Origin of the sequence: Mycolicibacter sinensis (assembly GCF_001667375.1) — a bacterium.
Lineage (GTDB): Bacteria > Actinomycetota > Actinomycetes > Mycobacteriales > Mycobacteriaceae > Mycobacterium > Mycobacterium sinense_A.
In genome coordinates, this window is the sequence record NZ_LZIN01000037.1 from 1 (window position 1) to 56,673 (window position 56,673).

Here is a 56,673-nt window from a genome sequence, read left to right on the forward strand (position 1 = left end):
CGCCGCTGTCCGCCAGAGCCACGGTGAGCATCCGCGACACCGCCTCGGCGGCATTACCCGGCTTGCTGCAGCGACTGGCCGACGCCACGTTCTGGCCGAAGCTGTTCGGGAATTGTCATACCCACCGCGACACCGAGCAGATGATCACCGACGCCGGCTTCACCGTCGGGACATCCCGGCGCGGCCATCAGTTTCCGGCGTGGGCGCCGGTACCGGTGTCGGAGTTCGCGCTGGGTCGTGCCAACCGCCCGGCCTGAGCCGCGTTAACCCAACAGCGAGGGCAGTCGCTGCAGCAAGCCGGGTAATGCCGCCGAGGCGGTGTCGCGGATGCTCACCGTGGCTCTGGCGGACAGCGGCGTCGCTTCGGGGTTGACCTCGATGACGGTCTTGCGCTGCTCCAGTGCCAGCTCGGGCAGGCTGGCCGCCGGATAGACCACCGCAGAGGTTCCCACCACGACCAGCACATCGGCGGCGTCGATGGCCCCGATGGCGGCGCTCCACGGGCCCTCCGGGAGGTTTTCGCCGAACCAGACGATGTCTGGGCGGATCAAACCGCCGCAGCCGCAAACCGGCGGGGCCACTTCCAGCTGCGGCTCCGACATCTCCGGCAGTTTCTCGGTGTAGGGGTGATCGCAGTCCGCGCAACGGAAGGTGAACATGCTGCCGTGCAGATGGTGCACCCGAGAACTACCGGCGCGTTCGTGTAGATGGTCGACGTTCTGGGTGATGACCTGGACGTCGGCGTGCTGTTCCCAGTCCGCGACCGCGTGATGCCCGGCGTTCGGTTCGACGCGGCTGGCCAACTGGTGGCGCCACAGGTACCAGCCCCAGATCAGTTCCGGGTGACGGTTCCAGCCATCGATGCTGGACACCTCATAGGGGTCGTACTGCGCCCACAGCCCCTTCTCGTCATCGCGGAAGGTAGGCACCCCGCTCTCCGCTGAGATCCCCGCGCCGCTGAACACCGCCACCTGCACGCCACCAACATAGCCGGGATACTGGGTCGATGGACTTCACGGAACTGCTGGGGATCGATGCGCAGCCGGGCGTTCCGTTGTTCGAGCAGGTCAGGACGCGAATGATCGAGGCGGTCCGCGAAGGCGCCCTGCCGGCGGGAACCAGGTTGCCGACGGTGCGCGAGCTGGCCGGTCAGCTGGGCCTGGCGGTCAACACGGTGGCCCGGGCCTACCGGGAGCTGGAGACCGCCGGGGTCGTCGAAACCCGCGGCCGTTTCGGCACTTTCGTGGCGAGCAGCGATCCGGCCGGTGCGGCCATGACGGCGGCCGCCGGTGCTTTCGTCGCGGCGGCCCGCGCGGTCGGCCTCGGCAAGGCCGACGCGCTGCGCTACCTCGACGTGGCCTTCGACAACGTCGGCGGTGTTTAGCCGAATTCCAGCAGGGTCAGCGATGGGCGGGCGTCGGCGAGGGAACGCAGCCCGTAGACGGTCGGCAGCACAGTGTTGAACAGCCACCCGCGGCCCCGCGGCAGCTGCAGATCGTGGACCGCCCGGACGCCGGGCACGGTGTCCACCAGCTTGGCGCTGTCCGCGGCGGACAGGGTGAACGGCATCGAGGGTGCCCGGTAGCGCAGCGATGTCGGTACGCCGTGACGGAGCAGCCAGCCGATCCAGGCGGGCGGGAGGTCGAAGATCATCCGGCCGCCCGGAAAACGGCGGGCGCACTCGGCGATCAGACCCAGCGACTGCTCGGGCTGCAGATACATCAGCAGGCCCTCCGCGCTGATGAACACGCCGTCAGAATGATCGACCCGGTCCATCCAGCTGTAGTCCAGTGCGGATTGGGCGCACACCGAGACCCGCGACTCTGCCGGGAGCAGGCGCTCGCGGATCTCGATGATCGGCGGCAGATCGACGGTGAGCCAACGGAATTGCGGATCATCAACCGCTTCACTGAGCCGCCAGAAGCTGGTCTGCAAGCCCTCGGCCAGTGCCACCACGGTGCCCGTCGGGTGCTGGCGAAGGAAGCGCAGCGCCTCGGTATCGATGCCGAGTGCGCGCACGGCGATGTCCTGGCGGGTCGAGCCGAACTTGGCGAAATCGAAGTCGATCGAGTCCGCCAGCCTTACCGCCATCGGATCGTTGAGGATCCGGTCGGGACGGCGGGCCTCGGTCGCTCGCGCGTTCAGGGTCAGCAACGCGGTCTCGGAGACACCGGTCAGGGTGACTTTCTGTGCCTGGCTCACCGCTACGACCTTACCGGTGGCGGCTCAGCGCAGCGTCTTGGTCAAGGTGCGTAGGTTGCGGGTCGTGGTCGAGGCCGCGTAGCGCTTCTTGCCCATCGTCTTGCCCACGGTGCTGTCCAGGGTGTTGCCCTTGGGGATCTGCCAATAGATCACCCCGTCGCCCGGCGCGATCATTTCGCCGGGGCCGGTCTGGGTCTCGTCGGCGAGCGCGGACAGCTCGGCCAGCGCCGCCTCGTCGGCGACGAAGGTGACATAGGAGTGCGAGCCGACGACCTCCGGTTCGAACGGGTAGGCCGCGACGATGTCACGCACGGTGTCGATGTCGTAGACCAGCACCCGGGCCGGGTAGTCGAAGCGCTCGCTCAGGGCGGCTTCCACGGTGCTGCGTACCGCCGCGGCACCCTTCGGTGATTCCAGCACGACGTTGCCGCTGGCGAGAACGGTGCGGACCTCGGCCAAGCCTGCCTCGGTCAGTGCGGCAGCGACGTCGGCCATCTTGAGGTTGACGCCGCCGACGTTGACGCCGCGTAAGAACGCCGCGTACCGGGTCATCTGCGCGATAGTAACGACGGCGCACACCGGCTTCAATCGGTACGCTTCCGGCATGGGACGCCAGGTATTCGACGACAAGTTGCTGGCAGTGATCAGCGGGAACTCGCTCGGCGTGCTGGCTACCGTCAAACGCGACGGGCGTCCACAACTGTCGAACGTGCAGTATCACTTCGACCCGCGCGCGGTCGCGGTGCAGGTGTCGGTCACCGAACCGCGGGCCAAGACCCGCAATCTGCGTCGCGATCCGCGGGCCTCGCTGTTGGTCAGTTCCGACGACGGATGGTCCTATGCCGTCGCCGAAGGGGATGCTCAGCTGACGCCGCCGGCCGCTGCTCCCGGCGATGACACCGTCGAGGCGCTGGTGGCGTTGTACCGCAACATCGCCGGCGAGCACCCGGATTGGGACGAGTACCGCGAGGCGATGGTGACCGATCGCCGCGTGCTGCTGACGTTGCCGATCACGCACCTGTACGGCATGCCGCCGGGCATCCGCTGAGCTACGCCGATGGCGGTGACCCGCTTCGACCGGCTGCGCCGCTCTTGCGATCCCCGCTAAGCTCCGGTCATGCCCGAAACAGATTCCGCCGCAGACGAGAACAAGCGCAAGTTCCGGGAGGCCCTGGAGCGCAAGAAGGCGAAGTCGGCGGGCGGCTCCGACCACCGGGACGCCGGCGCCAAGCAGCCCAGATCGCACGGCCCGCTGGAGAGCCGCCGGGAGTTCCGGCGCAAGAGCGGGTAGTTACTGCACCGGGCAGGCGTATTTGCGGGCCACGTCCATCAAACGCTGGTCGGCGCCCGGGCCAACGACGCCCTGCGCGACCAGTTCCCAGCCGATCAACCCGGGCAGGCCGCCTTCGCAGGCCTGATGGGCAACCCGCCACGCGGTGTCAGGATTCAGGTTGAACCCGTTGCGTTCCAGCCCCTGCATGTAGGTGTCGAACTCCGGGGTGCCCTGCTCCGGTATCGCGCCGGCCGTGGCGGCCAAGGCGAGGGCGCAAGCCATCGCTGCGATGAAAATTGCCGCTACACGTCTCATGCCTGTCTCCTGGAACTGCTTGCGCCGGTTGTCGAATACACGGTTGCATACTCCACCGACACGGACGCTCGTACCCCCGAAGCGGGCGAACTGGGCGCAGGCGCCAGGTCACGGGTAGTCCAGACCGTGACGGTCCTGGTCAATGGTGCGCTGCCGGTCCTGCCAGGTGCTGTCCGTATCTCGTGAGCTGCCGTCGGTGGCGCACGCCGGGGGCTCCCCCTGCAAGACGTGGTAGCGGGAGTCGGCTTCGACATTGCCGTTCGCGTGCTGAACGACGTGAGTCCAGCCCCGGTACCGGCAAGGGACGGCTTCGGCGTCGGGGGCTGGCACGATGGCCAGCGCCCCGGCGGCAAGCAACAGAGCCGTCAGAGACTTCATGCGCAATCTCCCTCACCCGCTGACCGTGCATCCACTCCGCGTCATCGTAGGTCTCGGTGTAGACAGGGCTGCCTGTGCCGGCGGCGGGTAGTCGAGCCGAAACACGCACACCCGGTCGGGGTCGTCGGTCAGAACGGTGCAGCTGCTGCAATCATGGTTACGCTCTCCTTTGGTGGTGTAACGCGGACGTTGGACCTTCCGCTCTGTCGAGAGGCGGCTTGTGACTGCGAAACTCTGCCTCGCTCAAGATCCCGAGGCCGACGAACTCCTTTCGGTAGATCCGTTTGCTCTGCTCACGGGCATGTTGCTCGATCAGCAGATACCCATGGAGGTCGCTTTCGCCGGGCCGAAGAAGATCGCCGACCGGATGGGTGGCCTCGACCCGCACGAGATCGCCGGACGCGATCCCGAGGAGTTCGCCGCTCTGTGTGCGGAAAGGCCTGCGGTGCATCGCTTTCCAGGTTCGATGGCGGGCCGGGTGCAGGCGTTGGCGCGGGCCATCGTCGACCAGTACGGCGGCGACACGGCTGCGCTGTGGACGGCCGGCGAGCCCGATGGCGCCCAGGTGTACAAGCGGCTCAAGGCGTTGCCCGGCTTCGGTGAGCAGAAGGCGCGGATCTTTGTGGCCTTGCTCGGCAAGCAGTACGGCGTGACCCCGCCGGGGTGGCGGGAGGCCGCCGGCGCGTACGGCGGTGCCGACACCCGGCTGTCGATCGCCGACGTCGTCGATGCGGCGTCGCTGCAAGAGGTACGGTCCACCAAGAAGGCGCAGAAACAGGCGGCAAAACAAGCACGCGAGAGCGGAAAGGCGGCGACGTGAAGACCCATCTGAACTGTCCGTGTGGTGAGGCCATCGTCGGTAAGGACGAAGACGACCTGGTCGACCTGACCCAGAAGCATCTCGCGGATGCGCACCCCGGTATGAGCTACGACCGGGACGCCATCTTGTTCATGGCCTACTGACGCGGTCCGTGCAATAGCGCGAGACCGACGTTTGGCAGGGAAAGTGCGAGAGCACTCCTGCAAACGTCGGTCTCGGCGTCGGAGACATGGCCTACTGAGGCCTTACGGCACCACTGTCGAGCCGATGGTCGGCAGGAAGTTGCACTGGTGGTCCTTGGTGCTGACCTGACCGAAGATCGTCGACATGATGCTGCCCGAGCCGGTGTCGACGATCGCGGTCAGCGTCGTCGGCCCGTCCGCGTTGATGTCGGAGCGCGGCTGCAGGGTAGCGCTGCCGGACTTGCCCGTGGTCAGGTTGACCCAGGTGACGTTCAGCGGCAGCTTCTGGGTCTCGGCCGGGCCGGGGGTGCCGACGGCGGTGAAGACGTAGGCGGTCTGGCCGGCCTTGGGACCAGGGGTGGGAATGGTGGCTGGGCCGGCCACCGAGAGCGCCGTGGCGATGACGTTGCCGCCGTCGGCCAGGCAGTTCTGGCCGATCGAGGGGTACATGAAGTCCTGGGTCGGCGGGGCATCCGGGCCGAATCCGGGGTTGGCGGCGGCCGGTGTCGCCTCGGGCGCCGGGGCCTCGGCCGGGACGGCTTCGGCGGGCGGTGCGACGACGCCGGCGGCTTCCGGCGGCGCCGGGACGGCTTCCGGTGCGCTCGGCGCGGCCTGCGGAACCGGTCCCACCGACTTGGCGGGGTCCACACCGCTGGGCAGGTGCGCCACCAAGCCCGGCGCCGATCCGGCCGTCGGCACGTGCTCGCTGGGCAACAGGGCTTCCGGCGGTGACTGCACGAACTGCGCCACCGAGTCGGCCACCTGCCGGGAATTGGCCGGCGCTGCAGAGTTTCCGGCGAACGCGGCGGCAGCGGCGGCCAGCAGCGAGGTGGCTCCGGTCGGGTCGGCGGCTGCCTGCTGGATCACCGGGCTCAATTGTTCGAGGGCCGGCAGACCGGGAAAGCCGGCGGTGGGCAGCGGCAGGGCCGGGACGGCCGGGTCGGCTGCAGCCACCGCGCTGAGACCGCCGAAAAGCAGGGCGGCCGAGGATCCGACCGCGACGGTCGCCGTGGTGGCGTTGAACAGCGTCCGGAGGCGCGACATGATTTCCCCAATCGTCGGCGGTGGCTTCTACGAAATCCGAAGCTAGCTTGTTGCTGGTGAGGCTCAAGTGACACGAGTGTCATTTATGGGACCGTTATGGACCCGAGCCGCGACGGTGATCCAATCGCCGTTCGCTAAAGTCGTGCGCGTAGACACCACCCTCGACCCCCCGGCCGCGCGTTCCTGGACGAACCGATTGACCGCCTCGGCCCCGCTACTGCTGGCGGCCAGCATCGCGGCGCGGCTCGCCTGGACCTACCTGACCCCGCGCGGCGCCAACTTCGTCGACCTGCACGTCTACATCAGCGGGGCGGCCGCATTAGGCCATCCCGGCGCGCTGTATGACTACGTCTACGCCGACCAGACGCCCGACTTCCCGCTGCCGTTCACCTATCCGCCGTTCGCCGCGGTGGTGTTCTATCCGCTGCATCTGCTGCCCTTCGGGCTGGTCGCCTTTCTCTGGCAGATCGGCACCATGGCCGCGCTCTACGGCGTGGTCCGGCTCAGTCAGCGACTGCTCGGGGTCGCCGCCACCTCCGGGCGCCGGGTCGCGATGCTGTGGACCGCGGTCGGGATCTGGACCGAACCGTTGCGCAGCACCTTCGACTACGGCCAGGTCAACGTGCTGCTGGCGCTGGCGGTGCTCTACGCGGTCTGCAGCAGCCGGTGGTGGGTGTCGGGTCTGCTGGTGGGGCTGGCCGCCGGGGTGAAGCTGACGCCGGCGATCGCCGGGGTGTACCTGGCCGGGGTGCGGCGCTGGGCCGCCGCGCTGTTCTCGGCGGTCGTCTTCGCCGGCACCATCGCGGTGTCGGTGTGGGCCACCGGGGACCAGGCGCGCCGGTACTTCACCGAACTGCTCGGCGACGCCCACCGGGTGGGGCCGATCGGCACCTCCTTCAACCAGTCCTGGCGCGGCGGCATCTCCCGGATCGTCGGCCATGACGCCGGCTACGGTCCGCCGGTGCTGATCGCGGTCGGCGTCACGCTCGTGCTGGCCGTGCTGGCCTGGCGCGCGTTGAGCAGCAACCCCGCCCGGCGCGATCGGTTGGGCTTGCTGCTGGTGGTCGAACTGTTCGGCCTGCTGGCGTCGCCGATCTCCTGGACGCACCACTGGGTGTGGCTGGTGCCGTTGATGATCTGGCTGCTGCACGGCCCGTACGCGAATCGCCTGGGCGCCCGGATACTCGGCTGGGGCTGGCTGGCGCTGACCCTGATCGGCGTGCCCTGGCTGCTCAGTTTCGCCCAACCGACCATCTGGCAGGACGGCCGGCCGTGGTATCTGGCCTGGGCCGGCCTGGTCTACATCGCCGCCGCGGTGGCCACCCTGGCCTGGATGGCCCGCACGCAGGTCAGCTCGCCAGAGTCCGGTTGATCTCGCCCGCCATCGCCACGTCCTTGTCGGTGATGCCGCCCTCGGAGTGCGTCACCAGCGTGAAGGTCACCGTGCGCCAGCGAATATCGATGTCGGGGTGGTGATCCGCCGCCTCGGCGCGCTCGGCGACCCGCCGTACCGCGTCGATGCCGGCCAGAAACGAGTCGAACTTGATCGAGCGACGCAGCGCACCGTCGGAGTGTTCCCAGTCCTCGAGGTCGGTCAACGCGGCGTCGATTTGGTCATCGGTCAACAAAGCCATACCCGACGGTAGGACGGTATAGCCTCACACGCCATGCCCACCCAGGTTGTCGTCGCCGGAGCTGTGATCGTCGGGCCGGCGCTGCTGATCGCGCAGCGACGCCGCCCCCCGGAGCTGGCCGGACGCTGGGAGCTTCCCGGCGGCAAGGTGATGCCCGGCGAGACCGAACCGGCGGCCCTCGCCCGAGAGCTCGCCGAGGAGCTGGGCCTGGACGCCGAGGCGATCACCGTGGGGGAGCGCCTCGGTGCTGACGTCGTGCTCGACTCCGGCATGACCTTGCGCGCCTACCGGGTCAGCCTGGCGCGCGGCGAGCCCCGGCCGGACGATCACCAGGCCCTTCGCTGGGTGACCGCTGTGGACTTGCCTGACATTGACTGGGTACCTGCCGATCGAGCTTGGCTGGCCGAGCTGGCTCGGGCACTGTAGTGAAACAGCTCTGTAAATTGTGCCGATGAATTGGGTCGCTCAGCGATATACCTCGCTACGCTGGGATTTTGGGCCTGAGCGGTGCGCTGCGGCGGCCCGGCCTGCTGCCTGAACCGCTGGAGTGCGGCGACCCCTCTAAGGAGAACTCCGATGACACGCGCTACGCCGCCCACCTCGCCGGCACCGCCTTCCACGGCCCGCATCGGCGGTCCGCTCGAGGAGTTGCTGGAACGCAGTGGCCGGTTCTTCACCCCGGGCGAGGTCTCGGCGGATCGGCGCACCGTCACCCGCCGGGGCGGCCGCGAGGCCGACATCTTCTACCGGGACCGCTGGAGCCACGACAAGGTGGTCCGCTCCACCCACGGGGTGAACTGCACCGGCTCGTGCTCGTGGAAGATCTTCGTCAAGGACGGGATCATCACCTGGGAGAACCAGGCGACCGACTATCCCTCGGTGGGCCCGGACCGGCCCGAGTACGAGCCGCGCGGCTGCCCCCGGGGCGCGTCCTTCTCCTGGTACTCCTACTCGCCGACCCGGATCCGCTACCCCTACGCGCGGGGACCGCTGGTCGAGATGTTCCGCGAGGCCAAGGCCCGCCTGGGTGACCCGGTGCTGGCCTGGGCCGATATCCAGGCCGACCCGCAGCGCCGGCGGCGCTACCAGCAGGCCCGCGGAATGGGCGGGCTGGTGCGGGTGACCTGGGCCGAAGCGACCGAGATGATCGCGGCCGCGCACGTGCACACCATCACGGCCTACGGCCCCGACCGGATTGCGGGCTTCTCGCCAATTCCGGCGATGTCGATGGTGTCGTTCGCCGCCGGGTCCCGGTTCATCCAGATGCTCGGCGGCGTGATGACGTCGTTCTACGACTGGTATGCCGACCTGCCGGTCGCCTCCCCGCAGGTGTTCGGTGACCAGACCGACGTCCCGGAGTCCGGGGACTGGTGGGATGCCGCGTACCTGATGATGTGGGGTTCCAACGTCCCGATCACCCGCACCCCCGATGCGCACTGGATGGCCGAGGTGCGCTACCGCGGGACCAAGGTGGTCAGTGTCAGCCCCGACTACGCCGACAACACCAAGTTCGCCGACGAGTGGATGCCCTGCGCGGCCGGCACCGACGGTGCGCTGGCCATGTCGATGGGCCACGTCATCCTCACCGAGTGCTACGTCAAGCAAGAGGTGCCGTTCTTCACCGACTATGTGCGCCGCTACACCGACCTGCCGTTCCTGATCAAGCTGGAAGAGCGCGACGGCCGGCTGGTGCCGGGCAAGAACCTGACCGCAGCCGATCTGGGTCAGACGGTAGAAAATGCCGCGTTCAAGCCGGCCCTGCTCGACGAGGCCACCGACACCGTCGTGGTACCGCACGGCTCGCTGGGCTTCCGGTGGGGCGACGAGGGCATGGGCAAGTGGAACCTCGACCTCGGCGATGTGCGGCCGGCGCTGACCGTGCTCGACTCGGCGTCCCAGAACGGGCACCGGCGCAGCGCCCTGGTGTCGCTGCCGGGCTTCGACACCGTGGACGGCCACGGCACCGTCGTCGAGCGCGGAGTCCCGGTCCGCCAGGTCGGCGAGCACCTGGTCTGCACCGTCTTCGACCTGATGCTGGCCAACTACTCGGTGGGCCGCCCCGGTCTGCCCGGCGAATGGCCCACCGGGTACGAGGACGGCACCGCCGTCAACACCCCGGCCTGGCAGGAGCCGATCACCGGGGTCTCGGCCGCCCAGGCGATCCGGGTGGCGCGCGAATTCGCCCGCAACGCAGAGGAATCCGGCGGCCGGTCGATGATCATCATGGGCAGCGGTATCTGCCAGTGGTTCCACGGCGACGCCACCTACCGGGCGGTGCTGGCACTGCTGATGCTGACCGGCTCGATGGGACGCAACGGCGGCGGCTGGGCGCACTACGTCGGCCAGGAGAAGGTGCGCCCGCTGACCGGGTGGCAGACGATGGCCGCCGGCAGCGACTGGTCGCGGCCGCCGCGCCAGGTGCCGGGCACCTCGTACTGGTACGCCCACACCGACCAGTGGCGCTATGACGCCTACGGGGCGGACAAGCTGACCACGCCGCTGGGGCGGGGCCGGTTCGACGGCAAACACACCATGGACATCCTCGCTTCGGCCACCGCGATGGGCTGGAGCCCGTTCTATCCGCAGTTCGACAAGTCCAGCCTGGATGTGGCCGATGCGGCCGGCGCGGCCGGGCGGGACGCGGGGGAGTACATCGCCGAGCAGCTCGCCGCCGGGGAGCTGAAGCTGTCGGTGACCGACCCGGACAACCCGGTGAACTGGCCGCGGGTGCTCACGGTATGGCGAGCCAACCTGATCGGCGCCTCGGGCAAGGGCGGGGAGTACTTCCTCAAGCACCTGCTGGGCACCGACGCCAGTGTGCTCGGCGAACCGCCGGCCGGCGGGGTCAAGCCGAAGAATGTGCGCTTCGACAGCGACATTCCCGAAGGCAAGCTTGACCTGCTGATGTCGATCGACTTCCGGATGACCTCGACCACCCTGATGTCCGACGTCGTGCTGCCCGCGGCGACCTGGTATGAGAAGGCCGATCTGTCCTCGACCGACATGCACCCGTATGTGCACTCGTTCTCCGCGGCGATCGACCCGCCATGGGAGACCCGCAGCGACTACGACGCGTTCGGCGCGATCGCTCGCACCTTCAGCGGGTTGGCCAAAAAGCACCTGGGAGTCCGCAGCGACGTCGTGCTCACCGCGATGCTGCACGACACCGCCGACGCGATGGCCTATCCCGAGGGAACCGAACGCGATTGGCTGAACACCGGCGAGACACCGGTTCCCGGCAAGACGATGCCCAAAGTCACTGTGGTGGAACGTGATTACACCGCAATTCACGATAAGTGGCAGACTCTGGGCCCGTTGGTGGAGACCCTCGGCATGTCGACCAAGGGTTATACCGTGTTCCCCCACGAAGAAGTCGAGGACCTGGCCGGCCGGTTCGGGGTGATGAAATCCGGGGCCGGAGAAGGGCGCCCGGCGCTGACCACCGCGACGCGGATGGCCGACACCATATTGGCGCTGTCGGGCACCACCAACGGCCGGATCGCCACCGAGGGCTTCCGCGAACTGGAGAAGCGCACCGGGCAGCGGCTGGCGCACCTGTCGGAGGGCAGCGAGGAAAAGCGGATCACCTACGCCGACACCCAAGCTCGTCCGGTGCCGGTGATCACCAGCCCGGAATGGTCCGGCAGCGAGACCGGCGGCCGGCGCTACGCGCCGTTCACCATCAACATCGAGTGCCTGAAGCCGTTTCACACCCTGACCGGCCGGATGCACTTTTACACCGCGCACGACTGGATCGAGGAACTCGGCGAGCACATGCCGGTCTACCGGCCCCCGCTGGACATGGTGCGGCTGTTCGATGCCCCCGAACTCGGCGAGGTCGGCGACGGCATCGGCATCACCGTGCGGTACCTGACCCCGCACTCGAAGTGGTCGTTCCACTCCACCTACCAGGACAACCTGTACATGCTGTCGCTGTCCCGCGGCGGGCCGACCATGTGGATGAGCCCGGGAGACGCCGCGAAAATCAATGTGAAAGACAATGATTGGATCGAGGCGGTCAACGTCAACGGGGTGTTCGTCGGCCGGGCGATCGTGAGTCAGCGGATGCCGGACGGGGTGGTGTTCGTCTACCACGTGCAGGAGCGCACCGTCGACACCCCGCGGGCCGAGACCAACAACAAGCGCGGCGGTACCCACAACTCGCTGACCCGGATCCGGGTCAAGCCCAGCCATCTCGCCGGCGGCTACGGCCAGCATGCGTTCGCGTTCAACTACCTGGGACCGACCGGTAACCAGCGCGATGAGGTGACCGTGGTGCGTCGCCGCCGCAACCAGGACGTGAGGTACTGAGCACATGAAAGTAATGGCGCAGATGGCCATGGTGATGAACCTGGACAAATGTATCGGGTGCCACACCTGCTCGGTGACCTGCAAACAGGCCTGGACCAACCGCGAGGGCACCGAGTACGTCTGGTTCAACAACGTCGAAACCCGCCCGGGCGGAGGGTACCCGCGCACCTACGAAGATCAGGACCGTTGGAAGGGCGGCTGGACGCTGGACAAGAAGGGCCGGCTGCGCCTGCTGGCCGGCGGACGCGTCCACAAACTGCTGAACATCTTCGCCAACCCCAACCTGCCCGGCTTGAAGGACTACTACGAGCCGTGGACCTACGACTATGAGAACCTCACCACGGCGCCGCTGGGCGACACCATCCCGGTCGCGGCGCCACGGAGCTCGATCACCGGCGATCCGATGAAGATCGAGTGGGGGCCCAACTGGGATGACAACCTCGCCGGATCACCGGAGAACCTGGTCAACGACCCGATCTTGGCCAAGATCAGCGACCAGGTGAAAAGCGAGCTTGAAGAAACCTTCATGTTCTACCTGCCGCGGATCTGCGAGCACTGCCTGAATCCGTCGTGCGTGGCGTCGTGTCCAACCGGCGCGATCTACAAGCGTGAAGAAGACGGCATCGTGCTCGTCGACCAGGACCGCTGCCGCGGTTGGCGACTGTGCGTGTCGGGATGCCCGTACAAGAAGGTCTACTTCAACCACAAGACCGGCAAGGCCGAGAAGTGTCACTTCTGCTACCCGCGCATCGAGGTCGGCCTGCCGACCATCTGCTCGGAGACCTGCGTCGGGCGGCTGCGCTACATCGGGCTGGTGCTCTACGACGCCGACAAGGTGCTCGAGGCGGCGTCGGTGGAGAAAGACACCGACCTGTACGAGGCGCAGCGCAGCGTGTTCCTGGATCCGACCGACCCGAAGGTGATCGCGGGCGCGCGCGCCGAGGGGATCTCCGACACCTGGATCGAAGCCGCCCAGCGTTCACCGATCTATGCGCTGATCAACACCTACAAGGTGGCATTGCCGCTGCACCCGGAGTACCGGACCATGCCGATGGTCTGGTACGTCCCGCCGCTGTCACCCGTCGTCGATGCGGTCGCCCGCGACGGGCATGACGGCGAAGACCTGGGCAACCTCTTCGGCGCCCTTGATGCGCTGCGCATCCCGATGGCCTACCTCGCCGAACTGTTCACCGCCGGCGACACCGCCGTCATCGAAGACGTGCTGCGACGGCTGGCGGCAATGCGTTCCTACATGCGCGACATCAGCTTGGGCCGCGAGGCCCAACCGCACATCCCTGACTCGGTCGGCATGACCGAAGAGGAGATGTACAACATGTACCGGCTGTTGGCGATCGCGAAATACGAAGAGCGCTATGTGATTCCGACCGCCTACAGTCAGAAGGCGCACGAGCTCGAACACATGGGGTGCTCGATCACCGGTGGCCCGAACGGACACGAGGACGACCCGTTCGTCGGCACCGACGGTCAAGACGGCTCGTCGTTCCACATGGTCGAGAACGGCGGACACGCCCAGCGGCCGCGGGGCCGGACCAACCTGCTCAACTGGGGCGGCGGCGATCAGGCGGCGCCCGAGATGTTCCCGGAGCACCGGTGAAGCGGTTCGTCCGCTCCCTGCGGCGCCAACCCGGCGGGCCGGGCGATCGGGCGGTGTGGCAGGCGGCGTCGCTGTTGCTGGCCTATCCCGACGAGCAGCTGCATCAGCGGCTCGACACCGTCGAAGCACTGCTCGCCCACGCCGACGCGAAGCCGGCGGAGCTGTTGCGGCGCACCGTGTCCGCGCTGCGCGAATTCGAGCCGATGGCCGCTGCTGTCGACTACGTCGAAACCTTCGACATGCGACGGCGTTCGACGATGTTTCTGACCTACTGGACCGGCGGGGACACCCGCAACCGGGGCATGCAGATGCTGGCGTTCGCCACGGCCTACCGCGAGGCCGGCGCCGAGCCGCCGGCCGGCGAGGCGCCCGATCACCTGCCGGTGGTGCTGGAGTTCGCCGCGACGGTCGACCCCGAGGCCGGGCGGCGGCTGCTGCTGGCGCACCGGGCGCCGATCGACGTGATGTACAAGTCGCTGAGCGACGCAGAATCGGCGTATGCCCACACGCTGGCCGCGGTGTGCGAGACACTACCGGCGGCAACCGATCAGGAGGTGCAGAACGTGACCGAGCTGATGGCGTCTGGGCCGCCGGCCGAATCCGTTGGGCTGCAGCCATACTCGGCGACTGTTTCGCTGGGGATGCCGAAGGTGCCGACGCGATGACCGAAGTCACCGTCACCAGCCCCGCCGAGCTGTGGTGGGACATCGTGCCCTACTTCGTTCTGGCCATCGCCGGCGTCGCCACCTGGTGGCGGTACAAATACGACAAGTTCGGCTGGACCACCCGTTCCTCGCAGCTCTACGAGTCCAAGCTGCTGCGGATCGGCAGCCCGATGTTCCACTTCGGCAGCTTCGTGGTGATCATCGGTCACATCGTGGGCCTGTTCGTCCCGGAGTCGTGGACGGAAGCGCTGGGGATGAGCGACCGCCTCTATCACCTGCAGGCGCTGATCCTGGGGCTGCCCGCCGGTATCGCCACGCTGGTCGGCGTCGGGCTGCTGATCTATCGCCGGCGCACCGAGCGGTCGGTGTTCAAGGCCACCAGCGTCAACGACAAGCTGATGTATCTGGTGCTGGTGTGCGCGCTGGTGGTCGGCATGAGCTGCACCCTGATGGGCACCACCGCCTACGGGGAGCAACACGACTACCGGCAGACCGTCTCGGTCTGGTTCCGGTCGATCTTCACGCTCGACCCGCGCGGTGATCTGATGCTGCAGGCCCCGATGTACTTCCAGGTGCATGTGCTGATCGCGCTGAGCCTGTTCGCGCTGTGGCCGTTCACCCGTTTGGTGCACGCGTTCAGCGCGCCGATCGGATATCTGTTCCGGCCCTACATCGTCTATCGCAGCCGGGACGTGGCCAAGAAGAATCAGCCGATGGGCTCCCGGCCGCCGCGGCGGGGCTGGTGAGGCTGTTCGCGGCGCTGCCCGCCGCGCTCATGTTGATCGGTCTGGCCGCGCCTGCCCAGGCCGATCCGGCCACCGACGACAGCGACTTCCTCGCGGCCCTGCAGGCGGCCGGCATCACCTACAACCGCCCGGATCAGGCCGTGGTCACCGCGCGGATGGTGTGCAAGTTGATCGCGGACGGCAAGCCGAGCACGGAGGTGCTCGAGGGCCTCAAGGAGCGCAATCCGGGGCTGTCGACCGAGCACGGAACGGTGTTCGTCGGGATCGCCGCACGGTCGTACTGCCCGGATCAGCTGGTGCAGAACCCTGCCGGGGGAGCGCAGTAGCGGTCTGCGCTACGGCCGCAGCTTGTGCAGCTCGTCGGTGACCAGTGCCTCGAGCCGGGCGGGCGGGAACCGGGCGGGTTCGCTGACCGCGTGCAGCGCCAGCCCGTCGACCAGTGCGCACAACACGTCGCATTGGGCGGCGGGATCGAAGTCGGTTCGCAAGGAGCCGTTCTGCTGGCCCTTGGCCAGCAGGGACCTGATGCCGCTGCGGATGGCGCTGTAACGGGCCCGGAACGCCTCCGCGAACGCGGGCTCGGTCTCGGCGCTGGCCAGGACCTGCGCGTAGAAGCGCGGCATCACCTGCTCGGCCTCGGTGGTCGGTAACGGGATCACGCACATCCGGCGCAGCTCCTCAAAGGTGTCGGTCATCGACACGGCCTGGCCGAGCAGCTCCTCGAACGGGGCGAGCACCGCGTCCGCCGCCGCCACCAGCAGCTCCTGCTTGCCGGTGAAGTGGTGCATCACCACGCCGGTGGTGTAGCCGATCTCGCGGGCGATCGAGCGCAGCGAAGCGCCGGACAGTCCCTCGCGGGCGATCACCCGCACGGCCGCATCCACAACTTCCGCCCGCCGGTCGCCGCCGGCCTGCGCCGAATGCCGCGAGGCGGTTCCGTCGGTGGGCATCAGATTCCTCCGGGGCTTGACAACGCGCCAAACGGGAACGAGCATAACACCCGTTACGAACATCACAACTGTTATGAGGTACGGGTCGTGCAGGTAACCGAGCAGCTCAAGCAGGATTTGGCGACTGACGGCGCCGTCGTCGTCCGGAATCTCTTCAATACCGAACAGCTCCGCCGGGTCAGGCAGAGCTACGACTACGGGATCGCCCACCCGAGCCCGCAGGCCAAGCGGGTCTACCCGGGCACCGCCGACGAGCACTTCAACGAATACGGCAACCCGGGCAACATCGAGCAGTACCTCGTGCTGATCAAGGATCTGGGACTGGCCGACTTTGCGGCGGCGCTGTGGGATTCCGAGCACGTGTGGTTCCTGGGCGAGGAGCTCTTCATGAAGAAGGGCGGCAAGGCCGGTCGCTCACCCTGGCATCAGGACACGTCCTACATGCCGGCTCACGGGCCGCATCTGCTCAACATCTGGATCAGTTTCGAGAAGCTCCCCAAACGCAACGCGCTCGAGTTCGTCCGCGGCTCGCACCTCGGTGCCCAGTACGACGGCACGTCCTACACCGATCCGACCGATCCCACCAAGCCGCTGTGGGGTGACGGCAGCTGGCCCCGGCTGCCCGACATCGAGGCTGAGCGCGCGCAGGATTCGGCGTCCTGGGACGTCATTTCCTGGGATCTCGAACCCGGTGACGCGCTGGTCTTCCACTCCGGCATCCTGCACGGCGGCGCCCCGGTGACGCCGGACTGCCCGGAGCGCCAGACGCTGGTGTTCCGGTTCTTCGGTGACAAACTCTTCTACCGGCCGCTGCCGTCTACCCAGCCCGATTTCGGGCATGACATCAGCGGACTCAACGACCCTTCGCTGACGCCCGGCGACCCCTACCACCCCGAATACTTCGCGCAGCTGCGCTGAATCCCGAGGAGATCCCATGGACCGCACCGTCATTCCGTCGTGGATGCAGCCGATGCACGACACCCATCACTTCGCCCCGGCGGTCATCGACGGCGATCACCTGCGCTGCTCGGGAATGATCGGCCTCCGTCCCGATCTGACCGTCTCGGAGAATCTCACGGAGCAATTCACTCAGGCGTTTGAAAACCTCCGCGATCTGCTGGGAGAGGTGGGCCTCGGCTTCGCCGACGTCACGGAGATGACCACGTATCACATCGGCCTCGCCGGGCATATCGAGGAGTTCTGCGCGGTCAAGGACGCCTTCATCTCGGCGCCGTATCCGGCCTGGACCGCCGTCGGCATCTCCGAACTGGCCTCGCCCGGGGCCTCGGTCGAGATTCGGATCACCGCCCGGCTGCGCTGATTGCCGCGCGACCGGCAGGGCGCGGCATAAAGTGACGGCGTGGCCCTGCCTGACGACGTCTATGCCCGGCTGCTTACGTTCCGGACGCGGCTGCGGCGCTTCGAGCGCTGGAGCGCTGACCAGGCGCAGGCCGCCGGGCTGACCCCGGCGCAACACCAGTTGCTGCTGGCGGTCCGTGGCCACAGTGACTCGCGGGGGCCCACGGTCGGTGATATCGCCGAATACCTGCTGTTGCGCCACCACAGTGCCGGCGAGTTGATCCAGCGTGCCGAGGCGGCCGGGCTGGTCACCCGGGTCCGCGACAGCGAAGACCAGCGGGTGATCCGTCTGCAGCTCACCGAGACGGCGGCGCATTGCCTGCAATCGCTGACTGAGCTGCACCTCGAGGAGCTGGAGCGGTTCAGCGCAGAGTCCCCGCTGGGGTTGTGACCTTCGTTGCTCTAGGCTTCTCGTTTTCGCGATTGGCGGGGTGCGCTGGCAGAATCGCCCGGTGAACTTTCGTAACGTCGCCATCGTCGCGCACGTAGACCACGGCAAGACGACTCTGGTCGACGCCATGCTCCGCCAGTCCGGCGCCCTGCAGGAACGGGGAGAGGCCGCCGACCGGGTGATGGACTCCGGTGACCTGGAGCGCGAAAAGGGCATCACGATCCTGGCCAAGAACACCGCCGTGCACCGCCACCACGCCGACGGAACCGTCACCGTCATCAACGTGATCGACACCCCGGGCCACGCCGACTTCGGCGGCGAGGTGGAGCGCGGGCTTTCCATGGTCGACGGGGTGGTGCTGCTGGTCGACGCGTCCGAAGGACCGCTGCCGCAGACCCGGTTCGTGCTGCGCAAGGCGCTGGCCGCGCATCTGCCGGTGATTCTGGTGGTCAACAAGACCGACCGGCCCGACGCCCGGATCGCCGAGGTGGTCGAGGCCAGCCACGATCTGCTGCTCGATGTGGCCAGCGACCTCGACGACGCGGCGCAGGCCGCCGCCGAGCACGCGCTGGGGCTGCCGACGCTGTATGCCTCCGGCCGCGCCGGGGTGGCCAGCACCACCGCACCCGCCGACGGCTGCGTTCCCGATGGGGAGAACCTCGACCCGCTGTTCGAGGTGCTGCTCGAGCACGTACCGCCGCCCTCGGGCGACCCGGACGCGCCGCTGCAGGCGCTGGTCACCAACCTCGACGCGTCGGCCTTTTTGGGCCGACTCGCGCTGATCCGGGTCTACAACGGCCGGATCCGCAAGGGCCAGCAGGTCGCCTGGATGCGCGAGGTCGACGGCGAGCCGGTCACCACGACGGCGAAGATCACCGAGCTGCTGGTCACCGAGGGGGTCGAACGCACCCCGACCGAGGAGGCGGTCGCCGGTGACATCGTCGCCGTCGCCGGCATCGGCGACATCATGATCGGCGATACCTTGGCAGACCCCATCGACCCGGTCCCGTTGCCGCGCATCACCGTCGACGAGCCGGCGATCTCGGTGACGATCGGCACCAACACCTCCCCGCTGGCCGGAAAGGTCTCGGGCCACAAGCTGACCGCGCGCATGGTGAAGAGCCGGCTGGACACCGAGCTGATCGGCAACGTCTCGGTGCGGGTGGTCGACGTCGGGCGCCCGGACGCCTGGGAGGTGCAGGGCCGTGGCGAGCTGGCGCTGGCCATCCTCGTCGAGCAGATGCGCCGGGAGGGCTTCGAGCTGACCGTCGGCAAACCGCAGGTGGTCACCCGCAAGATCGACGGCAAGGTGCACGAGCCGTTCGAGCACCTGACCGTCGACTGCCCGGAGGAGTATGTCGGTGCCATCACCCAGCTCGCCGCCGCGCGCAAAGGCCGGATGACCGAGATGGCCAACCACACCACCGGTTGGGTGCGAATGGAGTTCATCATCCCCAGCCGCGGCCTGATCGGCTGGCGCACCGACTTCCTCACCGAGACCCGGGGGACGGGTATCGCCAACGCGGTCTTCGACGGCTATCAGCCGTGGGCCGGCGAGATCCGCGCCCGGCACACCGGCTCGCTGGTGAGCGACCGGGCCGGGTCCATCACGCCCTTCGCGCTGATCCAGTTGGCCGACCGGGGACAGTTCTTCGTCGAACCGGGCCAGGAAACCTACCAGGGCATGGTGGTCGGGATCAACCCTCGCGCCGAGGACCTCGACATCAACGTCACCAAAGAGAAGAAGCTGACCAACATGCGATCCTCCACCGCGGATGTGATGGAGACCCTGGCCCGGCCGATCGAAATGGAGCTGGAGCAGGCGATGGAGTTCTGCGCCGCCGACGAATGCGTCGAGGTCACCCCCGAGGTAGTGCGGGTGCGCAAAGTCGAGCTGGATTCGACGCTGCGGGCGCGCAGCCGCGCCCGGGCCAAGAACCTCTAGATTTGGGCCGTCCCGATACCCTGGTGGCCGTGCCGAAACCCCTCCGCCGCCTTCCTGTGACGGCGGGCGCCCTGGTTTCGGCGATGCTGCTGGTGTTGAGCCAGGCGTGCACGGTCAATCCGCCACCGGCGCCGCAGAGCACCGAGACCCCGAAAAGCGCCCCGCCCCCGCCGCGGCGCGTCAGCCAGATCATCATGGGCATCGACTCGATCGGCGCCGGCTTCAACCCGCACCTGCGCTCCGACCTGTCGGCGGTCACCGCAGCCATCAGCGCCCTGGTGTTGCCCAGCGCCTTCCGGCCGATCCCGGATCCCGGCACGCCGACCGGTTCCCGCTGGGAGATGGATCCGACGCTGCTGGTGTCGGCCACGGTGACCGATGATGCGCCCTTCACCGTGACCTACCGGATCCGGCCCGAGGCGTCCTGGACCGACAACGCGCCCATCGCGGCCGACGACTTCTGGTACCTGTGGCAGCAGATGGTCAGCCAGCCCGGCGTCGTCGACCCGGCGGGGTATGACCTGATCACCGGGGTGCACTCCGTCGACGGCGGCAAGCGGGTGGTGGTCACCTTCGCCAAGCCGTATCCGGCCTGGCGCGAGCTGTTCAGCAACATCCTGCCCGCGCACATCGTCAAAGATGTGCCCGGCGGTTTCCCGGCCGGGCTGGCCCGGGCGCTGCCGGTCACCGGCGGCCAGTTCCGGGTCGAGAACATCGATCCGCAGCGCGACGCGATCCTGCTCGCCCGCAACGACCGCTACTGGGGCCCCCCGGCCAAACCGGACCTGATGCTGTTCCGCCGCGCCGGGTCGCCGGCCGCCCTGGCCGACTCGATCCGCAACGGTGACACCCAAGTGGCCCAGGTCCACGGCGGCTCAGCCGCCTTCGCCCAGCTGTCGGTGATCCCGGGGGTGCAGACCGCCCGGGTGGTCGCACCGCGGGTGATGCAGTTGGCGCTGCGGGCCGGGCAACCCAAGCTGGCCGACGTGCGGGTCCGCCGGGCGCTGCTGGGGCTTCTCGATGTCGGCCTGCTGGCCACGGTGGGTGCCGGCAGCGACAACACCGTCACCCTGGCCCAGGCCCAGATCCGCACGCCCAGCGACCCCGGCTACGTGCCGACCGCCCCGCCGGCCATGTCCGGCTCGGCGGCGCTCGCGCTGCTACAGGCGGCCGGCTACCAGGTCGAGAAGGATGCTCCGCCCTCCGCGCTGGTACCACCGGCGGGCGCCGAGCCCACCCTGCCGCACCCGCCGGAGATCACTCGCGGCCGAATCAGCCAGGACGGCGAACAGCTGTCACTCGTCATCGGGGTGGCGGCCAACGACCCGACCTCGGTGGCCGTGGCCAACACCGCCGCCGACCAACTGCGCAACGTGGGCATCGCGGCCACCGTGCTGCCGCTGGACTCGGTGAAGCTCTACCGCGAGGCGCTGGTGACACATCAGGTCGACGCCATCGTCGGCTGGCAGCAGGCTGGCGGCGATCTGGCGACACTGCTGGCGTCGCGGTATGGCTGTATCGCGCTGGAGGCCACCACCGTGCCGACGTCCGGTGGCCCGGCCCCGTCTGCGGCTCCGGTCCCGCCGTCGCCCTCACCCGCGGCGGAGGCGCGCACGCCGACGTCGACGGTGCCGCCGCGTCCCGACGGCTCCCCGGCGCTGGTGCAGGCGCCGTCGAACATCACCGGGGTCTGCGACCACGGCATCCAGGCCGAGATCGATGCGGCCCTCGACGGCAGCAAGCCCATCAGCGAGGTGATCGCGGCCGTCGAACCACGGCTGTGGAACATGGCGACCGTGCTGCCGATCCTGCAGGACACCACGATCGTGGCCGTCGGGCCCAGTGTGGCGAACGTCAGCCTGTCCGGGTCGGTGCCGGTGGGCATCGTCGGAGACGCCGGAATCTGGCTTAAGCGGCCTTAGGGGCGGGTCCGCAGGAGAGTAGCCGAAGCAAAAGCTTCCGGTTCGCTGAGAGATGACCCGCGGGTATCCCGGACGGCCGGTCGGCGGAGTTAAGGTCGCAAGGCCGGGAGGTTCGTCGTGGGGAAGGGGAGCCGTCGTCCGAGCCGAAATCGAACCCGTCTGCGTCTTGCGCACAGATAATCCTTGGCTATTATTAAGCAACTTGCCGCCGACAAGTGGAGGGGACGGTTGATGGAACACCTCGCTCACCGCTGCGCCACCGTGGCAGCTGCAACGCTCGCCGTCGGTGGACTGGTCGCGGCTCTGACTCCGGCCACGCAGTCACTGCCTGACGTGCAGATTCGCGCCTTCGACCTGGCCAACTCGGCGGCGGCGAACGTGGATGTCAACCCTGGCCTTGAAGTGGCCGAGAGCCACGCGCGTATCGCTTTCCCAGGTCCGGGTGACCTGGAGTCACAGCAGGTCACGCTGGGCGATCTGCTGTTCGGCAATGGCGAGAACGAACTCGGCACCGGGTCGCCGGTCGACATCGGCGACATCGAGAAGGAGTTGAGCGAACTGCTCGGCGTGGGCGGAACCCCGGACCCGCAAAGCGTGCTCAGCGTCGTGCCGTCAGTCGTCGATTTCGGTGGCGTTGCCGGTCCTTCGGTGGCAGGCTTCAGCGGCGGCAGCGAGCAGGCCGCCAACGCCGCGGTGGCAAGCCTGACGACCGGCATGTACGCCCTGATGCAGGGCCTGCCGGTGGCCTACCAATCGTTGCTCAGCGGGATTGCCAGCGCCGAATTGGCGTTCAACAACGCCCTGATGGAGGCGCAACTGAGTGTCGTCGGACAGATTCCCGACGACAGCGCAGCCAGCGAGATCGCCCACTTCATCTTCCTTGCCAACAACTCGATCGTCGCCCAGAACGAACAGGCGCTGAACAGTCTGCTCGGCATCGACCTCAGCGGGGCCGACCTGCAGAACAGCTTGTTCGGCGGTTTCGATCCGGGCAGCGCCGCGTTCGGAGCCGACTGGGATGCCCTGCTGGCTTCCTTCAGCCCGGACACGGTCTCGGCGGTTCTGCACGACAACCTCGCGTTGCTGCTGACCGACCTCGACATCCCCAACTACCTGGCGAGCTTCATCCTGGGCATCTTCTGATTCGGGCGATAGGGTTCGGCCGATGTCAGATCGGACCCCACGACTGTTGTTCGTGCACGCCCATCCCGACGACGAGACGCTGACCACCGGGGCAACGATCGCTCACTACGCCGCCCGCGGCGCCGACGTGCACGTCGTGACCTGCACGCTCGGCGAAGAGGGCGAGGTCATCGGGGACCGCTGGGCGCAGCTGGCGGTCGATCACGCCGATCAGCTCGGCGGCTATCGGATCGGCGAGCTCGCCGCCGCGCTGCAGGCACTGGGTGTCGGTCCGCCGCAGTTTCTCGGCGGCGCCGGCCGGTGGCGCGATTCCGGAATGGAGGGCACGCCCGCCCGGCGACAGCAGCGGTTCACCGACGCCGATGCCGCCGAGACCGTCGCGGCGCTGACGGCAGTCATCCGGCGGCTGCGTCCGCACGTGGTGGTGAGCTATGACCCGCACGGCGGCTACGGCCATCCCGACCATGTGCACACCCACCGCGTCACCACCGCAGCGGTGGCGGCCGCGGCAGACGACGCAGCCGGCCAGGGCTGGACCACCCCGAAGTTCTACTGGACGGTGACCGCCGCCAGTGCATCGCGGGCCGCCCGGCGGGCGCTGCAGGACGCCGACCGGTTGCCGCACTGGACGCTGCCGGGAGAGGGCGATGCGGTGGGTGAGTTTCCCGACGAACGGATCGACGCGGTCATCGAGGCCGCCGAGTGCCGCGCGGCCAAGGTGGCGGCCATGGCGGCGCATGCCACCCAGGTCGTCGTGGGTCCCACCGGCCGGGCGTTTGCGTTGTCCAACAACGTGGCTCAGCCCATTCTGGACAGCGAGTACTACGTGCTGGCCGCCGGCAACGCCGGTCCGCGTGACGCACGGGGGTGGGAAACCGATCTGCTGGCCGGACTTGAGCCCGGCGCCGCCGGGCAGGGGGTAAGCTCTGCTGATCAAGTCCCTGACGTAGAGCTGAAGGCGTAGGCATGGATCCCGATCTGGACCCGAACTTGGAGCACTGGCAGTGGTGGCTGGACAGCTTCCAGTGGATGGTCGGTTCGATGGTCAGCCAGCTGGACAGCATCCCCACTTGAGCCCGGTCGCGCCGCTCACCGAGCCCGCGATGAATACCGCTACGCCGGGGCGGGCAGTCGACTACCCGGTACTGACCCTGCTGGCCGTCGACGGCGTGCTCTGCGCCGTGGCCAGCGCTCTGTTGCTGCCCGCGCACATCGGCGCCGTCCCATTTCCGCTCAGCGCCGTGGTCGGCGGCCTGGTCAATGCCGGTTTGGTGTGGCTGGCTCTGCGCTGCACGTCCTCGCTGCGGTTGGCCGCGCTGCCGCTGTGGGCCTGGCTGGTGGCGATCGCGGTGATGACATTCGGCGGCCCGGGCGACGACCTGATCTTCGCCGACCGCGGCGTGATGGCATACGGCGTGTTGCTGATGATCGTGCTGGGCAGCGCACCGCCCGGGTGGCTGCTATGGCGGCGCCGCCAGGCGCAGTCGCCCGCTCGGCCGGCGGGCGAGCCCTGAGGGACGGGCGGGCGCGACCTGCGCCCGTCGGGCCGGCCGGCGCGGCGGCTACTGTGACGCGTATGGCATGCGCGAGATTCCGGATGCGGGTGGAACGCGGATGACGAACCCGTCGGCGCTGCGGCGTGTCCTGCGGCGGGCCCGCGACGGCGTACTTCTCAATGTCGAGGAGACCGCCATCGCGATGAGTGCGCGCGGTTCCGACCTGGCCGACCTGTGTGCGAGCGCGGCCCGGGTACGCGACGCCGGTCTGGTGTCCGGCGGCCGGCGCGGGCCGGGCGGTCGGCTGCCGGTCAGTTATTCGCGCAAGGTGTTCATCCCCGTCACGCACCTGTGTCGGGACACCTGCCATTACTGCACGTTTGTGACCGTGCCCGGGGTGCTGCGAGCCCAAGGCAAGCAGATGTACCTGGGGCCCGACGAGATCCTCGAGATCGCTCGCCGCGGCGCCGAATTGGGGTGCAAGGAGGCACTGTTCACCCTGGGCGACCGGCCCGAGGAGCGCTGGCCCGAAGCGCGCCAATGGCTCGACGAGCGGGGCTACGACAGCACGCTGGCCTATGTGCGGGCGATGGCGATCCGGGTGCTGGAGGAGACCGGTCTGCTGCCGCACCTGAACCCCGGGGTGATGAGCTGGTCGGAGATGTCGCGGCTCAAGCCGGTGGCGCCGTCGATGGGCATGATGCTGGAGACCAGCTCGAGGCGGCTGTTCGAGACCAAGGGGCTGGCGCATTACGGCAGCCCGGACAAGGACCCGGCGGTGCGGCTGCGCACGCTGACCGACGCGGGCCGACTCTCGATCCCGTTCACCACCGGCCTGCTGGTCGGCATCGGCGAGACACTGGCCGAACGTGCCGACACCCTGCACGCGATCCGCAAGGTGCACAAGGAATTCGGGCACATCCAGGAAGTGATCGTGCAGAACTTCCGCGCCAAGGAGCACACCGCGATGGCGTCGACGCCCGACGCGGGCTTCGACGATTTCCTGGCCACGGTGGCCGCGACCCGGCTGGTGCTGGGCCCCAAGATGCGGGTGCAGGCGCCGCCCAACCTGGTCTCGGCCGACGAGTGTCTGGCGCTGATCGGCGCCGGCGTCGACGACTGGGGCGGGGTGTCGCCGCTGACCCCGGATCACGTGAACCCGGAGCGGCCCTGGCCGGCGCTGGACGAGTTGGCCGCGGTCACCGAGCGGGCCGGTTACGACCTGGTGCAGCGGCTGACCGCCCAACCCGATTACGTGCAGGCCGGTGCGGCGTGGATCGACCCGCGGGTGCGCCCGCATGTCGCCGCGCTGGCCGACCCGGCCACCGGATGGGCGCGCGAGGTCAACCCGGTCGGGATCGCGTGGCAAGAGCCCGACGACGTGCAGTCCGCCGGCCGGATAGACCTGCACACCGCGATCGATGTCGACGGGCGGGCCACCGAGACCCGCAGTGATCTCGGTAGTGCCTTCGGGGATTGGGAGTCGATTCGCGAACAGATTCACGAACTGGCCGCCCGCGCGCCCGAACGCGTCGACACCGACGTGCTGGCCGCGCTGCGCTCAGCCGAGCGTGACCCGGCCGGCTGCAGCGATGCCGAGTATCTGGCCCTGGCCACTGCGGACGGCCCGGCGCTGGACGCGGTTGCCGCGCTGGCGGATTCGCTGCGGCGCGAGGCCGTCGGCGACGACGTGACCTATGTGGTCAACCGCAACATCAACTTCACCAATGTCTGTTACGTCGGCTGCCGGTTCTGCGCGTTCGCCCAACGCAAAGGCGATGCCGACGCGTTTTCGCTGTCCAACGCAGAGGTCGGCGAACGCGCCTACGAGGCGCATCTGGCCGGCGCCACCGAGGTCTGCATGCAGGGCGGGATCGACCCGGAGCTGCCGGTCACCGGTTATGCCGATCTGGTGCGGGCGGTCAAGGAGCGGGTGCCGTCGATGCACGTGCACGCCTTCTCTCCGATGGAGATCACCAACGGAGTGTCCAAGAGCGGCTTGAGCATTCGCGAGTGGCTGATCAGCCTGCGCGAAGCGGGGCTCGGCAGCATCCCGGGCACCGCCGCGGAGATCCTCGATGACGAGATCCGCTGGGTGCTGACCAAGGGCAAGCTGCCGACCTCGACGTGGGTCGAGGTGGTCACCACCGCGCACGAGGTCGGACTGCGGTCCAGCTCGACGATGATGTACGGCCACATTGATTCCCCGCGGCACTGGATCGGACACTTCCGGGTGCTGCGCGACATCCAGGACCGCACCGGCGGTTTCACCGAGTTCGTGCCGCTGCCGTTCGTGCACCAGAGTTCGCCGCTGTATCTGGCCGGCGGAGCGCGCCCGGGCCCCAGCCACCGCGACAATCGCGCGGTGCACGCGCTGGCGCGCATCATGCTGCACGGCCGGATCCCCAATATCCAGACCAGCTGGGTCAAGCTGGGCGTGGAGCGCACCCAGGTGATGCTGCGCGGCGGGGCCAACGATCTGGGCGGCACCTTGATGGAGGAGACCATCTCCCGGATGGCCGGCTCCGAACACGGGTCGGCCAAGACCATCGCCGAGCTGGTCGGGATCGCCGAGGGCATCGACCGCCCGGCCCGCCAGCGCACCACCGACTACGCGCCCATTCCGGCGCGAGAGTGCGCGTCCCCGGTCGACACACCGGGCTGACAGCCGGGATCGACGCACGCTCGCCATGCCGAACAGACTCGCAGCGAAATTGGCGCCGGCCCTCCTGGCGGCGATTTTCGGCTTGATCGGGTGCGGCGGTGCAAAGGTCGAGTCGGGGGATAACCGCGCTGCCGCCGGCTTCGCCGTGACCAGCCCGGCGTTCACTGACAATGCCGAAGTCCCCGCCGAATTCTCCTGCCACGGCCGCAACGTGCCCCCGCCGCTGCGTTGGCAGCACGTGCCGCCGGGCGCCGATTCGCTGGCGGTGGTGGTCGATGACCCGGACGCGCCGGCGGGGCTCTATGTGCATTGGGTGGTGACCGGCATACCGCCGACCACCACGGAGATCGTCGACGGCGTATTGCCCGGCGGCGCGGTGGTCAGCCTGAATTCCGACCGCAAGGCGGAGTATCTCGGTCCGTGCCCACCCGCGGGCACCGGGGTGCACCACTACCGCTTCCAGGTGTATGCGCTGCGCGAGGCGGCGGGGTTGACGCCGACGACACCGGTGCCGGAGTCGACCGCGACCATTGCGGACGTGACGATGGCGGTCGCCCGCACGGTGGGCCTTTTCGGCCGATGACTTCCCCTGCGAGCTGGGGCATCTCCCGCTTGCGAGCGTGCGTAGTTCCGGGAATCTGCTCGGCGTGTCGGCCGGGGACACGCACACTCGCGCAAGTACGGCGCTACAGGCGGGCGGCCAGTTCGGTGCCCTGCTTGATCGCGCGCTTGGCGTCCAGCTCCGTCGCCAGCGCCGCCCCGCCGATCACGTGCGGGCGCAGCCCGCGTTCGCGCAGCCCGTCCTCCAGATCGCGCACCGGTTCCTGGCCGGCGCAGACCACCACGTTGTCCACCGCCAGCAGCTGCGGGTGTGACTTGTTCGGCCCGTAGCTGATGTGCAGCCCGTCATCGTCGATCCGCTCGTAGTTCACCCCGGAGAGCTGTTGGACGCCTTTGGCTTTCAGCGACGCCCGGTGCACCCAGCCACTGGTCTTGCCCAGCTTGCGGCCTTGGGTTCCCGCGGTGCGGGCCAACAGGTACACCTGCCGAGCCGGCGGCAACGGGTCCGGGGCCACCAGCGCTCCCCGGGCATCCCACGGGTCGGCGGCACCCCACTCGGCCTTCCACTCTTTGAGGTTCAGCGTCGGGGAGGACTCCGGGTTCTCCACCACCAGGAATTCGCTGACATCGAAGCCGATCCCGCCGGCGCCGACCACCGCCACCGAAGCGCCCACCGGGCGGCCGGTGATCGCTTCGGCGTAGGACAGCACCATCGGATGCTCGATGCCGGGGATCTGCGGGATCCGGGGCCGCACTCCGGTAGCCAGGATCACCTCGTCGAAGCCGGTCAATTCGTCGACATGTGCCCGGCGGCCCAACCGCACCGTCACCGCGTACTTGTCCAGCATCGCGGTGTAGTAGCGAATGGTCCCGGCGAATTCCTCTTTGCCGGGAATCCGCTTGGCGAGGTCGAATTGGCCCCCGATGAACTCGTTCGCCTCGAACAGCGTCACCTGATGGCCCCGTTCGGCGGCGCTCACCGCCGCCGACAGCCCGGCCGGCCCGGCGCCCACCACCGCGATGCGCCGACGACGCCGCGTCGGGCTGAGCACCAGCGTCGTCTCGTGGCCGGCCCGGGGATTGACCAGACACGAGACCTTCTTGTGCACAAAGGCATGGTCCAAACAGGCCTGGTTGCAGGCGATGCAGGTGTTGATCTCGTCGGCCCGGCCGGCGGCGGCCTTGCGCACCCAGTCCGGATCGGCCAGCATCGGGCGGGCCATCGAGATCAGCTGCACCGACGTCTCGGCGAGGATCTGCTCGCCCGCCTGCGGCATGTTGATCCGGTTGGATGCCACCACCGGGATGCTGACGTGCTCGGCGACCGCGTGGGAGACGTCGACGAATGCGCTGTTGGGCACCGACGTCACGATGGTCGGCACCCGGGCCTCGTGCCAGCCGAAGCCGGAGTTGATCAGGGTGGCGCCGGCCTCCTCGACCTCGGTCGCCAGCGCGAGGACTTCGTCCCAGCTCTGGCCCTCTTCCACGTAGTCGGCCATCGACATCCGGTAACAGATGATGAAATCCGGTCCCACCGCCGCACGGGTGCGGGCCACGATCTGCACCGGGAATCTGCGCCGGTTGGCCGCGGTGCCGCCGTAGCGGTCGGTGCGCTTGTTGGTGCGCGGCGCCAGGAACTGGTTCAGCAGATAGCCTTCGCTGCCCATGATCTCGACACCGTCGTAGCCGGCCTCGCGGGCCAGTTCGGCCGCCCGGACGAAGTCGGCGATGGTCGATTCGACCCCCCGCGAGGAGAGCGCGCGTGGCCGGAACGGGTTGATCGGGGCCTTGATCGCCGACGCGCTGACCGAAAACGGGTGGTAGGCATAGCGTCCCGCGTGCAGGACTTGAAGCAGGATCTTGCCGCCCGCCTCGTGCACCGCTTCGGTGACGCGGCGGTGGCGGCGGGCGTCGGCCGGGGTGGTCATCGCCGAGGCGAACGGCAGCAGCCACCCCGTCCGGTTCGGCGCGTATCCGCCGGTGATGATCAGCCCCACGCCGCCGCGGGCCCGCTCGGCGAAGTACGCGGCCAGTTTGCCGATGTCGGAGGAGCGGTCCTCCAGGCCGGTGTGCATCGAACCCATCACCACCCGGTTGGCCAGGGTGGTGAACCCCAAATCCAAGGGGGACAACAGGATCGGGTACGGAGCTGTCACAGTGCCGCCCTAACCTCGTCGAGCCAGTCGATGGCGCTTTCCTCGGCCCGAATCCCGCCGCGCAGCACCAGGTACTGATGCAGCGCTGCTCCGGTCAGCGCGCCCGGGTCCGGGAATTGGCGTTTCTCCAACTCCCGGTACAGGTCCAGTCGCTCGGCGCGTTCGACGCGCAGTGTGGCGGCCTGGGCGGCTACCGCCGCGGCGTCGCCGTAACAGGCGGCTCGCACCTTCACGGCGAGGTCGCGCAGCGGCGCGTCGACCACCGCATTCCGGCGACCGGCCAGCGGTGCGGCGATCCAGCGGGCCAACTCGGCCCGGCCCGCGTCGGCGACCGTGTAGACCTTCTTGTCCGGACGGCCGCGCTGGCTCACCTCGGTGGCGAGCACCCAGCCGTCGGCTTCCATGGTGCGCAAGGTGCGGTAGATCTGCTGGTGGGTGGCGCTCCAGAAGTACCCGATCGAGCGGTCGAACCGGTTGGCGAGCTCATAACCGGAGCCGGCCTGCTCGCGCAGCGACACCAGGATCGCGTGGGGAAGAGCCACGAGCGTGAGCATAGGCACGCCGGGCGTGCCTATGCAACTAGTTGCACTGCAACTGTGCACATAGCAAGCGGGAGGTGCCGGTCACCGTGGCCACGCGGTTAATATCAGGAACCGATGAACCCGCCGTGTTTGGCCGCAGCCCCGTGAGCCCCGTGCCCGGCGGCAGGTCAGCCGCGCTGCCGACGTTCCCGTGGGACACATTGGCCGAGGTGACGGCGCTGGCCAAGGCCCATCCCGACGGCATCGTCGACCTGTCGGTGGGCACCCCGGTCGATCCCGTCGCTCCGGTCATCCGCGACGCGCTCGCGGCGGCTTCTTCGGCGCCGGGATATCCGACCACCGCCGGCACGCCGCGGCTGCGGACCTCGGCGGTCTCAGCACTTGAGCGCCGCTACGGGATCACCGGTCTCGCGGAGTCGGCGGTGCTGCCGGTCATCGGCACCAAAGAGCTCATCGCCTGGTTGCCGACCCTGCTGGGCCTGGGCGGTGACGACGTGGTGGTCGTCCCCGAATTGGCCTACCCGACCTACGAGGTGGGAGCCCGGCTGGCCGGGGCGCCGTGGGTGCGCAGTGACGCGCCGGACCGCCTCGACAAAGCGTCCCCGGCCCTGGTGTATCTGAATTCACCCAGCAACCCCACCGGGGCCATCCTGGCCGCCGAGGAACTGCGCGCCCTGGTCGGCTGGGCCCGCGAGAACCGGGTGCTGCTGGTCTCCGACGAGTGCTATCTGGGGCTCGGCTGGGACGCCGACCCGCTGTCGGTGCTGCACCCGCAGGTGTGCGACGGCGACCACCGCGGCCTGCTGGCCGTGCACTCGCTGTCGAAGACCTCCTCGCTGGCCGGTTACCGGGCCGGCTTCGTCGCCGGCGACGCCGCCGTGGTGGCCGAACTGCTCGCGGTGCGCAAGCACGCCGGGATGATGGTGCCGACCCCGGTGCAGGCGGCGATGGTCGCCGCCCTCGACGATGACGCGCACGAACGCGAGCAGCGCGACCGCTACGCGCGCCGTCGCGCGATGCTGCTGCCGGCGATGCGCGCGGCCGGATTCACCGTCGACCTGTCGCAGGGCGGGTTGTATTTGTGGGCTACTCGCGGCGAGGCGTGCCGGCGCACCGTCGGGTGGTTGGCCGAACGCGGCATCCTGGTGGCGCCGGGGGAGTTCTACGGGCCGGCCGGCGCCGAGCACGTCCGAGTGGCGCTGACCGCCACCGACGAACGGATCGCCGCGGCGGCAGCCCGGCTGGGATCGGACCGCTAGGTCTTTTCCGCGCACCCGCGAATTTATCGGCCGCGAGATTCTATCTGCGCACTGCGACTGGAAAGGGCTGTGCTGCCACGTCGTTTCCAGTCGAAGCTGTCCGTGTTCGGTGCGACCCATACCTCTGCCGCCTGCGGGAATACGGACCCGCCGTAATAGCCTCACCGAAACCGATGATCCCAGGTGGCGACGCGGGTTCGGTGTCCAGCGACGAGGTGAGGAGTTTGTGGTGATGGACTTCGGAGCGTTGCCGCCTGAGATCAATTCGGCACGGATGTATTGCGGCGCCGGGTCGGCACCGTTGGTAGGTGCCGCATCAGCTTGGGGCGCCCTTGCCGAGGAACTGCATTCGGCAGCGGAGCTCTACCAGTCGCTGGTCTCCCAGATCGTCGACGCCTCCTGGCGGGGGCCCTCGGCGATAGCGATGCTCACCGCGGTCGGGCCCTACGTGGCCTGGATGAGTGCGACCGCCACCCAGGCTGAACAAGCGTCTGGGTATGCCCGTTCGGTCGTCGCGGCCTATGAAATCGCCTATACGGCAACGGTTCCCCCGGGACAGGTCGCAGCCAACCGCAGCCTGCTGAGCCTTCTGGTCGCCACGAATCTGCTCGGGCAGAACAGCTCGGCGATCGCGGCCACCGAGGCGCAGTACGCCGAGATGTGGGCGCAGGACGCCGCCGTGATGTATGGCTACGCAGGAGCGTCCCGGGTCGCCTCGATGGTGACACCATTCGAAACACCACCGCAGACCACCGTTGCGGGCGGGCAAGAACGCCAACAGGAAGCGCTCGCACAAGCCGTCGGTTCCGCTGCCCAGCACCGGGCCACGACAGATCTGGTCAGCGCGATCCGCGAAGTGTTGGAGAAACTTTCCTCGTCGCCGTCGCAACCATCGACATGGGACGAGCTCAAGGCGAATCTGCCGCAGATCCTGAAGAGCTTCACCAGCAGCGAACAGGTGGTTCAGCGGCTCGCCTCCACGCCGACCAACATCCTCAATATCATGAAAGGGCTTGTGCCGCCGGCGCCGGCCGCAGCGCCGCCCGTTGCTCCGCCGATCGCCCCGGCGCTTCCCGCGGCAGCCGGTGCACGATGGTCGGCCGGGGCGCCCTCGGCCGGGTTCGGCCGAGCCGGAACCATCGGCAAGTTATCGGTGCCTCCCAGCTGGGCCGGCGCCGCGCCGCCGACTAGTCCAGAGGCATTGGCGCCGCACGCTGTTCCTGCGTCCGGCTCCGTCGAGAACCAGCCCAAGGGCCTGCTGCGGGGGATGCCGATGAGCGCCGGCGCGCCCCGGCGCAGCGAGGGCTATGTCAACCGATACGGCTTCCGCTACAACGTGCTAACGCACCACCCGGCCGGCGGCTAGTCGGCCGCGCGTGCCCGGCTGCGCCCAAAGGTATTACCCGCGTTGGGATTATTTCTCTGACCGGCTAGTCGCACGGTACAAATTCCGGCACCCCATGCGATGTGTTTGCAGTGATCAGGATGGTTTCGTGAACGTTCGTTGAACGGGGTGTGGCGCACGGGCGGGGTCTCACGTCGGCAGAGTCGGCCGGCGACACCAGCTCCGGATCCAAATAGTCTGCCAAGTAGCCAGGCGCCCGAACTGCGGTGGCGCGGAAAACGATTAGGAGTGAGCAGATGTCGTTCGTCAACACCCAACCGGAAGCATTGGCGGCTGCCGCCAGCGGCTTGCAGGGTATCGGCGCGGTAGTGGCCGCGCAGAACGCAGCCGCCGCAGGCCCGACCACTGTCTTGCCGCCGGCGGCCGCTGACGAGGTATCGGCTTTGACCGCAGCGTTGTTCGCCGCGCATGCACACGCCTACCAAGAGGTCAGCGCACAGGCCGCGGCGATCCACGAGGCGTTCGTCCGGACCCTGGCCAGCAGTTCTGAGTCGTACGCGGTGACCGAAGCGGTCAACGCTGCGGTGGCGAGTTAGTCCGCAGCAATGGATTTCGGGTCATTGCCTCCGGAGGTCAACTCCGCCCGCATGTATGCCGGCGCCGGCTCCTCACCGTTGGTGGCCGCCGCGTCGGTGTGGAGCAGGCTGGCCGCCGAGCTGAACTCGGCTGCCGCCGGCTATGAGGCCATCGTCACCAGTCTGACGGGGCAGGACTGGCTGGGGCCGGCGTCGGCGTCGATGGCGCACGCGGTTGCGCCCTACCTGGACTGGATGAACGCGACCGCTGCGCGAGCCGAGCAGGCCGCGGCCCGGGCGCGGCAGGCCGCTACCGCCTACGAGACCGCGCTGGCCTCCACGGTGCACCCGGCTGCTGTCGATGCCAATCGCAACCAGTTGTCTGCCCTGGTCTCGACGAACGTGCTGGGGCAGAACACCCCGGCGATCGCGATGACCGAGGCGGATTACGGCGAGATGTGGGCGCGCGACACCGCCGCCATGTACGGGTATGCGGGAGAGTCGGCGTCGGCGTCGCAGGTGGCACCGTTCCACACACCGGATCCGACCACCACGAACGACTCGCAGAACGCGCAGCTGGTCTCCGCGCTCCAGTCCGCGCTGGCGAGCCTGGCCTCACCTGCCTCGTCGGCGGCCGGGGCGGCGGACTCGTCGACGTCGCCGCTGGACAGCATGCTGGGCGATCTCTACACGATGGTGGGTCTGAAATACACACCTGGAAGTCCGGTAGCCAATTTGCTGGCCCCGTGGACGTCCTATATCGCTCCGACGCAGAGCAGCATCGCGATCGCGCACTTCTCTACCGGTGCGGTCAACAGCGCGGTCTCCCTGTCGAAGGCGCTGGCGCCGGCTACCGCCGCGGCGAAGGCGGCCGGTGACGGTGCCAAGGCAGCCGCCGGGGCGCTACCGGCGGCGCTGCCGGCGGCCGGACTGGGCGCCCAACTCGGCGGCGCAGCCCCGGTGGCCGCAGGGCTGGGCACTGCCGCGGCGGCCGGGCGCTTGTCGGTACCGGCTAGCTGGACGGCCGGCCCCGCAGCGGCGTCGGTCGCGCCGATACCGGTCAGCACCGTCTCGGCCATCAGCCCCGATGTGGAAGGTTCCGGCAATCTGATGGGTGGGATGCCGTTGGCCGGTGCCGGCCTCGGCGCCAGGGGATCCGGACCCAGGTACGGCTTTCAGCACAAGGTGATGGCACGCCCGTTCTCCGCCGGCTGACGGTCGCGGGGTCTATTCGCAGGCGATGCCGTCGCCGTCGCCGTCCAACCCGGAGCGGTAGCCGGGTTGCCCGGCCAGGATCGGGGCGGCGCCGGCGGCCCGGGCAGCAGCGCAGTTCGGGAAGAACGCGGGCGCCCCGTCAACCGGACCGGCGAACGGCACCGGTTCGGTCTGGGTCTGCTCGGCCGGGGGTGTGGCTTCAGGTGTCTGTTCCGGGGGCGGCGGCTGGTCCGGAGCACCGTATACCGCGCTCAGAATCCGCGCGATCGCATCGTGCTCGGCCTGGGTGACCCACAGCCCGTAGACGGCCTTCACCTCGACGATCCGCGAGACGTAGGTATAGCGGTAGGACTTGTTGGGCGGCAACCACGTTGCCGCATCGCCGTCGCCCTTTTGTTCGTTGATCGGCCCGCTGGTGGCCTGCAGGTTCAGCGGATCATTGGCGAAGTTGCGCCGGGTGGTCTCATCCCACTGCTGAGCGCCCTTCTGCCAGGCATCCGACAACGCCACCACATGGTCGATCTGCACCGCCCGGGAGGTTCCCCGGCCGCGCTGGAAGGCGATCGCGGTGCCGGTGTACGGATCGTTCAGGACCCCCGATGCCACCACGCAATCGTTGCTGCCGGGCTTGATCTCGATGTCGACCAGATCACGGCGCAGGATGTCGTTGCGAGTGTCGCAACCGTTGTGGCCTTCGGGCACCGTCACGTCGTCGCTCCAGGCCTGCCCGAACAGTGCGCGCTCGTAGCCGGTCTTGGGTGCGCGGCCCTTGATCGGCAGCGTGTCGAGCTTGGCCAGTACGGGAGATGCGTCGCCGCCGACCGCAACCGGGTCGGCGGCCGGGGGAGCGGCCGGCGCGAGGAGCGACAAGGCCACCGCGACCGCGGCGTAGCCCCGCCATCTGCGTCCCTGCTCGGCCACGGCACCTTCCCCTCTCGCTGCGCTGGCGCGGACGGTATCAGCATGGTCCGACGCGATCGGCGGGTGCGACGTGTTCGCCGGGCGCAATAGGCTGGACCGGTGCGTGTCCATCCCGAAGTCGCCGATGCGCTGGCCGCCGGTCGGGCCGTGGTGGCGCTGGAAAGCACGATCATCACCCATGGGCTGCCGCGCCCGGAGAACCTGCGCATCGCCCGCGAGATCGAGAACGCGGTGCGCTCGGCCGGAGCCGTGCCGGCCACCATCGCGATCATCGGGGGCCAGCCGCACGTCGGTCTCGACGACGGCGCGCTGCACCATCTGGCCACTGCGGGCACGGCGGTCAAGGTCAGCGTCCGCGACATCGCGGTGCTGTGCGCCACCGGCGGAGACGGCGCGACGACGGTCGCCGCGACCGCGCACCTGGCGGCCTCGGCGGGCATCCCGGTGTTCGCCACCGGCGGGCTGGGCGGTGTGCACCGCGGCGCACGCGAAAGCTGGGACGAGTCCGCGGATCTGACGACGCTGTCGCGCACCCCGGTGCTGGTGGTGTGTTCGGGCGTCAAGTCGATCCTGGACATCGGTGCGACGCTCGAGCGGTTGGAAACGCTCGGGGTCGGGGTCATCGGTTATCGCACCGACCGGTTCCCCGCGTTCTATTTGGCCGAATCCGGTCACCCGGTGGACTGGCGCGTCGACACGCCGAAACAGGTCGCCGCGGTGCTGCGGGCACGTGCCCGGCTGGGCACCGACGGCTACGGGCTGGTGCTGGCGAACCCGATCGCCCCCGAGGCCGAACTCGATCGGGCACTGCATGATCGGGTGCTCGCCGACGGATTGGCCGCCGCCGATGCGGCGGGGGTGCGCGGCAAGGACGTCACGCCGTTTCTGCTCGCTTATTTTCACCGCGGCACCCGGGGCGCCTCGGTCGCGGCCAATGTCGCACTGGTGCTGGCCAATGCGCGGCTGGCCGCCGAGATCGCCGTCGCCTCTGCGGGGCGGGCGATCGCCTGACCGGCGCACCGATTTCACGTAGCATGGACCGTTATAAACCGCTTGTCTGGCCGGCACGCTTGCTGCCGACGGGGCTAGGACTTCGGCGGGAGGCGGGCCGATGGCTGACGTGGCGAACCGGGGCGTCGCGTGAGCGTGGGGAGCGTTCCGAGCAGGACGCCGTCACCGGCGCGCCCGTTCCCGCCCCGCAGCGGCCCGCGCGGGGCCTTGGTCTACCGGGTCATCACCACCACCGACCACAAGCTGATCGGCATCTTGTACATGGTGACCACGTTCAGCTTCTTTTTGACCGCTGGCCTGATGGCGTTGCTGATGCGCACCGAGCTGGCTGCGCCGGGACTGCAGTTTCTGTCCAACGAGCAGTACAACCAGTTGTTCACCATGCACGGCACCATCATGTTGCTGCTCTACGCGACGCCGATCGTCTTCGGTTTCGCCAATCTGGTGCTGCCGTTGCATATCGGCGCCCCGGACGTGGCGTTCCCGCGGCTCAACGCCTTGGCTTATTGGCTGTTCCTGTTCGGTGGGTTGATCGTTCTCGCCGGGTTCCTGACGCCGGGCGGCGCGGCTGATTTCGGCTGGACCGCCTACACCCCGCTGAGCGGGTTGACGCATGCCCCCGGCGCCGGAGCCGACCTGTGGATCATGGGCCTGGCGGTCTCCGGGCTGGGCACCATTCTGGGCGGGGTGAACATGATCACCACCGTGGTCTGCATGCGCGCCCCGGGGATGACGATGTTCCGGATGCCGATCTTCACCTGGAATGTCCTGATCACCTCGATCATGGTGCTGATCGTTTTCCCGCTGCTGACCGCGGCGCTGCTGGGTTTGGCGGTCGACCGGCACCTGGGCGGGCACCTTTTTGACGCGGCCAACGGCGGAGCGCTGCTGTGGCAGCACCTGTTCTGGTACTTCGGGCACCCCGAGGTGTACATCGTCGCGCTGCCGTTCTTCGGCATTGTCACCGAGATCTTCCCGGTGTTCTCCCGCAAGCCGATGTTCGGTTACACCCAGATGGTGTACGCGACGATGAGCATCGCGGGCCTGTCCACGGCGGTCTGGGCGCATCACATGTTCGCCACCGGCGCGGTGCTGCTGCCGTTCTTCGCAGCCATGAGCTTCATGATCGCAGTGCCGACCGGTATCAAGTTCTTCAACTGGATCGGCACGATGTGGAAGGGCCAGTTGACTTTTGAGACGCCGATGCTGTTCTCGCTCGGCTTCGCGGTGACGTTTTTGGCCGGCGGGCTGACCGGGGTGATGCTGGCCAGCCCGCCGCTGGACTTCCACGTCCACGACAGCTATTTCGTGGTGGCGCATTTCCACTACGTGCTGTTCGGCACCATCGTGTTCTCGACGTTCGCCGGCATCTATTTCTGGTTCCCGAAGATGATCGGCCGGCTGCTCGACGAGCGGCTGGGCAAGCTGCACTTCTGGCTGACGTTCATCGGGTTCCACACCACATTTCTGGTGCAGCACTGGCTGGGCAACATGGGTATGCCGCGCCGTTACGCCGACTACCTGCCCACCGACGATTTCCAGCCGTTCAACATCGTCTCCACCCTCGGGGCGTTCATCCTCGCCGTTTCGGTACTGCCGTTCCTGTGGAACGTATTTCGCAGTTGGCGCTTCGGCGAAGTCGTCACGGTGGATGATCCGTGGGGCTACGGCAACTCGCTGGAGTGGGCGACCAGCTGTCCGCCGCCGCGGCACAACTTCACCGAGCTGCCCAGGATCCGATCGGAGCGCCCGGCTTTCGAAATGCACTACCCGCACATGGTGCCTCGGCTCCGCGACGAGCTGCACATCCGGCATAAGGAGGACGTCACCGGCTGAGGTCGGCGTACCCAGCTACTGGGCGGTCACCTTGGCGATGCACAGCTCAGGCTCGACAAACGGATCCAATTCCGCGCTCAACGCAGCTTTTTCGCCATCGGTTCCGTCCATGAGCAGCCCGCGCAGCAGGCCCAGGTGCATGGCGCAGCTGACTTCCGGGTGCGACCGCGCCAAGTCGCGGACCGGGCAGCTGTGCAGCCGGATCGCGCACTCGCGCCGGCCCTCCCCTGTGTCGGCTGCCTCGGTGATCTCGGGTCCGAAGCCCATGCGCTCGAAGATCAGCGCGATCCGGTCGGCGGAGTCGTCGACGCCGGGCTCGGCAGCGCTCGCGTTCGGCTCGGCCGGATCAGCGGAAGCGCTCTCGGCGAGGATCCGGCCGGCCCAGCGTCGGCCGGCCCGTTCGGCGCGCTGCCGGCGCTCGGCGGCGGTGTCGCCGAGCTCCATCGCGAGGATCTCGGCGAGGCTGCGGTAGTCCAACCGGTCGCGCACGGCGACGTATCCGGTCCGGGGGCGCCCGACGCCGTCCCGCTTGATCCGGGTCCGCGCGACAGAACCGTCCTCACACAGGGCGTCGAGGTGGAAGCGGACCGTGGTGACGTGCAAGCCCATCTGCTCGGCGATCTCGGTGGCGTCCACCGCGCCGGCGGCGCAGGCGACCAGCCGCAGCACCCGTTCCCGCTGCTGGTTTCGTGGCAACCGCTGACTGCGATTGGCGCCGCGCCGCGGGCCGGACTGGTCGCGCATCGGTAGACCTCTCGGTGAGCAGTTGTCCGCAAATTTAATGGAACGAATTCATTGATACCAGGGGCGGCGGGTGAAAGTTGCTCGCCCGATCGGCTGCGGCCACCCGGGCAGCCAACCGGTAACGTCGCTCAGGTGCTGCTGACCTCGCTGGACACCGATACCGACGATATCGCCGATGCGGTGCGCATCGACGACACCGTACTTAGCCGGGCCGACTTGCGGGCCGCCTCGGCCGCGGTACGCGAAGACCTCGGCGGCGTGGTGCGGGTCGCGGTGCTGGCTACCCCGACGGCGTCGACCGTGCTGGCGGTCGCCGGCGCTCTGCTCGCCGGGCTGCCGGTGGTGCCGGTGCCCGCCGACGTCGGCGTCGCCGAACGCGCGCACATCCTGCGTGACTCGGGCGCGCAGGCGTGGCTGGGGGAGCGGCCCGACGAGCTCGCCGGCCTGCCGCACTTTCCGGCGCGGCGCGGCGCCGGATCGTCGAGCCTCGCTGAACCGCCGGGTTCATGCGGCGGTTCCAGCGTCGCCTCTCCTTCGTCGAGCCTCGCTGAACCGCCGGAAGACGACACCGCACTGGTGATCTACACCTCCGGCACCACCGGGCCGCCCAAGGGCGTGCAGCTGAGCCGGCGCGCGCTGGCCGCGGATCTCGACGCCCTGGCCGAGGCCTGGCAGTGGAGTCCCGACGACGTTCTGGTGCACGGCCTGCCGCTGTATCACGTGCACGGCCTGGTGTTGGGCCTGCTGGGATCGCTGCGGGTCGGCAATAGGTTCGTGCACACCGGCAAGCCGACCCCGCAGTCCTACGCAGCCGCCGGCGGTTCACTGTATTTCGGGGTGCCCACGGTGTGGTCGCGGGTGGTGGCCGACTCGGGGGCCGCCGAGGCACTGCGGCCGGCCCGGCTGCTGGTGTCGGGCAGTGCGGCGCTTCCGGTTCCGGTGTTCGATCGGCTCGTCGCACTCACCGGGCACGCTCCCATCGAAAGGTACGGCAGTACCGAATCGCTGATCACGCTGAGTACCCGCGTCGACGGTGAGCGCAGACCCGGCTGGGTGGGCCTGCCGCTGCGCGGCGTGCAGACCCGGCTCGTCGGCGAGGACGGCGGCGCGGTCACGCACGACGGAGAGAGCATCGGGCGGCTGTTGGTGCGCGGACCGACGCTGTTCGACGGGTACCTCAACCTGCCGGAGGCGACAGCGGCGGCGTTCGACGCCGACGGCTGGTACCAGACCGGGGATGTCGCGGTGATCGACGCCGACGGGATGCACCGGATCGTCGGCCGCGAATCGGTCGACCTGATCAAGTCCGGGGGCTTCCGGGTCGGGGCCGGCGAGATCGAGACCGCCCTGCTCGGCCATCCCGCGGTGGCCGAGGTGGCCGTCGTCGGGCTGCCCGACGAGGACCTGGGCCAGCGCATCGTCGCCTTCGTGGTCGCCTCCCCGGGCGGCGGGGCGCAACCCGATGAGCTGATCGCGTATGTGGCCCAACAGCTGTCGGCGCACAAGCGGCCGCGCGAGGTGCGGGTGGTCGATGCGTTGCCGCGCAACGCAATGGGAAAGGTACTCAAGAAGGCATTGCTGACGTAGGCTCGCGGCTGTGAAGCCGATGAAGCGATTCAGTCTCGCCGTAGTCACGGTCCTCACCGTCGCGGCGTTCGTGCTCGGCGGGTGCTCGTCCGTCAGCAAGGTGATCAACAAGGGCGGTGACACCACCTGCCAGGAGTTCAACAGCCACGACGACGAGAAGCAGCGGTCGGAAGTGTCCAAGATGCTCAAGGACAAGCACGGCAATGAGCCGTCCAACATGGAGCTTTCGGCGACGCGGGTGGCGGTCAGCGCCTACTGCAAGACGATCGGCAAGGACAGCGACAAGATCAGCAACGCGATGCTGTAATGCCCACCTTGGTCGCGGAGCAGGGGCCTGCGGGTTCCCAGGTGCGCATCGCGGCTTCGACGCCGTCGTCGTCGAGTGCGGCAACCGGTAGCGGCAATTGGTCACTGCGGTAACGCATTCCGTCAAGAAGGATGGCCACATAACGGCGCCACAGCTCGGCGTCGATGTGACCGGCGAACTCGCTGACCGTGCCGGCCAGGAGCCCGAAGATCGGCATGTCCGTATCGGAGAGGTCCGGACGCAGGCGACCGTCGGCTCGCGCGCGCTCGACGAGTCTTTTCAGCACGGGAACAAGTCGCTCCTGGGCGGCCGTCACTCGATTGCCGCCGTATGCCTTGCTGAAAGCGATCTCCCGTAGACCTCGGTCGGTCGCGGTGATCGCACACATCTGCTCGACGTACCAGACCAGCCCGCACCATGAGTCAGGTTGGTGCAGAGCTGCTTCCGCCAAGTCGGCGAGCTGATTGACGCCGTCTTCGAAAATCGCCTCGAGAAGCTCCTCCTTGGTGGCGAACCGCCGGTACACCGTTCCGACTCCCACCCCGGCATGGTGCGCGACATCGTTGAGATTGGGCTCCAGGCCCTTGCCCGCAAACAGCTCGCGGGCCGCTGCCAGGATGCGCTTCCGATTGCGCTCGGCGTCCTTTCGCAGCGGGCGGCCCGCCGTCTTCTTGGAACTCACACCGACGAGTCTAATGTGAGCACCGCCATAAGTGGATTGACGCGATCCACTTACGTAGTTAGCTTGACTACCTGGAACAGCGAAAGCGCCTGCCGTGGCTGTCGACCGCAATATCACCGTCGGAAGGTAGCGATGAACAGGCTCATCAGACGTTGCTGGCTCCCGGCCCTGATCGTGGTGGCGGTCGCAGCGGGGGCCATCACGGTCGCGCAGCTGCGGACGGTGTTCGGTTCGCATCCCGTGGTGGTGACCGACTTGTCCTCGGACACCGCCGAGGACTTCAACCCGAAGTTCGTGACGTACGAGATCTTCGGCTCGGGTACCACGGCCGTCATCAACTACATGGACCTCGAAGGCAAGCCGCAGCGTGTCGCCGATGTGGCGTTGCCGTGGACCTTGACGCTGCAGACCACGCTGCCCTCGGTGATGCCCAACATCCTGGCCCAGGGTGACGGCGACAGCATCAGCTGCCGGGTGACCGTCGACGACGAGGTCAAACAGGAAAGGACGGCCACCGGAGTGAATGCCGAGACCTTCTGCTTCGTGAAGGCAGCATGACCGCGCCGACCGGGCGGCCGTGGCTGCCCCGGTTCATCCGGACGTTCGCGGTGCCGATCATCCTGGCCTGGATCGCCCTGATCGCTGTGCTGAACGTCGTCGTCCCGCAGCTCGAGGACGTCGGCAAGCTGCGTGCGGTGTCGATGAGCCCCAACGACGCACCGTCGATGATCGCCACCAAGCGCGTCGGAAAGGTGTTCGAAGAGTACGACACTTCCAGCTCGGTGATGATCGTGCTCGAAGGCGACGAGCCGCTGGGCGCGCAGGCGCACGAGTTCTATGACCAGATGGTGCGCGAACTGCGTGCCGACACCGCCCACGTGCAGCACGTTCAAGACTTCTGGGGCGACACGCTGACCGCCAAGGGCGCCCAGAGCGCCGACGGCAAGGCCGCCTACGTTCAGGTCTACATCGCCGGTGACCAGGGCGAGACACTGGCCAACGAGTCGGTGGAGGCGGTGCGCCACATTGCATCCGAAGTTCCCGCGCCGGCCGGCGTGAAGGCCTACGTGACGGGGCCGGCGGCCACCAGCACCGATCAGAACCACGTCGGCGACAAGAGCATGGAGACCATCGAAATGCTCACCTTCGCCGTCATCACGGTGATGTTGCTGACCGTCTACCGGTCCATCATCACCACACTGATCGTGCTGGTGATGGTCGTGTTCGAGCTGTCGGCTGCCCGGGGGCTGGTGGCATTCCTGGGCTTCCACAACCTGTTCGGCCTGACGACCTTCGCCACCAACATGCTGGTGACGCTGGCGATCGCCGCTTCCACCGATTACGCGATCTTCCTGATCGGCCGCTATCAGGAGGCGCGCAGAGCCGGCCAGGACCGAGAAGCCGCCTACTACAACATGTTCCACGGAACCGCGCACGTGGTGTTGGCCTCCGGGCTGACCATTGCCGGGGCCACTTTCTGCCTGCACTTCACTCGGCTGCCGTACTTCCAGACGATGGGTTTCCCGCTGTCGATCGGCATGGTGATCGTGGTCGCCGCGGCTTTGACTCTGGGGCCCGCGGTCATCTCGGTGTGCAGTCGCTTCGGTCGTGTGCTGGAACCCAAGCGCGTCACCCGGTCGACTGGGTGGCACCGGGTCGGTACGGCCACCGTCCGCTGGCCCGGCGCGATCCTGGTGGCCGCCGTCGCAGCGGCGCTGATCGGCCTGCTCACGCTGCCCGGGTACCACACCAGCTACAACGACCGCATCTACCTGCCCGATGACGTCGCGGCGAACGTGGGCTACTCAGCGGCGTTCCGGCACTTCTCCCAGGCGAAGATGAACCCGGACCTGATGATGATCGAAACCGATCGGGATCTGCGTAACCCGGCGGACTTCCTGGTGATCGACAAGATCGCCAAGGCCCTCAAGAACGTGCACGGCATCGCCCAGGTGCAGACCATCACCCGCCCGGACGGGGACCCGATCAAACATTCCACGATCCCGTACACCGTCGGCCAAAGCGGCACGGCCCAGTTGATGAACAACGACTATATGCAGACCAACCTGGAGAACCTGCTCAAGCAGGCCGATGATCTCCAAGCCAGCATCGACTCGATGACCGAGATGATGAACATCCAGCAGGATCTGGCCTTGGTGTCGCAGCGGATGGCCGACAAGATGTCCAACACGGCTGTCGATATCGGCGAAATGCGGGACCACATGGCTGATTTCGACGACTTCTTCCGGGTGTTCCGCAACTACTTCTACTGGGAACCGCACTGCTTCGACATCCCCATCTGCCACGCATTGCGGTCGATCTTCGACGCCCTGGACGGCGTCGACACGATGTCCGGTGACTTCGATGAGCTGGTTCCCGACATGCAACGCATGGCCGAGCTGATGCCGCGGATGGTTGCGGTGATGCCGGCGCAGATCCAGTCGATGAAGAATCAGAAGCAGACGTTGCTCAACCAGTACCAGGTGCAAAAGGCCCAGCAGGACCAGAACATCGCGATGCAGGAGAACTCCACCGCGATGGGCGAGGCGTTCGACACCGCCAAGAACGACGATTCGTTCTACCTGCCGCCGGAGGCCTTCGAGACCGCCGACTTCAAGCGCGGCATCAAGCTGTTCATGTCGCCGGACGGTCATGCGGTGCGGTTCACCATCATTCACCAGGGTGATCCGTTGACGCCCGAGGGAATATCGCGTATCGAATCGCTGAAGGTCGCGGCGGCCGACGCGATCAAGGGCACACCGTTCGAGGGGGCCAAGATCTACCTCGGCGGCAGCGCGGCGATGTTCTACGACATGCAGCAGGGCGCCAACTACGACCTGCTGATCGTGGCGACGGCCGCACTGATCCTGATCTTCATCATCATGATGGTGTTGACCCGCGCCGTGGTCGCCGCGACGGTGATCGTCGGCACGGTGGTGCTCAGTCTCGGTTCGGCGTTCGGGCTGTCAGTGCTGATCTGGCAACACATCGTGGGTATCCCGCTGCACTGGATGGTGCTGCCGATGTCGGTCATCGTGCTGCTCGCCGTCGGTGCGGATTACAACCTGCTATTGGTCTCACGGATCAAGGAGGAGATCCACGCGGGCCTGCACACCGGGCTCATCCGCGCCATGGTCGGCACCGGCGCGGTGGTCACGGCCGCGGGCCTGGTGTTCGCCTTCACCATGGCCTCCATGGCGGTCAGCTCGTTGATTGTGATCGGTCAGGTCGGTACGACGATCGGACTGGGTCTGCTCTTCGACACCCTGATCGTCCGGTCGTTGATGACGCCATCGGTGGCCACGCTGCTCGGGCGCTGGTTCTGGTGGCCGCAGATCGTGCGGCCGCGCCCGGTTCCGCGGCCCTGGCCGCAGCCGAGGGCAGCGGAACCCGTGGAAGAGGGGGCGGCGCTGGTCTAAAGGCCACCCCTCAGTTGGCGTGCAGGTCCTCGTTGAGCGCGATGCCCTGACCGTCGCGGGCGACCACCTCGACCGCGCCGGTCTGCGAATTGCGGCGGAACAGCAGGTTGTTCCCGCCGGCCAGCTCGCGGGCCTTGACCGTGCTGCCGTCGGGCATGGCGACCTTGGTCCCGGCGGTGACATATAGCCCGGCCTCGATCACACAGTCGTCGCCCAGCGGGATGCCCAGCCCGGCGTTGGCCCCCAACAGGCAGCGCTCGCCGATCGAAATCACCTGTGTGCCACCGCCGGACAGCGTCCCCATGATCGAAGCGCCGCCACCGACATCGGAGCCGTCGCCGACCACCACACCCGCCGAGATGCGGCCCTCGACCATCGAGGCGCCCAGCGTGCCGGCGTTGAAGTTGACGAATCCTTCGTGCATCACCGTGGTGCCCGGCGCCAGGTGCGCGCCCAAGCGCACCCGGTCGGCGTCGGCGATGCGCACTCCGGACGGCAACACGTAGTCGACCATGCGCGGGAACTTGTCCACCCCGTACACGGTCACCGGGCCGCGCCGGCGCAGCCGGGCGCGCACCGACTCGAAGCCCTCGACCGCGCAGGGCCCGTAATTGGTCCACACCACGTTGGTCAGCACCCCGAACAGGCCCTCGGCGTTGAGTCCGTGCGGCGCGACCCGGCGGTGGGAGAGCAGGTGCAGTCGCAGGTAGGCGTCGTAGGCATCGACGGCCTTGTCCGCGAGCGAGCCGATGACCGTGTGCACCGCGACCGTCTCGGTGCCGCGGTCCTCGTCGCGGCCGAGCAGCCCGGCCAGCTCGGCGGGCACGTCGTCCCCGGCAATCCTGGTGGTTCCGGACTCGCCCGAGCCGCCCAACTCCGGGGCGGGAAACCAGGTGTCGAGCACTGATCCGTCTGCGGCCAGCGTCGCTACTCCGACGCCCGAAGCTCCAGTCACGCCGGTCAGGCTATTTCTTTCCGCGAGCAGACGCAAAAGCCCCCTGCGCGCGTAGAAATTGGGCGCTTTCACGTCTGCTCGCCGGGAGATGCGACCCGTTAGGCTGGGGCCGTGCTGGATCTGCGCTCCGACCCGATCGCGCTGACCGCGGCGCTGGTCGACATTCCCAGCGAGTCGCGGCACGAAGCGCGGATCGCCGACGAGGTGGAGGCCGCGCTGCGGGCGCAGACTTCCGGTTGCGAGATCATCCGTGACGGCGACGCGGTGCTGGCCCGCACCCAGCTGGGTCGACCGACCCGGGTGCTGCTGGCCGGGCATCTGGACACCGTGCCGGTGGCCGGCAACCTGCCCAGCCGGCGCACCACCGATGCCCAAGGCGACGTGCTGCACGGCTGCGGCACCGTCGACATGAAATCCGGCGTCGCCGTCTTCCTGCACCTGGCCGCCACCCTCACCGAACCCGCCCACGACCTGACGCTGGTCTTCTACGACTGCGAGGAGATCGAGGCGGCGGCCAACGGGCTGGGCCGCATCGAACGCAACCTGCCGGACTGGCTGGCGGCTGATCTCGCCATCCTCGGTGAGCCCACGGGCGGCTACATCGAGGCCGGTTGCCAGGGCACCCTGCGGGTCGTCATCAGCGCCGCGGGCACCCGGGCGCACTCGGCGCGATCGTGGCTGGGCAACAACGCGATTCACAAGCTGGGTGCGGTGCTGAACCGGCTCGCCGCCTACCAGCCGCGCAGCATCGACATCGACGGCTGCGTCTACCGCGAGGGCCTGTCGGCGGTGCGCATCGACGGCGGGGTGGCCGGCAACGTCATCCCCGATGCCGCCAGCGTCACGGTGAACTTCCGCTTCGCCCCGGACCGCACGCCCGACGAGGCGCTGGCCCACGTGCAGGAGGTGTTCGACGGGCTGCACGTGGTGATCGAGCGGACCGACTCCGCCGCCGGCGCCCTGCCGGGACTCACCGCGCCGGCCGCTGCCGCGCTGGTGGCCGCCGCCGACGGACATGTGCGGGCCAAGTACGGCTGGACCGACGTCGCCCGGTTCGCCGCCCGCGGCATTCCCGCGGTCAACTACGGCCCCGGTGATCCCAATCTGGCGCACTGCGTCGACGAGCGGGTGCCGGTCGAGCAGATCAGTGCGGCGACGGCGCTGCTGCGCCGGTTCCTGTCCGGCTAGGTGCCGGTCAGCGCGCGGGCCTGAGCCAACGCCGTTTTGCCCAGGGCGCAGTCGATCTCGTCGCACAACCGGGCCAGCGGGTCGGCCGCGCGCGCATCGCCGAGCTGGACGGCGGTGTGCCAGGCCTGCAGCGCCACCGCCGACTGGCCGCTGCGCTCGGCCATTCGGGCGGCGTCTCGGGCAGCGGTGATGGCGCCGTGCCGGTCGCGCATGCCGGCCCGTTGCCAGGCGCGGGCCACCCCCAACTCCGGAGCGAACAGCGCCGACTTGGTTCCGTGCCGGGACTCGGCGCGGCTCAGCGCCTTTGCCGCACCGGCGATGTCGGATTGGCGGGCCAGCGCAGTGGCCAGCAGGGTCAGCGACAGCGGGCCCCACGAGTAGCCGGTGCGCTCCAAGGTGGCCGCAGCCGGTGCCAGTAGCTGTGTCGCGGGGTCGAATTCGCCGGCCGCGATCAGCACCTGGGCCACCAGCACCTCGCCGATCGCCCGCCCGGGTTGGGCTAGTTCGGCGAAATCGGTGAATTGCCGGGCGAGTTCGCGCGCGTCGGTGAGCCGTCCCGTCATCAGCAGCACGGTGATCTCGGCCAGCCCGATGGTGAACCGCAGCAGCCCGGGATGCTCGGCGTCCAGCGCGCGGCGGGCCAGCGGCCCGACGTCGTCGAATCGACCGGCCCGCGCCGCACACAGCGCCGCGGCGCTGCCGGCCCAGGCCACCGCCATGTCGTCGGCGGCCGGATCGGCCAGCACCGCGGCGGCGGCCTCGGCGGCGCGACCGATATTGCCGGCGTTCATCGCGAACGTCGCGCCGAGCGCATCCAGGGTGATGCGCGGGCTCGCCCCGGTGACGCGGCCCCGGGTGGCGGCCAAAAACGCGGTGGCGCGTTCGGGTTCGCCCAGCATGAAGAACTGGTTCGCGGCTCGCGGCAACGCCCAGGCCATCAGCTCCGGTTCGGTCAATCCGGCCGGGTCGACCGCCGACAGCACCGCGTCGGCCTCGCGTCCGCGGCCCTGCCATCCCAGCGCGTGCGCCAGCGCCAGTCGGGCCGGCAGGTGATCGGCGCGGTCCAAGGCGCTGCGCGCCAGCCGCTCACCCAGTTCCAGATCGCCCAGCCGCAGCGCCTGCTGCGCCGCGTCCACCAGGTCCGCAGCGGGCTGCGGTGCGTCGCTGGCGGCGGTCAGCGCCGCCAGCCGCAGCTGCTCGCCGACGTGCTCGCACGGCCGTTCCGCCAGCACGGCGACCACTTCGGTGCGCAGCCGGCGGGCGGCTTGACCGTCCCGGCCGCCAAGGGCCTGCAAGGCCCGCTCGGCGAACAGCGGGTGGGCGGTGTAGACGACTGGGTCCGGGCCGTGGCCGCCGCGGGTGCGGGTCTCCAGTACTCCGAGTTCCTCGGCCTGGCCGACCGCGTCGGCACCGGCCAGCCGGGTCAGGTCGGCCAAGGCCAGCGGCTCGAGAACGGCCAGGTAGTCCAGCGCCGCGCGGGCGGGTCCCGGCAACGCGGCCAGGAAGGCTTCGATATCGCCCGCGCCGGTCGCCTCGTCTGTTGCCGCGATGTCGATACGGTCCAGCAGGTCATCGCCCCACAGCGCGGCGATGGGCGGCGGGGCCACCGGCGCACCGTCGGCGCATCCGGTGATGATCATCCGGGCCGCACCGGTCAGCGCCAGCTGGTAGACCAGCGTCGCCGAGAGGATGTCGAGCTGATGGGCGTCGTCGATCACCAGCAGCAACTCGCCGCCGTCAAGGCCGGCGACCAGCGAATCCCGCGCTGCCCGCAGTAACGCGGCGGGCTTGCCGATCTCGGCGACCCGGACCAGGTGGCTCAGTGCGCCGAACGGCACGGTGCGCTCGGCGGGGGTGCCGATCACCCAGCGGATGCGGGTCTGCGGGTGCCGCCGGGCCCTGTCTTCGGCGGCCAGCCGGGCCAGGGTGGACTTTCCGCAGCCGTCGGGACCGAGCACCACCGCGCCGGCGCGCTGTCGGTCAGCGTCGAGCGCTTCGGTGAGCCGACGCAGGGCGACCGAGTGCTCGGGAACGTTCCACCGGATCGGCATCGCGGAGATTTTACGGTCTGCGCCGGTCGCCGGTTAGCCTTTCGGATGTGCGGTCGAGCGAATGGGCGGTGTGCGTCTACTGCGCGTCGGGTCCCACTGATCCGGGCTTGCTGGCGCTGGCCGCCAAGGTGGGTGCGGCCATCGCCGAACGGGGCTGGACGCTGGTGTGGGGCGGCGGCAACGTCTCAGCGATGGGAGCGCTGGCGGTGGCGGTCCGGCAGCACGGCGGCCACACCGTCGGAGTGATCCCCAAGGCCCTGCTGCATCGGGAGGTGGCCGACGTGGAGTCCGACGAGCTGATCGTCACCGACACCATGCGGGAGCGCAAGCAGGTCATGGACGAGCGTGCCGACGCGTTCCTGAGCCTGCCCGGCGGGCTCGGCACGCTGGAGGAGCTGTTCGAGACCTGGACCGGCGGGTATCTGGGCATGCACGACAAACCAGTGGTGCTCTTGGATCCCGACGGCCACTACGACGGGCTGTGGACCTGGCTGTCGGGGCTGATCGAGGCGGGCTTCGTGTCCCGGCGCGCGATGGACCGGCTGCTGGTGGTCGACGAGCTGGAGGCGGCGTTGGCCGCCTGCGCACCCGATACCGCTGGTGTCGACTAAGCTGAGTCGTCCTTGAGTTGGCGAAACGGGAGAACAGCGTGTCCGATCACAACTCCGGCGCGGTCACCCGGGTAGGACTCACCCAGATCGCGGCCCGGTTGCCGGGGCTGGTTGCCGACGCCCCGTCGATCCTGCGCGGGGTGCGGACCGGCCTGCTGGCCCGGCCCACCTCCAAGGCGTCGATCGGCAAGGTCTTTCAGGATCGCGCCGCGAAGTTCGGCGACCGGGTCTTCATCCGATTCGACGAGCAGCGGCTGACCTACCGCCAGGCCAACGAGACCGTCAACCGCTACGCCGCGGTGCTGGCCGCCCGCGGTATCGGCCACGGCGACGTCGTCGGGATCATGCTGCGCAACTCACCCAACGCGGTGTTGATGATGCTGGCCGTCGCCAAATGCGGCGCGGTCGCCGGCATGGTCAACTACCACCAGCGCGGCGATGTATTGGCCCACAGCCTGGGCCTGCTGGACGCCAAACTCCTTGTCGCGGAATCGGATCTGGTCGATGCCGTGCACGACAGCGGCGCGCCGGACCGGCCGGAGACCATCGAGGAGCTGGAGCGGCTGGCCGCCACCGCGCCCGCCGGCAACCCGGCGTCGGTGGCGGCGGTGCTGGCCAAGGACACCGCCTTCTACATCTTCACCTCGGGCACCACCGGCTATCCCAAGGCCAGCGTGATGACCCATTACCGGTGGCTGCGGGCGCTGGCGGCGTTCGGCGGACTCGGGCTGCGCCTGCGCGGCAACGACACCCTGTACTGCTGCTTGCCGCTATACCACAACAATGCGCTGACGGTCGCGGTGTCGTCGGTGCTCAACGCCGGAGCGACGCTGGCGCTGGGCCGCTCGTTCTCGGCGTCGCGGTTCTGGGACGAGGTGATCGACTACCAGGCCACCGCCTTCGTCTACATCGGCGAAGTCTGCCGCTACCTGCTCAACCAGCCGCCCAAGCCGACCGACCGCAGCCACCGGGTCCGGGTGATCTGCGGCAACGGCCTGCGACCCGAGATCTGGGACGAATTCGCCCGCCGGTTCGGCATCAACCGGATCTGCGAGTTCTACGGAGCCAGCGAGGGCAACGCCGCGTTCCTCAACGTGTTCAACATGCCCCGCAGTGCTGGCATCTATCCGTTGCCGCTGGCCTACGTGCACTACGACCCCGACACCGGCCAGCCGCAGCGCGGCGATGACGGCTGGGTACGCCGGGTGCCGCCCGGGCAGCCCGGCCTGCTGCTGTCCCCGGTGAGCAAGCTGTCGCCGTTCGATGGCTACACCGACCCGGAAGCCACCGAGAAGAAGCTGGTGCGCAACGCGTTCAAGGACGGCGACTGCTGGTTCAACACCGGCGACCTGATGACCCCGCAGGGCCTGGGGCACGCCGCGTTCGCCGACCGGCTCGGCGACACCTTCCGGTGGAAGGGCGAGAACGTCGCCACCACGCAGGTCGAAGCCGCCTTGAGCGCCGACGAGTCGGTCGAGGAGTGCGCGGTCTACGGCGTCGAAGTGCCCGACACCGGGGGCCGGGCCGGGATGGCCGCGGTCAAGCTGCGCGACGGCGCGACGTTCGACGGGCGCGGTCTGGCCGCGGTGGTCTGCGACCGGCTGCCGCTGTATGCGGTCCCGCTGTTCGTGCGGCTGGTGGAGTCCATGTCGCACACCACGACGTTCAAGAGCCGCAAGGTGGAGTTGCGCGCGCAGGGCTACGGCGACGGCGTCGAGGACCCGCTGTATGTGCTGGCCGGCTGCGACGAGGGCTACGTGCCCTTCTACGAGGGCTATCCCGGCGAAGTGTCGGCCGGCAAACGACCGCGAGGCTGACGCCTGCACGTCACCAGGCACCATAGAACCGTGCAGTCCACCCTCTGCGGTCGCCCGGTGGCGGCCGATCGCGCGCTGATCATGGCGATCGTCAACCGCACTCCCGACTCCTTCTACGACGCGGGCGCCACCTTCAGCGACGAGGCGGCCAAGTCCGCGGTGCATGCCGCGGTGGCCGACGGTGCCGACGTCATCGACGTCGGTGGGGTCAAGGCCGGTCCAGGACAGACCGTCGACGCCGACACCGAGACCGCCCGGGTGGTTCCCTTCATCGAGTGGCTGCGCAGCGCCTATCCGAACCAGCTGATCAGCGTCGACACCTGGCGCTCGGAGGTGGCCAAACGCGCCTGCGCGGCCGGCGCCGACCTGATCAACGACACCTGGGGCGGAGTCGACCCGGAGCTGCCGGCGATCGCCGCGGAGTTCGATGCGGGCCTGGTGTGCTCGCACACCGGCGGCGCCGCACCACGCACCCGGCCATTCCGGGTGAGCTACGGCACCGGCGTCGACGGGGTGGTGGAGGCGGTGATCGGCGAGGTCACCGCCGCCGCTGCGCGGGCCGTGGCGGCCGGGGTCGATCGCGACCGGGTGCTGATCGATCCCACCCATGATTTCGGCAAGAACACCTTCCACGGGCTAGCGTTGTTGCGACACACGGAGAAGTTGGTCGCCACCGGATGGCCGGTGCTGATGGCGCTCTCCAACAAAGACTTCATCGGGGAGACTCTCGGCGTGGGTCTGACCGAACGACTGGAAGGAACGTTGGCGGCCACCGCGGTGGCGGCGGCCGCTGGCGCCCGGATGTTTCGGGTCCACGAGGTCGGGCCGACCCGGCGCGTGCTGGAGATGGTGGCATCGATCCAGGGCGTGCGGGCCCCGACCCGCACAGTAAGGGGACTGGCTTGACCGACATGGTCTGGGCGCCGGGCGACACCCGGCTGGCCGAGCGCACCTGGAGCCGTCCGGACTGGACGGTCGCCGAACTGATCGCCGCCAAAGCCAAGACCGGCCGCACCATCTCGGTGGTGCTGCCGGCGCTGAACGAGCAGGCCACCATCGAATCGGTCATCGACAGCATCACCGGCCTGGTCGACAACCTGGTCGACGAACTGATCGTGCTGGACTCCGGCTCCACCGACGACACCGAGATCCGCTCGATCGCCGCCGGCGCCCGCGTCGTCAGCCGCGAACAGGCGGTCCCCGAGGTGCCCCCGCAGCCCGGCAAGGGCGAAGCGCTGTGGCGGTCGCTGGCGGCCACCAGCGGCGACATCGTGGTGTTCGTGGACTCCGACCTCATCGACCCCGACCCGATGTTCGTGCCCAATCTGGTCGGCCCGCTGCTCACCGGCGACGGCATTCACCTGGTCAAGGGCTTCTACCGGCGGCCGCTGAAGGTCAACGGCACCGAGGACGCCACCGGTGGTGGCCGGGTGACGGAGCTGGTCGCCCGGCCGCTGCTGACCGCGCTGCGACCGGAATTGGGGACCGTGCTGCAGCCGCTGGGTGGTGAGTACGCGGGCAGTCGCGAGCTGTTGGCGTCGGTGCCGTTCGCGCCTGGCTACGGCGTGGAGATCGGGCTGCTGATCGACACCTACGACCGGTTGGGGCTGGAGGCGATCGCTCAGGTCAATCTCGGCGTGCGGGCCCACCGCAACCGCCCGCTGGCCGAGTTGGCCGTGATGAGCCGGCAGGTGGTGGCCACCCTGCTGTCGCGTTGCGGGGTTCCGGACTCCGGCGTCGGGCTCACCCAGTTCTTCGCCGACGGTCCAGAGGGATTGGACTACCTGCCGCGCACCACGCCGCTGTCGCTGGTGGACCGGCCGCCGATGAACACGCTGCGCCACTGAATGAGGCACTATCGATGCCGTGACACTGGTGTTGCTGTATCTCGTCGTGCTCGTCCTGACCGCGCTGCTGCTGTTCGGGGTGGCCAGCGTGCTGTTCGGCCGGGGTGAGCAACTACCGCCGCTGCCCCGGGCGACGACGGCGACCATGCTGCCGGCCTCCGGGGTAACCGGCGCCGACGTCGAGGCGGTCAAATTCTCCCAGGTGCTGCGCGGCTACCACACCGGTGAGGTCGACTGGGTGCTGGAGCGGCTCGGCGCTGAGCTCGACCAACTGCGCGGGGAGCTCGCCGCCGCGCAGGCCCTTGCCGGGAACCCCTCGGGGCCGCGTTGACCGGCCCGCCCGACGACGGCCTGGTCCGGTGCGGCTGGTCGGAGGGCTCGGCGCTGTATCGCGACTACCACGACCGGGAGTGGGGGCGTCCGGTCCGCGAGACCACCGCGCTGTTCGAGCGGATCAGCCTGGAGGCATTTCAGAGCGGGCTGTCGTGGCTGGTGATTTTGGGCAAGCGGGAGAATTTCCGGCGCGCTTTCGCCGATTTCGACGTCGAGACCGTCGCGCGCTACACCGACGCCGACGTGGCACGGCTGTTGGACGACGCCGGCATCGTGCGCAACCGGGCCAAGATCGAGGCGACGATCGCCAACGCGCGCGCGACCGTCGACCTGGGATCCACCGATTTGGCAGAGCTGTTGTGGTCGTTCGCCCCGCCGCCGCGTCCCCGACCGGTGCAACTGTCGGCAATTCCGGCCGTCACGCCGGAATCAACGGCCATGTCGCGCGAATTGAAGCGTCGCGGGTTTCGATTCGTCGGACCCACCACCGCTTACGCATTGATGCAGGCCACGGGCATGGTTGACGACCATCTACAGGCGTGTTGGGTACCCCCGGCGACCACGCAGATGCACTAAAATACAACTCCGGAATCGGGTCTTGTGCACGCGGCGTCGCCGATAGGGGAGAATGGGCGAGTGAATTTGCAGTTCGATGCCGGACGCTGCGACCGCGGTGCACAGCCGGCGCAGATCAAGGGCACGGCCGGTGGGCTGGTGCCTGGAGGGAGCACTCGATGGCGGCGATGAAGCCCCGGACCGGTGACGGTCCACTGGAAGCGACCAAAGAGGGGCGCGGCATCGTGATGCGGGTGCCCCTCGAAGGTGGCGGGCGATTGGTCGTCGAGTTGACTCCGGACGAGGCCGCTGCACTGGGCGACGAGCTCAAGGCCGTCACGAGCTGAGGCGATCGCAAGCGCGGCGGAGCCGGGCGAAGCGGGTCGCCGTTATCACCTGAGGTGGGCGGCTAGCCGCCCACCTGTCGATAGATCGCCAGAGTCTGCTCGGCCACTCGCGCCCACGAAAAAGCCTCGACGCAGCGGAGTCGGCCTGCGTCGCCGTAGCGCCGTGCCCGCCCCGGGTCGCTGATCAGTGCGTTGACCGCCTCGGCGAGGCCGTTGCGGAAACCCTCGGGGTCGGCGGCGTCGTAGTGCACCAGCGAACCGGTGACGCCGTCGCGCACCACCTCCGGTATGCCGCCGACGTCGGAGGCCACCACCGCGGTGGCGCAGGCCATCGCCTCGAGGTTGACGATGCCCAACGGCTCATAGATCGACGGGCAGACGAACACCGTTGCTGCCGAAAGTAATTTGCGAATCTGCCGCGCCGGCAGGCTTTCCTGGATCCAGAACACACCGCTGCGAACCGCGGCCAGCTCACGGACCGCGGCGCTCATCTCGGCGGCGATCTCCGGTGTGTCGGGAGCACCGGCACACAACACCAGCTGGGCTTCCGGGTGAAACCGGTGCGCGGCGGCCACCAGATGAGCCACCCCCTTCTGCCGGGTGATCCGTCCGACGAACGCCACCATGGGCCGGTCCGGATCGACGCCGAGGTCAGCCAGCATCGACGAGTCGGTTCCGGCCGGCTGCGGACACCACACGTCGGTGTCGATGCCGCTGTAGACGACATGCACCCGGTCGGGTCGCAGCTCCGGATAGACCCGCAGCAGGTCCTCGCGCATCGCCGAACTGACGGCGATCACCGCGTCGGCGGCCGTGGTTCCCAGCTGTTCGGCCCACGACGACACCCGGTAGCCGGCGCCCAGCTGCTCGGCTTTCCAGGGCCGCAGCGGCTCCAGCGAATGCGCGGTCAGCACATGCGGGATGTCGTGCAGCAAGGCCGCCAGACGGCCCGCCAAGGCCGTGTACCAGGTGTGCGAGTGCGCGATGTCGGCCGTGCCGACGGCGTCGGCCATCGTCAGGTCGGCCGACAGTGTCCCCAGCGCCGGATTCCCATCTCGCAGCGCCGGATCGGGCTGATGCGCCTGCGCGCCCGGCCGGGGCGCCCCCATGCAATGCACGTCGACGTGACACAACCGCCGCAGCGCTTCGACCAGGTTCGTGACATGCACGCCCGCGCCACCGTAGATCTCCGGGGGATATTCCCGGGTCAGCATCGCCACCCGCATAACCCGCACGGTAGCGGTCGCGGGCGGCCGGGCGCGCGGCGAACGACCGCCAACCTGTGAGAAGCTTCGCCAATCGTGCTGTCCGGCTGGCAGGGTGCCGAAGCGGCCGATAGGTTTGGTGGCATGAGGGAATTGCCGCACGTGCTGGGCATCGTCCTGGCCGGGGGGGAAGGCAAGCGGCTACACCCGCTGACCGCGGACCGCGCCAAGCCGGCGGTTCCCTTCGGGGGCGCCTACCGGCTGATCGATTTCGTGCTGTCGAATCTGGTCAACGCGCGCTACCTGCGGATCTGTGTTCTGACACAGTACAAGTCGCATTCGCTGGACCGGCACATCTCGCAGAACTGGCGCCTGAGCGGTCTGGCCGGGGAGTACATCACCCCCGTGCCCGCCCAGCAGCGGCTCGGGCCGCGCTGGTACACCGGGTCCGCGGACGCCATCTACCAGTCGCTGAACCTGATCTTCGACGAAGACCCGGACTACATCGTGGTTTTCGGGGCGGACCACGTGTACCGGATGGACCCCGA

Annotated in this window: 56 protein-coding genes and 2 pseudogenes (1 of these 58 only partly in view); 42 read left to right on the plus strand and 16 right to left on the minus strand. The window is 68.6% G+C overall.

Annotated features, from left to right (window positions below):
• Positions 1–257, plus strand: a pseudogene (locus tag A5771_RS07110) (hypothetical protein); the annotation flags it as partial.
• A 6-nt stretch (positions 258–263) separates the two neighbouring features.
• On the opposite strand, the gene A5771_RS07115 reads toward A5771_RS07110, so the two are convergent.
• Positions 264–977, minus strand: a complete 714-nt coding sequence (locus tag A5771_RS07115) for an SIR2 family NAD-dependent protein deacylase (protein ID WP_064854514.1) — start codon at positions 975–977, stop codon at positions 264–266.
• A gap of 29 nt (positions 978–1,006) precedes the next feature.
• Between A5771_RS07115 and A5771_RS07120 the strand changes: the two genes are divergently transcribed.
• A complete protein-coding gene (locus tag A5771_RS07120; RefSeq protein WP_064854515.1) occupies positions 1,007–1,384 on the plus strand; it encodes a GntR family transcriptional regulator in 378 nt (125 codons plus the stop codon).
• Here A5771_RS07120 and A5771_RS07125 read toward each other — a convergent pair.
• Both A5771_RS07125 and A5771_RS07130 read right to left on the minus strand, forming a co-directional pair.
• The gene (locus tag A5771_RS07125) at positions 1,381–2,202 is read right to left on the minus strand and encodes a class I SAM-dependent methyltransferase (protein WP_064854516.1); all 822 of its coding nucleotides are present in this window, start codon (positions 2,200–2,202) and stop codon (positions 1,381–1,383) included. The genes A5771_RS07120 and A5771_RS07125 overlap by 4 nt on opposite strands.
• A 24-nt stretch (positions 2,203–2,226) precedes the next feature.
• The gene (locus tag A5771_RS07130) at positions 2,227–2,754 is read right to left on the minus strand and encodes a DUF1697 domain-containing protein (RefSeq protein ID WP_064854517.1); all 528 of its coding nucleotides are present in this window, start codon (positions 2,752–2,754) and stop codon (positions 2,227–2,229) included.
• A 52-nt stretch (positions 2,755–2,806) separates the two neighbouring features.
• On the opposite strand from A5771_RS07130, the gene A5771_RS07135 reads away from it, so the two are divergent.
• A complete protein-coding gene (locus tag A5771_RS07135; RefSeq protein WP_064854518.1) occupies positions 2,807–3,250 on the plus strand; it encodes a PPOX class F420-dependent oxidoreductase in 444 nt (147 codons plus the stop codon).
• Positions 3,251–3,319: 69 nt separating this feature from the next.
• The gene (locus A5771_RS22520) at positions 3,320–3,493 is read left to right on the plus strand and encodes a DUF5302 domain-containing protein (protein WP_109401055.1); all 174 of its coding nucleotides are present in this window, start codon (positions 3,320–3,322) and stop codon (positions 3,491–3,493) included.
• Here A5771_RS22520 and A5771_RS07140 read toward each other — a convergent pair whose 3' ends face one another.
• Together A5771_RS07140 and A5771_RS07145 are read right to left on the minus strand one after the other, a co-directional pair.
• A complete protein-coding gene (locus A5771_RS07140; RefSeq protein WP_064854519.1) occupies positions 3,494–3,790 on the minus strand; it encodes a hypothetical protein in 297 nt (98 codons plus the stop codon).
• A gap of 108 nt (positions 3,791–3,898) precedes the next feature.
• Positions 3,899–4,168: a DUF7199 family protein gene (locus A5771_RS07145; protein WP_064854520.1), complete on the minus strand. Its 270-nt coding sequence runs from the start codon at positions 4,166–4,168 to the stop codon at positions 3,899–3,901.
• 220 nt (positions 4,169–4,388) lie between these two features.
• Here A5771_RS07145 and A5771_RS07150 point away from each other — a divergent pair, with 220 nt between their 5' ends.
• Positions 4,389–4,988 (plus strand): HhH-GPD-type base excision DNA repair protein, encoded by a 600-nt coding sequence (locus tag A5771_RS07150; RefSeq protein ID WP_064854521.1) that lies wholly within the window; start codon positions 4,389–4,391, stop codon positions 4,986–4,988.
• Positions 4,985–5,131 (plus strand): hypothetical protein, encoded by a 147-nt coding sequence (locus A5771_RS07155; RefSeq protein WP_019737787.1) that lies wholly within the window; start codon positions 4,985–4,987, stop codon positions 5,129–5,131. The genes A5771_RS07150 and A5771_RS07155 overlap by 4 nt, the downstream gene beginning before the upstream one ends.
• A 102-nt stretch (positions 5,132–5,233) precedes the next feature.
• On the opposite strand, the gene A5771_RS07160 is transcribed toward A5771_RS07155, so the two are convergent.
• On the minus strand, positions 5,234–6,214 hold the full coding sequence (locus A5771_RS07160; RefSeq protein ID WP_064854522.1) for a hypothetical protein: 981 nt from the start codon (positions 6,212–6,214) through the stop codon (positions 5,234–5,236).
• An 85-nt stretch (positions 6,215–6,299) separates the two neighbouring features.
• Between A5771_RS07160 and A5771_RS07165 the strand changes: the two genes are divergently transcribed.
• Positions 6,300–7,586, plus strand: a complete 1,287-nt coding sequence (locus A5771_RS07165; protein ID WP_064854523.1) for a mannosyltransferase — start codon at positions 6,300–6,302, stop codon at positions 7,584–7,586.
• Here A5771_RS07165 and A5771_RS07170 read toward each other — a convergent pair.
• A complete protein-coding gene (locus A5771_RS07170) occupies positions 7,564–7,848 on the minus strand; it encodes a 4a-hydroxytetrahydrobiopterin dehydratase (protein ID WP_064854524.1) in 285 nt (94 codons plus the stop codon). The genes A5771_RS07165 and A5771_RS07170 overlap by 23 nt on opposite strands.
• Before the next feature lie 33 nt (positions 7,849–7,881).
• On the opposite strand from A5771_RS07170, the gene A5771_RS07175 reads away from it, so the two are divergent.
• From A5771_RS07175 to A5771_RS07200, 6 genes are all read left to right on the plus strand, one after another.
• Positions 7,882–8,274, plus strand: a complete 393-nt coding sequence (locus tag A5771_RS07175) for a (deoxy)nucleoside triphosphate pyrophosphohydrolase (protein ID WP_064854525.1) — start codon at positions 7,882–7,884, stop codon at positions 8,272–8,274.
• A gap of 150 nt (positions 8,275–8,424) precedes the next feature.
• Positions 8,425–12,159 (plus strand): nitrate reductase subunit alpha, encoded by a 3,735-nt coding sequence (locus A5771_RS07180; RefSeq protein WP_064854526.1) that lies wholly within the window; start codon positions 8,425–8,427, stop codon positions 12,157–12,159.
• A 4-nt stretch (positions 12,160–12,163) separates the two neighbouring features.
• Positions 12,164–13,774, plus strand: coding sequence for a nitrate reductase subunit beta (narH, locus tag A5771_RS07185; RefSeq protein ID WP_064854527.1), 1,611 nt, complete (start codon positions 12,164–12,166; stop codon positions 13,772–13,774).
• On the plus strand, positions 13,771–14,439 hold the full coding sequence (narJ, locus tag A5771_RS07190; protein ID WP_064854528.1) for a nitrate reductase molybdenum cofactor assembly chaperone: 669 nt from the start codon (positions 13,771–13,773) through the stop codon (positions 14,437–14,439). The genes narH and narJ overlap by 4 nt, the downstream gene beginning before the upstream one ends.
• Positions 14,436–15,185 (plus strand): respiratory nitrate reductase subunit gamma, encoded by a 750-nt coding sequence (gene narI, locus A5771_RS07195; RefSeq protein WP_064854529.1) that lies wholly within the window; start codon positions 14,436–14,438, stop codon positions 15,183–15,185. The genes narJ and narI overlap by 4 nt, the downstream gene beginning before the upstream one ends.
• Complete coding sequence (locus A5771_RS07200) at positions 15,182–15,511, plus strand: DUF732 domain-containing protein (protein WP_064854530.1); 330 nt, start codon at positions 15,182–15,184, stop codon at positions 15,509–15,511. Before narI ends, A5771_RS07200 begins: the two co-directional genes overlap by 4 nt.
• Positions 15,512–15,520: 9 nt before the next feature.
• On the opposite strand, the gene A5771_RS07205 is transcribed toward A5771_RS07200, so the two are convergent.
• On the minus strand, positions 15,521–16,135 hold the full coding sequence (locus A5771_RS07205) for a TetR/AcrR family transcriptional regulator (protein WP_064854531.1): 615 nt from the start codon (positions 16,133–16,135) through the stop codon (positions 15,521–15,523).
• Positions 16,136–16,222: 87 nt separating this feature from the next.
• On the opposite strand from A5771_RS07205, the gene A5771_RS07210 reads away from it, so the two are divergent.
• The 10 genes from A5771_RS07210 to A5771_RS07255 all read left to right on the plus strand — a co-directional run bounded on the left by A5771_RS07210 (position 16,223) and on the right by A5771_RS07255 (position 27,639).
• Complete coding sequence (locus tag A5771_RS07210) at positions 16,223–17,053, plus strand: phytanoyl-CoA dioxygenase family protein (protein ID WP_064854603.1); 831 nt, start codon at positions 16,223–16,225, stop codon at positions 17,051–17,053.
• 16 nt (positions 17,054–17,069) lie between these two features.
• Entirely contained in the window at positions 17,070–17,456 is a 387-nt protein-coding gene (locus A5771_RS07215) for a RidA family protein (RefSeq protein ID WP_064854532.1), read from the plus strand.
• Between the two features lie 39 nt (positions 17,457–17,495).
• Positions 17,496–17,885, plus strand: coding sequence for a MarR family winged helix-turn-helix transcriptional regulator (locus A5771_RS07220; protein WP_064854533.1), 390 nt, complete (start codon positions 17,496–17,498; stop codon positions 17,883–17,885).
• A gap of 61 nt (positions 17,886–17,946) precedes the next feature.
• Complete coding sequence (typA, locus tag A5771_RS07225; RefSeq protein WP_064854534.1) at positions 17,947–19,830, plus strand: translational GTPase TypA; 1,884 nt, start codon at positions 17,947–17,949, stop codon at positions 19,828–19,830.
• Between the two features lie 23 nt (positions 19,831–19,853).
• Entirely contained in the window at positions 19,854–21,752 is a 1,899-nt protein-coding gene (locus A5771_RS07230; RefSeq protein WP_064854535.1) for an ABC transporter family substrate-binding protein, read from the plus strand.
• Between the two features lie 231 nt (positions 21,753–21,983).
• On the plus strand, positions 21,984–22,895 hold the full coding sequence (locus A5771_RS07235) for a hypothetical protein (protein ID WP_234782986.1): 912 nt from the start codon (positions 21,984–21,986) through the stop codon (positions 22,893–22,895).
• Positions 22,896–22,917: 22 nt separating this feature from the next.
• On the plus strand, positions 22,918–23,859 hold the full coding sequence (mshB, locus tag A5771_RS07240) for an N-acetyl-1-D-myo-inositol-2-amino-2-deoxy-alpha-D-glucopyranoside deacetylase (RefSeq protein WP_064854536.1): 942 nt from the start codon (positions 22,918–22,920) through the stop codon (positions 23,857–23,859).
• A gap of 139 nt (positions 23,860–23,998) precedes the next feature.
• Positions 23,999–24,409, plus strand: a complete 411-nt coding sequence (locus tag A5771_RS07245) for a hypothetical protein (RefSeq protein WP_064854605.1) — start codon at positions 23,999–24,001, stop codon at positions 24,407–24,409.
• A 67-nt stretch (positions 24,410–24,476) separates the two neighbouring features.
• Positions 24,477–27,056 (plus strand): bifunctional FO biosynthesis protein CofGH, encoded by a 2,580-nt coding sequence (locus A5771_RS07250; protein WP_207545402.1) that lies wholly within the window; start codon positions 24,477–24,479, stop codon positions 27,054–27,056.
• A gap of 49 nt (positions 27,057–27,105) precedes the next feature.
• The gene (locus A5771_RS07255; RefSeq protein ID WP_234782987.1) at positions 27,106–27,639 is read left to right on the plus strand and encodes a YbhB/YbcL family Raf kinase inhibitor-like protein; all 534 of its coding nucleotides are present in this window, start codon (positions 27,106–27,108) and stop codon (positions 27,637–27,639) included.
• Positions 27,640–27,742: 103 nt separating this feature from the next.
• Here the strand turns inward: A5771_RS07255 and A5771_RS07260 are convergent, their stop codons facing one another.
• Complete coding sequence (locus A5771_RS07260; protein WP_064854538.1) at positions 27,743–29,773, minus strand: NADPH-dependent 2,4-dienoyl-CoA reductase; 2,031 nt, start codon at positions 29,771–29,773, stop codon at positions 27,743–27,745.
• Complete coding sequence (locus tag A5771_RS07265) at positions 29,770–30,315, minus strand: PadR family transcriptional regulator (RefSeq protein WP_064854607.1); 546 nt, start codon at positions 30,313–30,315, stop codon at positions 29,770–29,772. The genes A5771_RS07260 and A5771_RS07265 overlap by 4 nt, the downstream gene beginning before the upstream one ends.
• Positions 30,316–30,467: 152 nt before the next feature.
• On the opposite strand from A5771_RS07265, the gene dapC reads away from it, so the two are divergent.
• The 4 genes from dapC (at position 30,468) to A5771_RS07285 (ending at position 34,709) form a co-directional block, all read left to right on the plus strand.
• On the plus strand, positions 30,468–31,574 hold the full coding sequence (gene dapC, locus A5771_RS07270; protein WP_064854539.1) for a succinyldiaminopimelate transaminase: 1,107 nt from the start codon (positions 30,468–30,470) through the stop codon (positions 31,572–31,574).
• Positions 31,575–31,806: 232 nt separating this feature from the next.
• Positions 31,807–32,940, plus strand: a complete 1,134-nt coding sequence (locus A5771_RS07275) for a PPE family protein (protein WP_064854540.1) — start codon at positions 31,807–31,809, stop codon at positions 32,938–32,940.
• 275 nt (positions 32,941–33,215) lie between these two features.
• Positions 33,216–33,515, plus strand: a complete 300-nt coding sequence (locus A5771_RS07280; RefSeq protein ID WP_064854541.1) for a PE family protein — start codon at positions 33,216–33,218, stop codon at positions 33,513–33,515.
• A 9-nt stretch (positions 33,516–33,524) separates the two neighbouring features.
• On the plus strand, positions 33,525–34,709 hold the full coding sequence (locus tag A5771_RS07285; protein WP_064854542.1) for a PPE family protein: 1,185 nt from the start codon (positions 33,525–33,527) through the stop codon (positions 34,707–34,709).
• Positions 34,710–34,721: 12 nt separating this feature from the next.
• Here A5771_RS07285 and A5771_RS07290 read toward each other — a convergent pair whose 3' ends face one another.
• Complete coding sequence (locus A5771_RS07290; protein WP_082947100.1) at positions 34,722–35,630, minus strand: GmrSD restriction endonuclease domain-containing protein; 909 nt, start codon at positions 35,628–35,630, stop codon at positions 34,722–34,724.
• 99 nt (positions 35,631–35,729) lie between these two features.
• On the opposite strand from A5771_RS07290, the gene A5771_RS07295 reads away from it, so the two are divergent.
• Both A5771_RS07295 and ctaD read left to right on the plus strand, forming a co-directional pair.
• Positions 35,730–36,641 (plus strand): pseudouridine-5'-phosphate glycosidase, encoded by a 912-nt coding sequence (locus A5771_RS07295; RefSeq protein WP_064854543.1) that lies wholly within the window; start codon positions 35,730–35,732, stop codon positions 36,639–36,641.
• A 129-nt stretch (positions 36,642–36,770) separates the two neighbouring features.
• The gene (gene ctaD, locus A5771_RS07300) at positions 36,771–38,477 is read left to right on the plus strand and encodes an aa3-type cytochrome oxidase subunit I (protein WP_082947101.1); all 1,707 of its coding nucleotides are present in this window, start codon (positions 36,771–36,773) and stop codon (positions 38,475–38,477) included.
• A gap of 15 nt (positions 38,478–38,492) precedes the next feature.
• Here the strand turns inward: ctaD and A5771_RS07305 are convergent, their stop codons facing one another.
• Positions 38,493–39,221, minus strand: a complete 729-nt coding sequence (locus A5771_RS07305) for a helix-turn-helix transcriptional regulator (RefSeq protein WP_064854544.1) — start codon at positions 39,219–39,221, stop codon at positions 38,493–38,495.
• A gap of 132 nt (positions 39,222–39,353) precedes the next feature.
• Between A5771_RS07305 and A5771_RS07310 the strand changes: the two genes are divergently transcribed.
• A complete protein-coding gene (locus A5771_RS07310; protein ID WP_064854545.1) occupies positions 39,354–40,808 on the plus strand; it encodes an acyl-CoA synthetase in 1,455 nt (484 codons plus the stop codon).
• A 19-nt stretch (positions 40,809–40,827) separates the two neighbouring features.
• The gene (locus A5771_RS07315) at positions 40,828–41,115 is read left to right on the plus strand and encodes a hypothetical protein (RefSeq protein ID WP_064854610.1); all 288 of its coding nucleotides are present in this window, start codon (positions 40,828–40,830) and stop codon (positions 41,113–41,115) included.
• On the opposite strand, the gene A5771_RS07320 is transcribed toward A5771_RS07315, so the two are convergent.
• Positions 41,096–41,797 carry a TetR/AcrR family transcriptional regulator gene (locus A5771_RS07320; RefSeq protein WP_064854546.1) on the minus strand — a complete coding sequence of 234 codons (702 nt, stop codon included), beginning with the start codon at positions 41,795–41,797 and terminating at the stop codon, positions 41,096–41,098. The two genes, A5771_RS07315 and A5771_RS07320, sit on opposite strands and share 20 nt — an antisense overlap.
• Positions 41,798–41,929: 132 nt before the next feature.
• Here A5771_RS07320 and A5771_RS07325 point away from each other — a divergent pair, with 132 nt between their 5' ends.
• A complete protein-coding gene (locus A5771_RS07325) occupies positions 41,930–42,355 on the plus strand; it encodes an MmpS family transport accessory protein (RefSeq protein WP_064854547.1) in 426 nt (141 codons plus the stop codon).
• Positions 42,352–45,216, plus strand: coding sequence for an RND family transporter (locus tag A5771_RS07330; protein WP_064854548.1), 2,865 nt, complete (start codon positions 42,352–42,354; stop codon positions 45,214–45,216). The genes A5771_RS07325 and A5771_RS07330 overlap by 4 nt, the downstream gene beginning before the upstream one ends.
• Before the next feature lie 10 nt (positions 45,217–45,226).
• Here the strand turns inward: A5771_RS07330 and dapD are convergent, their stop codons facing one another.
• Positions 45,227–46,180: a 2,3,4,5-tetrahydropyridine-2,6-dicarboxylate N-succinyltransferase gene (dapD, locus tag A5771_RS07335; RefSeq protein WP_109401059.1), complete on the minus strand. Its 954-nt coding sequence runs from the start codon at positions 46,178–46,180 to the stop codon at positions 45,227–45,229.
• A 102-nt stretch (positions 46,181–46,282) separates the two neighbouring features.
• On the opposite strand from dapD, the gene dapE reads away from it, so the two are divergent.
• Entirely contained in the window at positions 46,283–47,359 is a 1,077-nt protein-coding gene (gene dapE, locus A5771_RS07340) for a succinyl-diaminopimelate desuccinylase (RefSeq protein ID WP_064854550.1), read from the plus strand.
• On the opposite strand, the gene A5771_RS07345 is transcribed toward dapE, so the two are convergent.
• Positions 47,356–49,410: a hypothetical protein gene (locus A5771_RS07345; RefSeq protein WP_064854551.1), complete on the minus strand. Its 2,055-nt coding sequence runs from the start codon at positions 49,408–49,410 to the stop codon at positions 47,356–47,358. The two genes, dapE and A5771_RS07345, sit on opposite strands and share 4 nt — an antisense overlap.
• Positions 49,411–49,457: 47 nt before the next feature.
• Between A5771_RS07345 and A5771_RS07350 the strand changes: the two genes are divergently transcribed.
• The 7 genes and pseudogenes from A5771_RS07350 to A5771_RS07380 all read left to right on the plus strand — a co-directional run bounded on the left by A5771_RS07350 (position 49,458) and on the right by A5771_RS07380 (position 54,920).
• Positions 49,458–50,021, plus strand: coding sequence for a TIGR00730 family Rossman fold protein (locus tag A5771_RS07350; protein WP_082947102.1), 564 nt, complete (start codon positions 49,458–49,460; stop codon positions 50,019–50,021).
• Between the two features lie 38 nt (positions 50,022–50,059).
• On the plus strand, positions 50,060–51,838 hold the full coding sequence (gene fadD6, locus A5771_RS07355) for a long-chain-acyl-CoA synthetase FadD6 (RefSeq protein ID WP_064854611.1): 1,779 nt from the start codon (positions 50,060–50,062) through the stop codon (positions 51,836–51,838).
• Positions 51,763–52,744 (plus strand): annotated as a pseudogene (gene folP / locus A5771_RS07360) (dihydropteroate synthase). Before fadD6 ends, folP begins: the two are co-directional and overlap by 76 nt.
• 5 nt (positions 52,745–52,749) lie before the next feature.
• Entirely contained in the window at positions 52,750–53,685 is a 936-nt protein-coding gene (locus tag A5771_RS07365) for a glucosyl-3-phosphoglycerate synthase (protein ID WP_064854554.1), read from the plus strand.
• A 19-nt stretch (positions 53,686–53,704) separates the two neighbouring features.
• The gene (locus tag A5771_RS07370) at positions 53,705–54,016 is read left to right on the plus strand and encodes a DivIVA domain-containing protein (RefSeq protein ID WP_064854555.1); all 312 of its coding nucleotides are present in this window, start codon (positions 53,705–53,707) and stop codon (positions 54,014–54,016) included.
• Positions 54,013–54,594: a DNA-3-methyladenine glycosylase I gene (locus tag A5771_RS07375; protein WP_064854556.1), complete on the plus strand. Its 582-nt coding sequence runs from the start codon at positions 54,013–54,015 to the stop codon at positions 54,592–54,594. Before A5771_RS07370 ends, A5771_RS07375 begins: the two co-directional genes overlap by 4 nt.
• Before the next feature lie 158 nt (positions 54,595–54,752).
• Positions 54,753–54,920 (plus strand): DUF3117 domain-containing protein, encoded by a 168-nt coding sequence (locus A5771_RS07380; protein ID WP_003885506.1) that lies wholly within the window; start codon positions 54,753–54,755, stop codon positions 54,918–54,920.
• A 62-nt stretch (positions 54,921–54,982) separates the two neighbouring features.
• Here the strand turns inward: A5771_RS07380 and glgA are convergent, their stop codons facing one another.
• On the minus strand, positions 54,983–56,146 hold the full coding sequence (glgA, locus tag A5771_RS07385) for a glycogen synthase (RefSeq protein WP_064854557.1): 1,164 nt from the start codon (positions 56,144–56,146) through the stop codon (positions 54,983–54,985).
• Positions 56,147–56,269: 123 nt separating this feature from the next.
• On the opposite strand from glgA, the gene glgC reads away from it, so the two are divergent.
• On the plus strand, positions 56,270–56,673 hold the 5' portion of the coding sequence (glgC, locus tag A5771_RS07390) for a glucose-1-phosphate adenylyltransferase (RefSeq protein WP_064854558.1). The gene runs 811 nt beyond the window's last position; the window shows 404 of its 1,215 coding nt (coding positions 1–404); the start codon lies at positions 56,270–56,272; the stop codon falls past the right edge of the window.

Excerpts from the sequence above, each read along its gene's own strand:
- A5771_RS07175 (WP_064854525.1), top strand. The coding sequence starts at position 7,882 with ATGCCCACCCAGGTTGTCGTCGCCGGAGCTGTGATCGTCGGGCCGGCG.
- A5771_RS07325 (WP_064854547.1), top strand. The coding sequence starts at position 41,930 with ATGAACAGGCTCATCAGACGTTGCTGGCTCCCGGCCCTGATCGTGGTG.
- A5771_RS07180 (WP_064854526.1), top strand. The coding sequence starts at position 8,425 with ATGACACGCGCTACGCCGCCCACCTCGCCGGCACCGCCTTCCACGGCC.
- A5771_RS07145 (WP_064854520.1), bottom strand. The coding sequence starts at position 4,168 with ATGAAGTCTCTGACGGCTCTGTTGCTTGCCGCCGGGGCGCTGGCCATC.
- A5771_RS07305 (WP_064854544.1), bottom strand. The coding sequence starts at position 39,221 with ATGCGCGACCAGTCCGGCCCGCGGCGCGGCGCCAATCGCAGTCAGCGG.
- A5771_RS07140 (WP_064854519.1), bottom strand. The coding sequence starts at position 3,790 with ATGAGACGTGTAGCGGCAATTTTCATCGCAGCGATGGCTTGCGCCCTC.
- A5771_RS07365 (WP_064854554.1), top strand. The coding sequence starts at position 52,750 with ATGGTCTGGGCGCCGGGCGACACCCGGCTGGCCGAGCGCACCTGGAGC.
- A5771_RS07380 (WP_003885506.1), top strand. The coding sequence starts at position 54,753 with ATGGCGGCGATGAAGCCCCGGACCGGTGACGGTCCACTGGAAGCGACC.
- A5771_RS07250 (WP_207545402.1), top strand. The coding sequence starts at position 24,477 with ATGCGCGAGATTCCGGATGCGGGTGGAACGCGGATGACGAACCCGTCG.
- A5771_RS07285 (WP_064854542.1), top strand. The coding sequence starts at position 33,525 with ATGGATTTCGGGTCATTGCCTCCGGAGGTCAACTCCGCCCGCATGTAT.
- A5771_RS07280 (WP_064854541.1), top strand. The coding sequence starts at position 33,216 with ATGTCGTTCGTCAACACCCAACCGGAAGCATTGGCGGCTGCCGCCAGC.
- A5771_RS07205 (WP_064854531.1), bottom strand. The coding sequence starts at position 16,135 with ATGCCCACCGACGGAACCGCCTCGCGGCATTCGGCGCAGGCCGGCGGC.
- A5771_RS07275 (WP_064854540.1), top strand. The coding sequence starts at position 31,807 with ATGGACTTCGGAGCGTTGCCGCCTGAGATCAATTCGGCACGGATGTAT.
- A5771_RS07235 (WP_234782986.1), top strand. The coding sequence starts at position 21,984 with ATGGAACACCTCGCTCACCGCTGCGCCACCGTGGCAGCTGCAACGCTC.
- A5771_RS22520 (WP_109401055.1), top strand. The coding sequence starts at position 3,320 with ATGCCCGAAACAGATTCCGCCGCAGACGAGAACAAGCGCAAGTTCCGG.
- A5771_RS07330 (WP_064854548.1), top strand. The coding sequence starts at position 42,352 with ATGACCGCGCCGACCGGGCGGCCGTGGCTGCCCCGGTTCATCCGGACG.
- A5771_RS07315 (WP_064854610.1), top strand. The coding sequence starts at position 40,828 with ATGAAGCGATTCAGTCTCGCCGTAGTCACGGTCCTCACCGTCGCGGCG.
- narH (WP_064854527.1), top strand. The coding sequence starts at position 12,164 with ATGAAAGTAATGGCGCAGATGGCCATGGTGATGAACCTGGACAAATGT.
- glgA (WP_064854557.1), bottom strand. The coding sequence starts at position 56,146 with ATGCGGGTGGCGATGCTGACCCGGGAATATCCCCCGGAGATCTACGGT.
- narI (WP_064854529.1), top strand. The coding sequence starts at position 14,436 with ATGACCGAAGTCACCGTCACCAGCCCCGCCGAGCTGTGGTGGGACATC.
- A5771_RS07160 (WP_064854522.1), bottom strand. The coding sequence starts at position 6,214 with ATGTCGCGCCTCCGGACGCTGTTCAACGCCACCACGGCGACCGTCGCG.
- A5771_RS07245 (WP_064854605.1), top strand. The coding sequence starts at position 23,999 with ATGAATACCGCTACGCCGGGGCGGGCAGTCGACTACCCGGTACTGACC.
- A5771_RS07120 (WP_064854515.1), top strand. The coding sequence starts at position 1,007 with ATGGACTTCACGGAACTGCTGGGGATCGATGCGCAGCCGGGCGTTCCG.
- mshB (WP_064854536.1), top strand. The coding sequence starts at position 22,918 with ATGTCAGATCGGACCCCACGACTGTTGTTCGTGCACGCCCATCCCGAC.
- A5771_RS07130 (WP_064854517.1), bottom strand. The coding sequence starts at position 2,754 with ATGACCCGGTACGCGGCGTTCTTACGCGGCGTCAACGTCGGCGGCGTC.
- A5771_RS07215 (WP_064854532.1), top strand. The coding sequence starts at position 17,070 with ATGGACCGCACCGTCATTCCGTCGTGGATGCAGCCGATGCACGACACC.
- A5771_RS07170 (WP_064854524.1), bottom strand. The coding sequence starts at position 7,848 with ATGGCTTTGTTGACCGATGACCAAATCGACGCCGCGTTGACCGACCTC.
- A5771_RS07135 (WP_064854518.1), top strand. The coding sequence starts at position 2,807 with ATGGGACGCCAGGTATTCGACGACAAGTTGCTGGCAGTGATCAGCGGG.
- A5771_RS07345 (WP_064854551.1), bottom strand. The coding sequence starts at position 49,410 with ATGCCGATCCGGTGGAACGTTCCCGAGCACTCGGTCGCCCTGCGTCGG.
- A5771_RS07165 (WP_064854523.1), top strand. The coding sequence starts at position 6,300 with ATGGGACCGTTATGGACCCGAGCCGCGACGGTGATCCAATCGCCGTTC.